This window comes from Streptomyces rubellomurinus (genome assembly GCF_000961885.1).
Classification (GTDB): domain Bacteria; phylum Actinomycetota; class Actinomycetes; order Streptomycetales; family Streptomycetaceae; genus Kitasatospora; species Kitasatospora rubellomurina.
This window is the reverse complement of record NZ_JZKH01000037.1, coordinates 1-57671: the sequence shown is the minus strand read 5'-3', so window position 1 is coordinate 57671 and position 57671 is coordinate 1. Positions and strand designations below refer to the sequence as shown.

The window sequence follows — 57671 nt, the reverse complement described above, 5'->3', positions numbered from 1 at the left end:
CTGGCCCTGACCGGCTGGCTGGCCACCGGGCGGGCCGTGCTGATGGCGCTGGCGGTGCTGCTCACCGTGGGCACCGCGCTGGACTACATCGGGCAGGCGCTGCGCCTGCGCCGCGAGGGCCTGGCCGCGGAGCGCGCGGGCCGGTGAACGGACGGGGGCACGGGTGAACGCGGCGCACGGGGTGGACTTCGAGCTGGCCGAGCGGGTGCACGCGGCGTTGCGCGCCGAGGGCGGCACGCTGGCCGTTGCCGAGTCGCTGACCGGCGGGCTGCTCGCCGCCGCCCTGGTCGACGTCCCCGGGGCGTCCGCGACCTTCCGCGGCTCGGTCACCGCCTACGCGACCGGGCTGAAGGCCTCGGTGCTCGGCGTGGACGAGGGCCTGCTGGACGTGTACGGGCCGGTGCACCCGCTGGTGGCCGGGCAGATGGCCGAGGGCGTGCGCAGACTGCTGGGCGCCGACTACGGGCTCGCGACGACCGGGGTCGCCGGTCCGGAGCCGCAGGACGGACAGCCGGTGGGCACCGTACACCTCGCGGTCGCCGGTCCGGGGGGAACTCTGGTCAGATCGCCCCGACTGTCCGGCGGGCGTGCCACAATCCGTCACGGAGCGGTGACCGCCGCACTGGAGCTGCTGGCCGGCCGGCTCGCACAGCGAGACGCCGGCTGAGAGGAATCTCCACCGAACCGAGATCCGCCGGACCGGTGCTCGGGGGACGGCCCGGCTGGAGGATCGTGTTACATCCGAAGGCCTGGTGGGGCAGAAACCAGGTGGCGAACGAGTTGCGTGATGGTGACCGGGTGGTCGGCGTCGGGTACCACGAGGGGCCCGCGAACCCGGGTAGGACACCGGAACGAAGAGGGGGGCAGCCTTGCAGCCCAGAGTGAACACGACCGGGGTCCCCGCACGCGAAGCGGCCAAGGCGGTACGGTGGGGGCGTGACATCTCGATCCGCAGTCCGAGGAGGGAGGCACCGATGATCCTGCTCCGTCGCCTACTGGGCGATGTACTGCGTCGGCAGCGCCAGCGCCAGGGCCGCACACTCCGCGAGGTGTCGGCGGCCGCCAGGGTTTCGCTCGGATACCTCTCCGAGGTCGAGCGGGGACAGAAGGAGGCCTCCTCGGAGCTGCTCTCCGCCATCTGCGACGCACTCGACGTCCGGATGTCCGAGGTCATGCGCGAGGTCAGCGACGAACTGTCGCTCGCCGAACTTGCGGCGATGGCCACCCTCTCGGAAGGTGATCTGCTGAGGCCGGTACTCGAACCGGTTCCGCTTCCCGCCCCCGGCACCGACCGGGCGACCATGTCGCCCAAGGCTGCCGCGATGGACGTGGTCGCCGCCTGATCCGGCCTCGCCAGTCCGGGCTCCCGATGCCCGGGGCGAGCGGAGGAGGCGGTCGTGCGGAGAACCGCGACGGTGCGCACGGTGGCCCGAATACGGTTGCGGGCGCGGCGATCGGTGCCGTGGACGGCCGGTCGGGTCCTGGTGGTCCTGGTGGTCCTGTCGGCCGGGCTCGGCTGGTGGCTGTCGGCCGTCCGGAGCGGACTGGTCGACGGCGCGGTGCTCGGACTGCTCGCGGCCGGCGGCTGGGGGCTCGGGCTGATCCCCGTCCACGCCGACCGGAACGCCACCGGGCCGGCCCGCCGCCCGCGCGCGGAGAGTGCGGCCCCGGTGGAGGCGCAGCCGTCACCGATCGAGTGAAACAGCCGAACGGACCTGGCCGGAGGCCGCGGGGTCGACGACCCCGCGGCCTCCGGCGTTTTCTCGGCCCGGTGGCCCGGTGGCCCTACGGCCGTAGCCGCAGGCCGCGCGGGGTGGGGTGGAAGCCGGCCTCCTCCAGGGCGGCGCCCAGGGCCGAGCCGAGGGCCGGCTCGCCGTTGGCCCGCTCGACGGTGACGGTGCCGAGCGCGCCCTCCCGGGCGGCGGCCGCGAGGGCGCCCGCCGCGAGGGCCAGCGTCGGCCCGTCCTCCGGCCAGGCCAGCAGGGACTTGCCGCCGCGCTCGACGTACAGCGCCAACTCGCCGTCCACCAGCACCACCAGGGCGCCGGCCTTGCGGCCCGGCCGGTGCGCCTTGGACTCCTTCGCCCCCGGGGCGGCCGGCGGCTCGGGCCAGGGCAGCGCGGCGCCGTAGGCGTTCGCCGGGTCGGCGGCGGCCAGCACCAGCGGCTGGGCCGGCTCGGCGGCCGGGGCGGTCGGCCACTCGACGGCCCGGGCCCGCTCCAGCCGGCCGTTGACCGAGCGCAGCCGGTCGGCCGCGCCCTCCATGGCGAACTGGGCGCCGCCCAGGCCCTCGACGAAGTAGCCCCGGCGGGCCCGGCCGCGCTCCTCCATCGCGGCGAGCACCCGGTAGACCCCGGCGAAGCCGCCGGGCACCCGCTCGGCCGCCACCGTGCCCCGGGTGAGCAGGCCGTGCCGGTCCAGCAGGCTCTGTGCCTGGGCGGTGGCCCGGACCGTCGGGTCGGCGGCGAGGGCGGGCAGCAGCGACCAGCGGCCGGCCGTCGTGGGCGGGCCGCCGCGCAGGGCGCCGGCCGCCCGGCCGAAGGGGCGGCCGGCGCCGCCGTAGCGGCCGCGCGGGGTGGCTCGGGGCGCCCGGTGGGCGGTGGCGCCCGCCGTCCGGCCGGAGCCGAGCAGGGCGCGCAGCGGGGCGAGGGTGTCGTTGGTGACGTAGCCGGCCCAGACCAGGTCCCACAGGGCCTCGACGGCCTCCGGCTCGGGGGTCTCCGGCGGCAGCTGCTGGACGAGTTGGCGGAAGAACAGGCCGTAGCCGCCGGCCAGTGCCTGCAGCAGGGCGCTGTGCACCGGGGTGAGCGCGGGCGGGACGGGCTCGGGGCGCAGCAGGTGGGCGTTCTCGGCCAGGTGCAGGCTCAGCCAGCCGTCCTTGCCGGGCAGTGCGCCGGCACCGGACCAGCCGATCTCGCCGGCCGCCGTCAGTTCGTCCAGCAGGGCGGGGGAGTAGTCGGCGACCCGGGCCGGGAGGATCAGCTTCTCCAGGGCGGAGGCGGGCAGCGCGGTGCCCTGGAGCTGTTCGACCGCGCGGAGCAGGCCGTCCGGGCCGCGCAGCCGGTGACCGGCCAGGTGCTGCCACTGCGGGAGGAAGGCGGCCAGGGCGCGTGGCGGGACGGGCTCGACCTCCTGACGCAGGGCGGCCAGCGAGCGGCGGCGCAGGCGGCGCAGCACCTCGGCGTCGCACCACTCGGGGGCGAGGTGGCTGTCGGCCGGTCGGAACTGGCCCTGGACCAGGCGGCCGGCGGCGGTCAGGCGGTGCAGGGTGCCGGTGACGACGGCGGTGCCCAGGCCGTAGCGGGCGCCGGCCTCGGCGGCGGTGAAGGGGCCGTGGGTGCGGGCGTGGCGGGCCAGCAGGTCGCCCAGCGGGTCCTTGACCGGCTCGGTGAAGGCTTCGGGGACGCCGACCGGCAGCGGGGTGCCGAGCGCGTCGCGCAGCCGTCCGGCGTCCTCGATCGCGGCCCAGCGCTGCTCGCCGGCGATCCGGACCTGGATCACCCGGCGGGCGGCCTCCAGCTCCAGCGCCCAGAGCGGTTCGGCACCGCGGGCGGTCAACTCGGCCTCGGTGAGCGGGCCGAGCAGGCGCAGCGCGTCGGCGACGCCCTCGGCGTCCTTGATCCGGCGCTCGGGGGTGCGGCGCTGGAGCTCGGCCTCCAGCTCGGCGAGCACCCCGGGGTCGAGCAGTTCGCTCAGTTCGGCCTGGCCGAGGAGTTCGGAGAGCAGCCGGGAGTCGAGCGAGAGGGCGGCGGCGCGGCGCTCGGCGAGCGGGGAGTCGCCCTCGTAGAGGAACTGGGCGACGTAGCCGAAGAGCAGCGAGCGGGCGAAGGGGGACGGCTCGGGGGTGGTGACCTCGACCAGGCGGACGGCGCGGGATTCGAGGTCCCCCATCAGCTCGACCAGGCCGGGGACGTCGAAGACGTCCTGCAGGCACTCGCGGACGGCTTCCAGGACGATCGGGAACGAGCCGTACTCGGAGGCGACTTCGAGGAGTTGGGCGGCGCGCTGGCGCTGCTGCCAGAGCGGGGTGCGGCGGCCGGGGCTGCGGCGGGGGAGCAGCAGGGCGCGGCCGGCGCACTCGCGGAAGCGGGAGGCGAACAGGGCGGAGCCGCCGACCTGGTCGGTGACCAGCTGCTCGATCTCGGTGGCGTCGAAGAGGGCGGCGTCGGCGCCGACCGGGGCTTCGTCGGTGGTCGTCGGCTCGGCAGGGAAGTCAAGGAGGTCCGCGTCGGGCAGGCGGAGCACGATGCCGTCGTCGGCGTGCATGACCTGCGGGTCCAGGCCGTGCTTCTCGCGCAGCCGGGCGCCGAGGGCGAGGGCCCACGGGGCGTGCACCTGGGCGCCGAAGGGGGAGTGGATGACGATCCGCCAGTCGCCGAGCTCGTCCCGGAAGCGCTCGACCACGATGGTGCGGTCGTCCGGGAGGTGGCCGCAGGCGGCGCGCTGCTCGGCCAGGTAGTCGAGCAGGTTGGCGGCGGCCCAGTCGTCCAGGCCGGCCTGCTTGAGGCGGTCGGTGGCCTCCTGGGGCTTCAGCGCGCCCAGTTCGCGGGTGAACGCGCCGAGGGCGCGGCCGAGTTCGAGCGGGCGGCCGAGGGCGTCGCCCTTCCAGAACGGGAGTCGGCCGGGGACGCCGGGGGCGGGGGTGACCAGCACCTTGTCGTGGGTGATCTCCTCGATCCGCCAGGAGGTGGTGCCGAGGGTGAAGACGTCGCCGACGCGGGACTCGTAGACCATCTCCTCGTCGAGTTCGCCGACCCGGCCGCCGCCCTTCTTCGGGTCGGCGCCGGCGATGAAGACGCCGAACAGGCCGCGGTCGGGGATGGTGCCGCCGGAGGTGACGGCGAGGCGCTGGGCGCCGGGGCGGCCGGTGACGGTGCCGGCCACCCGGTCCCAGACCAGGCGGGGGCGCAGCTCGGCGAAGGCGTCCGAGGGGTAGCGGCCGGCCAGCATGTCGAGCACGGCGTCGAAGGCGGACTGCGGGAGGGTGGCGAACGGCGCGGCGCGGCGGACCACGGCGAGCAGGTCGTCCACCGGCCAGGCGTCCAGGGCGGTCATCGCGACCAGTTGCTGGGCCAGCACGTCCAGCGGGTTGCGCGGGATGCGCAGCGCCTCGATCCGGCCGGCCCGCATCCGCTCGGTGACCACGGCGGACTGCACGAGGTCGCCGCGGTACTTGGGGAAGAACACGCCGGTGGAGACGGCGCCGACCTGGTGGCCGGCCCGGCCGACCCGCTGCAGGCCGGAGGCGACCGAGGGCGGGGACTCGACCTGGACGACGAGCTCGACGGCCCCCATGTCGATGCCCAGCTCCAGGCTGGAGGTGGCGACCACGGCGGGCAGCCGGCCGGCCTTCAACTCCTCTTCGACGAGCGAGCGTTGCTCCTTGGAGACGGAGCCGTGGTGGGCCCGGGCGATGACCGCCGGAGCGCCCTTGGCGGCGCCGGAGCCGCCCATCAGCTCGGCGGGGGCGTGCGCCTCGGGGACGGCGGTGCCGGTGGCGCGCTCGTACGCGATCTCGTTCAGCCGGTTGCACAGCCGCTCGGCGAGGCGGCGGGAGTTGGCGAAGACGATGGTCGAGCGGTGCGCCTCGACCAGGTCGACGATCCGCTCCTCGACGTGCGGCCAGATCGACGCTTGGCGCTGCGGGTCGGAGCCGGCGGCGCCGCCGGTGGCCGGGGCGGCGGGCAGGTCGTCCAGGTCGGGGACGGGGACGACCACCGAGAGGTCGAACTCCTTGGCGGCGGGCGGCTGGACGACGACGGCGCCGCGCCGGGGGCTCAAGAAGCGGGCCACCTCCTCGACGGGCCGTACGGTCGCGGACAGGCCGATCCGGCGGGCGGGGCGGTCCAGCAGTTCGTCCAGGCGCTCCAGGCTGAGGGCGAGGTGGGCGCCGCGCTTGGTGCCGGCGACGGCGTGCACCTCGTCCAGGATCACCGTGTCGATGCCGCGCAGCGCCTCCCGGGAGGCGGAGGTGAGCAGCAGGAAGAGCGACTCGGGGGTGGTGATCAGGATGTCCGGCGGGTGGGTGGCGAAGCGGCGGCGGTCGGCGGCCGGGGTGTCGCCGGAGCGGATCGCGACCTGGACCTCGGGCTCGGGCAGGCCGAGCCGGACGGCGGCCTGGCGCAGGCCGGTCAGCGGGGCGCGCAGGTTCCGTTCGACGTCCACCGCGAGGGCCTTCAGCGGGGAGACGTAGAGCACCCGGCAGCGGCGCTTGGGCTCGGCCGGGGGCGGGGTGCTGCTGAGCCGGTCGAGGGCGGAGAGGAAGGCGGCGAGGGTCTTGCCGGAGCCGGTGGGGGCGACGACCAGGACGTCGGTGTCCTGCCGGATGGCGCGCCAGGCCTCGGACTGGGCGGTGGTGGGGGCGGTGAAGGCACCCGTGAACCAGGCCCGGGTGGCCGGGGCGAAGCCGGTCAGCGGGTCGTCGGCGGGCGGGGTGGGGTGCTCGGGCGCCATGCCCCCATGGTGCCGGGTGGGACTGACAAGCGGGCGGGCGCCGGCCGGCGGGTGCGGGGCGGCGGGTGCGGGGCGGTGTAACCGGGGGAGCAAGAATGGCAATCCGCTCATATGGTGATGATTCGGACACGTGATCAATTCGTGGCCGCGACCCCACCGGACCGACGAGCGGAGACCGTGCGATGGCGCAGGCGCACCCGTCCGGCAGCCCCGCCCGGGCCGCCCGCCGCCGCGTCCGCGGGCCCGCCCGCGCCCTGCTCGCGATGCTGCTCACCGCCCTCGTGGCGGGCGGCGCCGTACCTTACGTCTCCGGGCCCGGACGGGCGTACCTCAGCTTCCTGGTGCTCGCCGAGCAGGTGGACGCGACCGGCGCCGCCCGGGCCGGGGCGGAGAGCCGCGCGGCGGGCGGGCAGGTCGTCCAGGAGTACCCGCAGATCGGGGCCGTCCTGGCGTACGCCACCGGCGACTTCGCCGACCGGATGCGGGCCCGCCCCGGCATCGCGGCGGTCGGCGCCACCCGGACGGCGCCCGTGGTCGGCCCGCCGCGCGGGGTCGCCGGCACCGGGGACTTCGCCGCCGGCACCACCCGGGCCGGCGGACCGGGCAGCGCCGACCGCAGGGACGACGGCGGGACGCCCACCGTGCCCGACCCCGCCGAGGGCGACGCCTGGAACCTCGCCATGCTCGGCGTCGCCACCGCCCGGACCGGCGACGCCTCCGCCCCGCCCGGCGTCGGCACCCCGCCGAACCCGGAGGCCCTGCGCAAGGTGCTCGTCGCGGTGCTCGACTCCGGCGTCGACGACACCCACCCGGACCTGCGCGCGGCCGTCGACCCCAAGGCCTCCGCCTCCTGCGCGGACGGCCGCCCCGACGCCCGGGTGGGCGCCTGGCGGCCCGACCCGGGCGTCGGCGAGAGCGGCCACGGCACCCACGTCGCCGGGATCGTCGGCGCCGCGCGGGACGGGCAGGGCGTCACCGGGGTCGCGCCCGGCGTGCGGATCGCCGCCGTCCGGCTGCTCGGACCGCTCGGCCAGTACTACGCCGAGAACATCGTCTGCGGCATGCTCTGGGCCGCCGACCACGGCGCCCGCGCGATCAACAACAGCTACTTCGCCGACCCGTGGAAGTACAACTGCCCCGAGGACCGCGACCAGGCCGCGCTGATCGCCGCGGTCGGCCGGGCCGCCGACTACGCCCGGCGCAAGGGCGCCGTGGTGGTCGCCTCCGCCGGGAACGACGGGCAGGACCTCGGCGCCGCCCGCACCGACGAACGCAGCCCCAACGACCGGGTCTCCGGCCCGCCCCGCACCCGCTACCTGGGCACCGAGTGCGTCCGGCTGCCCGGCGAACTGCCCGCGGTGCTCACCGTCACCGCCGTCAACCGGGACGGCCACCCGTCCTCCTACTCCAACTACGGTCGCGGCCACGTCTCGCTCGCCGCCCCCGGGGGCGACCCGGACGGCGGGCCCCGGGGGGCGATCGTCTCCGACTGGCCCGGCGGGCAGTACGCCGCGCTGGCCGGCACCTCGATGGCCGCGGCGCACGTCACCGGCGCGGTCGCGGTCGCCGCCGCGCTGCACCCCGACTACGACGCCGACCGGCTCGCCGCGCTGCTCGCCACCACCGCGGCGGCCGCCTGCCCGCCCGGGCCGTACGCGTGCGGGGACCGGCAGTACTTCGGCGCGGGGCTGCTCGCCCTGCCCCGGTGAGGCGCGGAGGACGGCGGGGCGCCTGAGGCGGTGGGGCGCGCGGGTGGTGCGTGTCCGGAAAAGCGGGTGACGGGGGTCGGCGGGGGCGCGAGGATCGGAGGATGACCGTCTTCCTGACGACCGAGCGGCTGGTGCTGCGCCGCTTCACCCCGGCCGACGTGGACCGCCTGGTCGAGCTGGACGGCGATCCGGAGGTGATGCGCCACCTCACCGGCGGGCTCCCGAGCACCCGGGACTGGGTCGAGCGGACCCTGCTGCCGCTCTACCTCGCGCACTACGAGCGCTACGGCGACCTCGGCTGGTGGGCCGCCGAGGAGCGGGCGGGCAGGGCGTTCCTCGGCTGGTTCGAGTTCCGGCCGACCGAGGAGGGCGAGCGCGCGGAGGTCGAGCTCGGCTACCGGCTGCGCCGGGCCGCCTGGGGGCGCGGGTACGCCACCGAGGGCGCGCGGGCGCTGCTGCGCCGCGGCTTCACCGAGCTGGGGGTGGAGCGGGTGGTGGCCTGGACCATGGCGGTGAACCGCGGCTCGCGGCGGGTGCTGGAGAAGAGCGGGCTCTCGTACGTCCGCACCTTCCACGAGGACCACCCGGAGGCGATCCCCGGCAGCGAGCACGGCGAGGTCGAGTACGCGCTGACCGCCGAGCGGTGGCGGGCGAGGGAGGCCCGGGAGGCCCGGGGCCGGTCCGGGATACTGGAGGCATGAGGCTGACCGAGTTCTGGCGACGGATGTACGCGCACTTCGGCGAGGCGTACGCGGAGTCCTTCGCGTCCGACCACGTGATGAGCGAGCTCGGCGGGCGGACGGTGCGTCAGGCGCTGGAGGCGGGCTGGGAGGCCAAGGACGTCTGGCGGGTGGTCTGCGACACCCAGGGGGTCTCCGGGCGGCTGCGCTGAACCGACCGCGGCCGGCCCGATGGGCCAGACTGTTCGGGTGACGAGCAGTGCGGAGCAGCAGGGTACGGACGCGCCGGTGCGGGCCGCCGACGAGCGCGGTGGGCGGCCGGCGGAGGCCGGCGGGTCGCGGGACGACGGGGCGCGGGACGACGGGTCGCGGGGAATCGGGGCGCGGGGAATCGGGGCGTGGACCGCGGGCGGGATGCCGCGCTGGCTGCCCCGGGCGATGCTGCTGGCCCTGCTGTTCGTCGGGCTCTTCCAGCTCGCCAGCTGGGCCTTCCTCCAGCTGACCGACCTGTTCGTGATGCTGCTGGTGGCCTTCTTCCTCTCGCTCGCGCTGGAGCCCGCCGTCGACCGGCTGGCCGCGCGGGGGGTGCGCCGCGGGGTCGGCACCTTCCTGGTGTTCCTCGCGGTCGGGATCGCGGTGGTGGGGTTCGTCGCCGCGCTCGGGACGCTGCTGGTCGACCAGGTGGCGAAGATCGCCAAGGACCTGCCGCACCTGGTCGACAACGTGATCCTCTGGGTCAACCGGACCTTCCACCAGGACCTCTCGCTGGGCCAGCTGCAGCAGAAGGTGCTCAAGGACTCCGGCGCGATCGAGGGCTACGCCCAGCAGGCCGCCGACAACGTGTGGGGCCTGTCCTCGACCGTGATCGGCGGGCTCTTCCAGACCTTCACGGTCGGGCTGTTCACCTTCTACTTCACCGCCGAGGGCCCGCGGGTGCGCCGGACGGTCTGCTCGCTGCTGCCGCCCGCCAAGCAGGGCGAGGTGCTGCGGGCCTGGGAGATCGCGCTGGCCAAGACCGGCGGCTACCTCTACTCGCGGGCGGTGCTGGCGCTGGTGTCGGCGGCCGGGCACTGGGTGATGTTCGCGCTGATCGACCTGCCGTACGCGGTGGCGCTGGCGGTCTGGGTCGGCGTCATGTCGCAGTTCGTGCCGACCATCGGGACGTATCTGGCCGGGGCGCTGCCCGTGCTGGTCGCGCTCACCGTGCAGCCGGTGGACGGGCTGTGGGTGCTGGCGTTCACGGTGGTCTACCAGCAGGTCGAGAACTACGTCCTGCACCCGAGGATCACCGCGCGGACGATGGACGTGCACGCCGCGGTCGCGTTCGGCGCGGTGATCGCGGGCGCGGCGCTGCTCGGCGCGGTGGGCGCGCTGATCGCCATCCCGGTGGCGGCCACCCTGCAGGGCTTCGTCGGGACGTACGTGCGGCGCTACGAGGTGGCCGTCGACCCGCGGATCGACCGGGGCGAGCAGCGGCGGGCCCGGCGGGTGCTGCGCCGGGAGGCGACCCGGCGGCTGCGGCGGATGGTCGGGGGCGACGGGGACTGAACCCGTTCGGACGCGGTGCACGCGTCCGAACGTGCGACGCTTGAATCGAACAGATGTTCTTTGTACTCTCCGGCGAGGAGTTTTCCACAGGACGAGCCCGGTCGGGCTCGTTTGTCAGTGGGACGCGCTAGCGTCGAGGACGATGAAGCGCACAGCACAGAACCCGAGGGAAAAAGCCATGGCAGGTACGGACCGCGAGAAGGCCCTGGAGACAGCTCTCGCCCAGATCGAGCGGCAGTTCGGCAAGGGCTCGGTGATGCGCCTCGGCGAGAAGGCCAACGAGCCGGTCGAGGTGATCTCCACCGGCTCCACCGCCCTGGACGTCGCCCTCGGGGTCGGCGGCATCCCGCGCGGCCGCGTGGTCGAGATCTACGGCCCCGAGTCCTCCGGTAAGACCACCCTGACCCTGCACCTGGCCGCCAACGCCCAGAAGGCCGGCGGCACGGTCGCTTTCGTCGACGCGGAGCACGCGCTCGACCCGGAGTACGCCAAGAAGCTCGGCGTGGACACCGACGCCCTGCTGGTCAGCCAGCCGGACACCGGTGAGCAGGCCCTGGAGATCACCGACATGCTGATCCGCTCCGGCGCGATCGACCTGGTGATCATCGACTCGGTCGCGGCGCTCGTCCCGCGCGCCGAGATCGAGGGCGAGATGGGCGACTCGCACGTCGGTCTGCAGGCCCGCCTGATGAGCCAGGCGCTGCGCAAGATCGCCGGTGCGCTGAACCAGTCGAACACCACCGCGATCTTCATCAACCAGCTGCGCGAGAAGATCGGCGTGATGTTCGGTTCGCCGGAGACCACGACCGGTGGCCGGGCGCTGAAGTTCTACGCCTCGGTCCGGCTCGACATCCGCCGCATCGAGACCCTGAAGGACGGCACCGAGGCGGTCGGCAACCGCACCCGCGTCAAGGTGGTCAAGAACAAGGTCGCCGCGCCGTTCAAGCAGGCCGAGTTCGACATCCTCTACGGCGTCGGCATCAGCCGCGAGGGCGGCCTGATCGACATGGGCGTCGAGCACGGCTTCATCCGCAAGTCGGGCGCCTGGTACACCTACGAGGGCGACCAGCTCGGCCAGGGTAAGGAGAACGCCCGCAACTTCCTGAAGGACAACCCGCAGCTCGCCGACGAGATCGAGCGGAAGATCAAGGGCAAGCTCGGCATCGGCCCGAAGGTGGAGGAGCCGGCCGAGGGTGCGGCCGACGCCGCCGCCGCGGACGGCGCCGCGAAGCCGATCACCGCGACCGCCGCCAAGACGGCCGCGGCGAAGAAGACGGCGGCTGCCAAGGCCTGAGCCGTTGACGCAGCACGACACGGTGGGCGGCGGCCCCGAGGACGACGACTACGGCCCGTCGGACTGGTTCGCCGCGGTGGCGGAGGAGCCTGCTCCGGAGCCGGAGCCCTCGTCGCCCCGCGCGGGGCGACGGCGCCGCCCGTCCACCGCAGCGAGGGCATCCGGCCCCGAGCCGGAGTTCGACCGGGCACCGGTCCGGGCGCGGCGCGGCGCGGCGCCCGGACCGGGCTCGGCGGAGGTCCGGGCCGACGCACTCGGCCTGGTCTCCGCCTCTGAGCTGCCCACCGGCCGACGCCGCCGCCGCTCGGCGGTGGCGGCCGAGGAGGACGACGCGCGGCCGCCGTCCGAGGACGGCGGGTGGCGCGAGGCCGAAGCGGCCGGTCACGGGGGTGTGGCCACCTCGGCCCCGCGCACGCGGTCGCGCGGGCGGGGCGCGAAGGAGAGCAACGAGAGCGGGGACGGGGGCTCCGGCGCGCGTCGGCGGGCGGAGGAGCCGGCCGATCCGGAGAGCCGCGCCCGGGACATCTGCCTGCGGCTGCTGACCGGCGCCGCCAAGACGCGCAAGCAGCTCGCCGACGCCCTGCGCAAGCGGGAGATCCCGGAGAACGTCGCGGACGGGGTGCTGACCAGGCTCGAAGAGGTCGGGCTGATCGACGACGCCGCCTTCGCCGAGGCCTGGGTGGAGTCCCGGCACGCCGTCCGGGGCCTGTCCCGGCGGGCGCTGGCGCAGGAGCTGCGCACCAAGGGCGTGGACGCCGAGCTGGTCGAGCGGGCCGTCGCCCACCTCGACTACGACGACGAGACGGAGGCCGCCCGGGCCCTGGTCGAGCGCAAGCTGCGAGCCACCCGCGGGCTGGACCAGCAGACCCGGATGCGGCGGCTGGTCGGGATGCTGGCCCGGCGCGGCTACTCGGAGGGCCTGGCCTTCCGGGTGGTGCGGGCCGCGCTGGAGGACGAGGCGGCGGACGGCTCCGCGTAGCGGCCGGGGCGTGCGGTGCGCCGGAGGGCCCGGGCGGACAGGACCTCGCCGGGACTCCACGGCCGATCGTGCGCGGCGTGCTGCCGGCGGGCGGCCGCCGGCGGTCCGGCGGCCGTGCGTCAGCCGGTGGGTTCGACCTGCTGGTGGGGGGCGGGCTCCGGTTCGGGGGCGCCGGCGAGGGGGACCGGGCCGCCGCGGGCACGGTCGGCGAGGGCCAGCAGGTCCTCGGCGGCGGCGCCCTGGGTGACGCCGACCAGGTGCCCGTCCGGCCGGATCAGCAGCACGGTGTGCGGCCCGGCCTCCGGGTACTCCTCGGTGACCAGCACCTCGGCCGGCACCGGCAGCGCGGCGGCGACCTCGGCGAGCCGGGGCATCAGCCCGGCGCCGAGCCAGTGTTCGGCGGACCAGACGGCCGTGCCGGGGGCGACCAGCAGCAGCAGGAAGGTGGCGCCGAGCCGGGCGTGCAGGTGGTCCGGGGTGCCGTCGGCGGCGAGCACCGGCAGGTCGGGGACGAGCACGCCGGGCGCGGTGGCGGGCAGCAGTTCGCTGAGCGAGGTGGTGCCGCGCGCGCCGCGCTGCACCGGGACGCGGGTGGGGACGCCGGAGGGGGCCGCCGGGTAGGCGGGCGCACCGCCGAAGCGGCCGGTGCCGAGCTGGCCGTCGGCGAGCAGCGGGGCGTGCTTGCGGAAGCCGCCGACGAGCAGCGAGCGCCGGGTCTGCTGCCAGCCGCGCAGCGGGCGCAGCAGCGGCATGGACTGGTCGACGGCGCGCAGCCGGGCGCCGACCGCGCCGCGCCGCTCGGCCTCGTAGCCGTCCAGCAGCGAGCCGCCGGGCTGGGGGCCGCCGCTGTGAAGGTGCCAGGCGAGGGAGAGCCGCCAGGCGAGGTTGTCGGCGTCGCGCAGCCCGTCCGTGAGGTTCTGCATGCCGAGCGCGCCGTGCAGGTGGGCGGCGTCGCCGGCGAGGAAGCAGCGGCCGACCCGGAAGCGGGCGGCGAGGCGCTGCTGGGCGGTGTGGTCGGCGGCGGCGAGCAGTTCGTAGCGGGGCAGTTCGCCGCACCAGCCGGTGAGGGTGGCGGTGACCCGGGTGAGCAGGGTGTCGCCGGTGACGATGCCGGGCCAGGTGGCGTGCGGGTCGACCGGTTCGGTGGGGGCGGGCCGGCCGGGGGGCAGCCGCCAGTCGAGCCGCCAGACGCCGTCCGGCAGCGGCCGGGCGGAGGCTTCGCGGTCGCCGCGCCACGGCGGTTCGCGGTGCAGCCGGGCGCCGTCGAAGGGCAGGTCGACGCGGACGGTGGCGATGGCGTTGCGGTCGACGGCCGGGCGGCCGGGGAAGCGGACCTTCAGCAGTTTGCGGACGGTGGATCTGGCGCCGTCGCAGCCGACCAGGTGGCTGCCGCGCCACCAGGTGGTCGAGCCGTCCTGGGTGCCGGTGGTGCGGACGCTGACGCCGTCGCGGTCCTGTTCGAGTTCGACGACCCGGTGGAGCGGGACGAGCTTGATCAGCGGGGTGCCGGTGAGCGCGTCGCGCAGGCCGCGCTGGAGGCGGTGCTGGGGCAGGTGGAAGGTGGGGGAGTCGGCGAGGTCGATCCGCAGCACTTCCTGGCGCCGCCGCCAGAGCGAGAAGGAGTCCCAGAGGGCGGAGTCGGAGACGGCCCGCGGGTAGCCGATCCGGGTCAGGAAGGCGGTGGTGTCGGCGCCGAGGACGACGCTGCGCGGGCCCTCGGGGCAGAGGCCGGAGCCCTCGTCCAGGATGACGGTCGGCACCTCGTGCCGGGCGAGTGCGAGGGCCAGGGCCAGACCGACCGGTCCGGCCCCGACCACGATCACCGGGTCCATGAGAGGACCTCCGGGCACGAACCGGCCGATCGGCCGGCGTCAGTTACCGCTGCCGCATATGCCGCGTGGATGCTCCCGGGAGGTGTCACGAACAGCAATGCAACAGTTCACCTGCGTGTCCGTCAAGCAGCAGTCGAAGTGCGCCGGTTCGCGCCGCGACGCCCGCGTGCCTCGATCCAGCGCGCGAGCGCGGTGAGCAACAGGCACAGCGCGATGTAGATCGGGCCGATCACCAGGACCACCGGGATGTAGGGGAAGCCGGCGGAGTTGGTGGGCTGGCTCGCGATGGCCTTTCCGACGAACAGCAGCTCGTGGTACGTGATGATGAAGCCGAGCGAGGTGTCCTTGAGGGTGACGACCAGCTGGCTGATCATCGAGGGCAGCATCGAGCGGACGGCCTGCGGCACCAGGATGGAGGCCATCACCTGGGTCTTGCGCATGCCGAGGGCGTATGCCGCCTCACCCTGGCCGCGCGGCACGGCGTTGACGCCGCTGCGGATGATCTCCGCCTGCACGGAGCCGTTGTAGAGGGTGAGGCCGAGCACCAGGGCCCACATCGGGTCGGTGGCGAAGAAGGCGTAGTAGAGCGCGACGATCAGGATCAGCAGCGGCATCGCCCGGAAGAACTGGACGACCGCGGTGCACGCCCAGCGGACCGGCTTGTGGTCGGAGAGCTGGCCGGCGGCCAGCAGCGCGCCGAGGGTGAGCGAGAAGGCCGCCGCCAGCCCGAAGGCCTCCAGCGTGGCGAGCAGGCCGTCCACGATCCGCTGCTGGACGGTGTTGTACTGGAACACGTCCCACAGGGCCGGGTTGAACTGGCCCTTGTCGTCCAGGGTGGCGTAGACGAACCAGAGCAGTCCGGCGACGCCGATCAGCGAGAGCACCCCGAAGACCCGGTACCGGGCGCGGGCCCGCGGGCCGGGGGCGTCGTAGAGGACGCTGGCCGTCGCGGTGCGGTTGAACGGACTCATCGGGCCACCGCCAGTCGGGACTCCAGGAAGCGGAACAGCGAGGCGACCGTCGCGCTGATCAGCAGGTAGGCGCAGGCCACCCAGAAGAAGATCGCGAAGATCGAGTAGCCCTTCTCGGAGAAGGCCTGCTGGGTGCTGAAGATCTCGCCCACGCTGAACGCGCCGGCGATCGCCGAGTTCCTCGGCAGGGCGATGAACACGCTGCTCAGCGGGGCCAGGACGGTCCGGGTGGCCTGCGGCAGCACGACCAGGGTGAGGGTCTGGCCGAAGCTCATGCCGAGACTGCGGGCCGCCTCCGCCTGGCCCAGCGGCACGGTGTTGATGCCCGAGCGGATCACCTCGCAGACGAACGAGGCGGTGTAGCCGCCGAGCGCCACGACCGCGAAGGTCAGGTGGCTGAGGTGCACGCCGAGCCGGGGCAGGCCGAAGGTGACGGCGAAGAACAGCAGGGTGAGCGGGGTGTTGCGGAAGAGCGTCACCCAGACGGTGCCGAAGGCGCGCAGGACCGGGACCGGGGAGACCCGGAAGGCCGCCAGCAGGGTGCCCAGCAGCAGGGCGAGCAGCGCGCTGAGCGCGCTCAGCTCGATCGTCTGCAGGAAGCCGTCGCGGAACAACGCGAAGTTGTCGTCCTCGAACAGGAAACCCATCCGGCGGCCCTCCTCTCAGGAGTGGTCAGGAACGTTGGTCGGTGCGGGGGATCAGTAGCGCTCGGGGGTCGGCAGGGTGGCCGGCGCCGGGGAGCCGGACAGGCCGAGCGTCGCGTCGTACGCCTTCTTCCAGTCGCCGTTGTCCTGGTGGGCCTTGATGGCGTCGTTGATCGCGTCGCGCAGGTTCTTGTCGTCCTTGTTCAGGCCGACGCCGTACTTCTCCTCGGTGAACGGCTTGCCGACGACCTTGAGCTGGCCGGCGAACTTGGAGGCGTAGCCCTTGAGGATGGCGTCGTCGGTGGTGACCGCGTCGACCTCGCCGGCCATCAGCTTGTCCACGCAGGCCGAGTAGGTGTCGAACTGGGTGACCTTGGCGTTGTACTTCTGGATGTTCTTGATCGAGGTCGAGCCGGTCGCGGTGCAGATGTTCTTGCCGGCGATGCTGTCCGGGCCGGTGATCGTGGTGTTGTCGTTCTTCACCAGCAGGTCCTGGCCGGCGATGTAGTACGGGCCGGCGAAGGAGACGGTCTTCTTGCGCTCGTCGTTGATGCTGTAGGTGCCGACGTAGAAGTCGATCTGGCCCTTGGCGATGGCCGGCTCGCGCTGCGAGGAGACCAGGGTCTGCCACTTGATCTGCTGCGGGGTGAAGCCGAGGTCGGCGGCGATCATCTTGGCGATCTCGATGTCGAAGCCGCTGCGGTCGCCGCTGGCGACGTCCTCGAAGCCGAGGCCCGGCTGGTCGGCCTTGGCGCCGATGGTCAGCTGGCCGCGCTTCTTGGCCTCGGCGAGGACCTGGGAGTCGATCTTGACGTCGCTCTTGACCACGTAGGTCGGCGCCTTCGGGGCGTTGCTCGCGCTCGCGTTGGCGGAGTCGCTGGGCGAGCCGTCCTTGCCGCAGGCGGCGGTGGCGGTGAGCGCGAGGGCACAGAGCGCGACGGCGAGGGTGCGGGAAGTCCTCATGAGGGTTGTTCTCCTGGGGGCTGGGAGACGGCGTCAAACGGGGCTCTGACGTCGGGGGAAGTCGTGCGCGGACAGGGCCGGTCGGCGCAGTCGCCGGGGCGGCCCCGCGGTGGTGCGGAGCGTCAGTGGTGCAGGATCTTCGAGAGGAAGTCCTTGGCACGGTCGGAGCGCGGTGCGGTGAAGAAGGCGTCGGGGGTGTTCTGCTCGACGATCCGGCCGTCCGCCATGAACAGCACGCGGTTGGCGGCGGAGCGGGCGAAGCCCATCTCGTGGGTGACGACGACCATCGTCATGCCGTCCGCGGCCAGCTGGCGCATGACCTCCAGCACCTCGTTGACCATCTCCGGGTCGAGGGCCGAGGTGGGCTCGTCGAAGAGCATCACCTTGGGCTTCATCGCCAGCGCGCGGGCGATCGCCACGCGCTGCTGCTGGCCGCCGGAGAGCTGCGCCGGGTACTTGTCCGCCTGCGCGCCGACGCCGACCCGGTCGAGCAGCTCGCGGGCGGTCTTCTCGGCGTGCGAGCGGATCACCTTGCGGACCTTGACCTGCCCCATGACCACGTTCTCGAGCACGGTCTTGTGGGCGAACAGGTTGAAGTTCTGGAACACCATGCCGACCTCGGTGCGCAGTCGCGCGAGCTCCCGGCCCTCGGCGGGCAGCGGGTGGCCGTCGATGGTGATCCGGCCGGAGTCGATGGTCTCCAGCCGGTTGATCGTCCGGCAGAGCGTCGACTTGCCCGAACCGGACGGGCCGATCAGCACCACGACCTCGCCCTGGCGGATCTCCAGGTCGATGTCCTGGAGCACGTGCAGTGCGCCGTAGTGCTTGTTGACCTTGCTCAGCACGACCAGCGGGGCGGCTGCGGAAATGGAGTCCTCGACCGGGCTCTCGGTCATCGCGCCTGCTCCCTACTTGTCGAATCACGCCTACCCCGGGAGCTCAACTCCCTTGGGTGGCAGTGGTGGTACGTAGACCGGGGGCCGCGGCCGGCGGAGCCGCAGCCCCCGGTGGGCCGACCTTAGGAGCGGTGACCGCGCCCCGTCAGCCGATCTGAGCGGAACTTGAGGATCACGAAACGGCCACACGTCGCGCGCGGACCGTTCGCAGGGTCGCCGATCGGGCATGTCACAGCGGGCGTTCGCGCCGGTGCGCCGCGTCCCCCGCGCGCCCGGTGCGCGGCCGTCCCTGGCGTCGGGCCGCCCACTGGCCCATACTGCGCAGGACCGGCACCGGACCGATCGGCCCGGTGACCCGCGGGGGAAGGAGGAGAACAGGATGCGACTACTGCTCGTCGAGGACGACGAACGCGTCGCCGCGGCGCTCGTCGCGGTGCTGGGCCGGCACGGCTTCCAGGTCCGGCACGCGCGCAGCGGCCACGAGGCGCTGGACGCCCTGGTGCCGGACGGCAACGAGCCGTTCCGGGTGGTGCTGCTCGACCTCGGGCTGCCCGACCGCGACGGCTTCGAGGTGTGCAGCCGGATCCGGGCCGGCAGCGGCGTGCCGGTGATCATGGTCACCGCCCGCGCCGACATCCGCTCCCGCATCCACGGGCTCAACCTGGGCGCCGACGACTACGTCACCAAGCCCTACGACATGGGCGAGCTCCTCGCCCGCATCCACGCCGTGGCCCGCCGCGGCGCCGGCCCCTCCGCGGCGGCCGTGCCCGCGCCCGACGCCGTCCCGCAGCAGCGCGGCCCGCTGGAGTCCCGCGGCATCCGGATCGACCGGGAGCGCCGCCGGGTCAGCGTGGACGGCCGGGACGTGCCGCTCACCCGCAAGGAGTTCGACCTGCTCGCCCTGCTCGCCCAGAGCCCGGGCGTGGTCTACCGGCGCGAGCAGATCTTCAGCGAGGTCTGGCGCAGCGGCTGGGAGGGCAACGGGCGCACCCTGGAGGTGCACATCGGCTCGCTGCGCAACAAGCTCGCGCTGCCGGGGCTGGTCGAGGCCGTTCGCGGCGTCGGCTACCGGCTGATCCCCGAGTGCCCGGCGCCGGCCGCCGACCGGACGCCGCCCGCGACCTCCGCGGAGCACTGACCGCACGTGCGCACCCGCCTGCTCGGCATCCTGATCGCCCTCATGCTCTGCGTCCTGGCCGCCCTCGGGCTGCCGCTCGCGGCGGCGGTGGCGGCGGGCGAGCAGACCGCCGTGGTCGTCGACCGGCTCGACGACGCCGCCCGCTTCGCCCAGGACCTGCCCACCTCCGGCGCCGGCACGGTGGACGCCGCCCGCAAGGGCGACCCGGAGCCGGCCCCCGGCGACGTCAGCCGCCGGCACGCGATCGACGCCGAGGTGCGGCGCTACCACGACCTGTACGGCGTGCGCCTGGGCATCTTCCAGCGCGACGGGTCGCCGATCTCGGTCGCCCCCGCGGACTGGCGGGTGCCCGCCGGCGGCTGGGGCGCGCAGGCCTTCCAGGAGGCACTGGACGGGCGGCGCAGCCACAATCCGCCGCAGGTCTGGCCCTGGACCGGGGACCGCACGCTCACCATCGCCACCCCGGTGGTGCGCGACGGCGACGTGGTCGCGGTGGTGCTCAGCGAATCGCCGACCGGGGCGCTGCGCACCCGGATCCTGCACAAGTGGCTGGTGATCGCCGGCGGCGAGACGGCCGCCATGATCGTCGCGGTCCTGCTGGCCGTCCGGCTCACCGAGTGGGTGCTGCGCCCGGTGCGCACCCTCGACCGGGCCACCCACGACATCGCCACCGGCCGGATGGCCGCCCGGGTCGCGCCCGGTGGCGGACCGCCCGAACTCCAGCGGCTGGCACGGTCGTTCAACGAGATGGCGGACCACGTGGTGCTCGCCCTGGACCAGCAGAAGGCCTTCGTCGCGGACGCCTCGCACCAGCTGCGCAACCCGCTCGCGGCCCTGCTGCTGCGGGTCGAGGTGCTCGGCCTGGAACTGCCCGAAGGGCACGAGGAGGAGCTCGGCGGCGTCCGCGAGGAGGGCGTCCGGCTGGCCCGGGTGCTCGACGACCTGCTCGGCCTGGCCACCGCCGAGCACTCCCGCCCCGAGCCCGAGCAGACCGACCTCGCCCGGCTCACCCTGGCCCGGGTGGACGCCTGGCGGCCGGTCGCCGAGCAGCGCGGCATCGAGCTGGGCTGGGACGGCCCGGCGCTGGCGGTCGGCATGGCCGACCCGATCGGCTTCGGCTCCGCACTGGACGCCGTGGTCGACAACGCGCTCAAGTTCAGCCCGCCCGGCAGCCGGGTGCGGCTGCGGGTGTCGGTGCGCCGGGACGAGGTCGCGGTCACCGTCACCGACGCCGGGCCCGGCCTCACCGAGGACGAGCTGACCCGCGCCGGGGACCGCTTCTGGCGCAGCCCGCGCCACCAGAACGTGGACGGCTCCGGGCTCGGCCTCTCGATCGCCCGGACCCTGCTGACGGCCGGCGGCGGCTCGCTCTCCTTCGCCCCGGTCGAGCCGACCGGGCTCGCGGTGACCCTGGCGGTACCGCGGGCCGTGAAGGACTAGGTCCTAGGGTTTCACCGAGCGGTAGTAGCGCGCCGCGCCCTCGTGCAGCGGGAGCGGGTCGGTGTACACGGCGGTGCGCAGGTCGACCAGCTGGGCGGCGTGCACCTGGGCGCCGATCTGGTCGCGGCTGTCGATCACGGCCCGGGTCATCCCCTCGACCAGCCCCGGGTCGACGTCGTCCCGGGTGATCAGCAGGTTGGGCACGGCCACGGTGGCGACCGCGTCCTTCGGCTCGGCGTTCGGGTAGGTGCCCTTGGGCATGGTCGCCGCCCGGTAGGCGTCCGAGCCGCTGCCCTCCGCCTTGTGCAGCGCCTCGGCGAGGTCGCCCAGCGGCACCACCCGGATCGGGACGTGGTCGGACAGGTCGGTGATCGCGCCGGTCGGCAGCCCGCCGGACCAGAAGAAGGCGTCCACCCTGCCCTCGCGCAGCTCGGCTATGGCCTCGCCGATGTTGACCGGCACCGGCTTGATGTCGCGGTCCGGGTCCAGCCCGGCGGCGGTCAGCAGCCGCCTCGTCACCGGGGCCACCCCGGACTGGGGCTCGCCCACGCCGACCCGCAGGCCCTTGAGGTCGGCCGTGCGCCGCACCGGGGAGTCGGCCGGGACGATCAGCTGCAGGTAGTCGTCGTACAGCCGGGCGATGGCGCGCAGCCGGTCCCGGCCCGGGCCGTGGTAGTCGGCGACGGCGTCGGCGGTGGCGATCGCGAAGGAGTCGCGGCCGGTGGCCACCCGGTCCAGGTTCTCCACCGAGCCGGCGGTGTTGTCCAGGGCCAGCCGCACCCCCGGCATCGCCCGCGCGACGTGGGTCTGCAGCAGCCGCCCGTACCGGTCGTAGACGCCGCTCGCCGAGCCCGTCGCGAACCGGGTCTCGCCGCGCGGGTAGTCGGGCGAGCGGCCCGCCGACAGCCACCAGCCGCCGAAGCCCGCGAGCAGCAGCGCCAGCACCAGCACCGTCCGCCACAGCGGGCTGCGGGCCGCGGCGCGGACTGCGGCGCCGAGACGGGGGGCGGTGATGGGGGCCATGCAGGGATAGTGCCAGGCGCCCCGGCCGAACGGGAGGGGAAGGAACGGGCGAAGGGCCGGGAAAAGCGCTTCCCGGGTGCCCGTACCCTGGTCTGGTGAGCGGTGAGAGCGGATTGAAGAGCTACAAGGTCGTCACGCACGGCTGTCAGATGAACGTCCACGACTCCGAGCGGCTGTCCGGGCTGCTGGAGGAGGCGGGCTACGTCAAGGCCGGGCCGGAGGGCGACCCGGACCTGGTGGTGTTCAACACCTGCGCGGTGCGCGAGAACGCCGACAACAAGCTGTACGGCAACCTCGGGCAGCTCGCGCCGGCCAAGGGCCGCAACCAGGGCATGCAGATCGCCGTCGGCGGCTGCCTGGCGCAGAAGGACCGCGACACCATCGTCAGCCGGGCCCCCTGGGTCGACGTGGTGTTCGGCACCCACAACATCGGCCACCTGCCGGCCCTGCTGGAGCGGGCCGCGGTCGAGAAGAAGGCCCAGGTCGAGATCCTGGAGTCGCTGGAGACCTTCCCCTCCACGCTGCCGACCCGCCGCGAATCCGCCTACGCCGCCTGGGTCGCCATCTCGGTCGGCTGCAACAACACCTGCACCTTCTGCATCGTCCCCGCGCTGCGCGGCAAGGAGGAGGACCGCCGCCCCGGTGACGTCCTCGCCGAGATCGAGGCGCTGGTCGACGAGGGCGTCATCGAGGTCACCCTGCTCGGCCAGAACGTCAACGCGTACGGCTCCGACCTGGGCGACCGCGAGGCGTTCTCCAAGCTGCTGCGCGCCGCCGGGAAGATCGAGGGCCTGGAGCGGATCCGCTTCACCTCCCCGCACCCGCGCGACTTCACCGACGACGTCATCGCCGCGATGGCCGAGACCCCGGCCGTGATGCACCAGCTGCACATGCCGCTGCAGTCCGGCTCGGACCGCGTGCTCAAGGCGATGCGCCGCTCGTACCGGCAGGAGCGTTTCCTCGGGATCATCCGCAAGGTGCGCGAGGCGATGCCGGACGCGGCCATCTCCACCGACATCATCGTGGGCTTCCCCGGCGAGACCGAGGAGGACTTCGAGGAGACGATGCACACCGTCCGCGAGGCCCGCTTCACCAACGCCTTCACCTTCCAGTACTCCAAGCGTCCCGGCACCCCGGCCGCGGAGATGGCGGACCAGGTGCCGAAGGAGGTCGTCCAGGCCCGCTACGACCGGCTGATCGCCCTCCAGGAGGAGATCTCCTGGGAGGAGAACAAGAAGCAGGTCGGCCGCACCCTGGAGATCCTGGTCGCCGAGGGCGAGGGCAAGAAGGACGACAAGACCCACCGGCTCTCCGGCCGCGCGCCCGACAACCGGCTGGTCCACTTCACGAAGCCGGAGGAGCCGGTGCGTCCCGGCGACATGGTGACCGTCGAGATCACCTACGCCGCCCCGCACCACCTGCTGGCCGAGGGCCCGTCGCTCGCGGTGCGCCGCACCCGGGCCGGCGACGCCTGGGAGAAGCGCCAGGCGAAGCCCGCCGCCAAGCCGGCCGGCGTCCTGCTGGGCCTGCCGAAGATCGGCGCCCCGGCCGAGCTGCCGCTGGCCGCCCCGGCGGGCGGGGCCTGCTGCGGGGACTGATCACGACCGGGCGGCGGCCCGGCGGGAGTTTCGACTCCCGCCGGGCCGCCGTCGCGTTTGGCTAGAGTGATCCGCATGCTGGTAGCCGCCGCCGTGTGCCCCTGTCCGCCGCTGCTCGTCCCCGAGGTCGCCGCCGGGGCCGCGCCCGAGCTGGACGGGCTGCGCGCCGCCTGCGCGGAGGCGCTGGCGGCGCTGGTCGCGGCCGAGCCGCAGCTGGTCGTGGTGGTCGGCACCGGGCCGGAGGCCGAGGTGTGGACCGAGGGCGGGGCCGGTTCCTTCCGGCGCTACGGGGTGCCGCTCGTCGTCAAGCTGCCCGGCGGCCGGGTCGAGGGGCCGGAGCTGGCGCCCTCGCTGACCGTCGGCGCCTGGCTGCTGGAGCACGCCGGCGTGAGCCTGCCGACGCACGCCTGCGCGGTGCCCGCGGACGCCCCCGCCGACCGGATGCTCGGGCTCGGCCAGGGCCTGGCCGGCCTCGCCGACCGGGTCGCCCTGCTGGTGCTGGGCGACGGCAGCGCCTGCCGTTCGCTGAAGGCACCCGGCTACCTGGACGAGCGGGCCGAGGGCTACGACGCCGCGCTGGCCGCCGCCCTGGGCTCCGCCGACCTGCCCGCCCTCGCCGCGCTGGACGCCGGGCTCGCCGCCGAGCTCAAGGCCGAGGGCCGGGCGCCGTGGCAGGTCCTGGCCGGCGCCGCGCAGGGCGCCGGCCTGACCGCGCGGCTCGGCTACCAGGACGCGCCGTACGGGGTCGGCTACTTCGTGGCGTCCTGGAGCTGAGCCTCAGGCCTGCGGGGCCCGGCCCCCGTTCCCACCGGGCTGCTCCGGCTTGTGGGCGAAGTCGTCCACCGCGCCCTTGGCCTTGCTGGCGCCGTGCTCGATCCTGTCGCTGTACTTGCCCTTGGTCGCCTTGTCGATCGCGCCGCCGGCCTTGTCGACCATGTTGTCGATCTGTTCGTGGTGCTTGCCCGCGAGTTCGCTGGCCTTCTCCTTGAGCTCCTCGGCCTTGCCCTTGAGGTTGTCCATCAGACCCATGGCGATCTCACCCTTCCTCGACTGTCTCCCTGCACAACGCCCGGGACGGGCAAAGCGTTCGCAAAGAACGTCGACGGCGGAAACGGAGGAAACAGTCATATCCTCGCGCAGCCGGGGGCGGGCGGCAGCCCGATCTCCGGTGCGGTTCCGGTTTTGGGAGACTGGAGCGGTGAGCAGCTCCCGTGTGATCAGCATCGTCGGCGCGACCGCCGCCGGAAAGTCCGACCTGGCCGTCGCCGTCGCCCGCAGCCTCGGCGGCGAGGTGATCAACACCGACTCGATGCAGCTGTACCGGGGCATGGACATCGGCACCGCCAAGCTCACCGAGGAGGAGCGCGGGGGAGTGCCGCACCACCTGCTGGACGTCTGGGACGTCACCGAGGCCGCCAGCGTCGCCGAGTACCAGCGGCTGGCCCGGGCCGAGATCGACCGGCTGCTCGCCGCCGGGCGCACGCCCGTCCTGGTCGGCGGCTCCGGGCTGTACGTCCGGGCGGCGATCGACGAGATGGAGTTCCCCGGCACCGACCCGGCCGTGCGCGCCCGACTGGAGGCCGAGCTGGACCAGGCCGGCCCGTACGCGCTGCACCGGCGACTGGCCGAGCTGGACCCGGCGGCCGCCGAGGCGATCCTGACCAGCAACGGGCGGCGGATCGTCCGCGCGCTGGAGGTCATCGAGATCACCGGGCAGCCGTTCACCGCCAACCTGCCGAGCAACACCGCCGTGTACGAGGCGGTGCAGATCGGCGTCGCCGTGCCGCGCCCCGAGCTGGACGAGCGGATCACGCTGCGGGTCGACCGGATGTGGGAGGCCGGGCTGCTGGACGAGGTGCGCGCGCTGGAGGCGGTCGGCCTGCGGGAGGGCAGGACGGCCTCCCGGGCGCTCGGCTACCAGCAGGTGCTCGACCACTTCGCCGGCGAGTGCACCGAGGACGAGGCGCGGGCCGAAACCGTGCGGGCGACCAAGCGCTTCGCGCGCCGCCAGGAGTCCTGGTTCCGCCGCGACGACCGCATCCACTGGCTCTCCCGCCCGGCCGGCACCGACCCGGTCGAGCTGCTGGAGCGGTCCCTCGAACTGATCGGACGTCAGGGAGTTCCGGCCGTGTAGGGCCTGTTTCGGCCAGTTCGGCGGTGCAGGTGCGCGCGCAGGTGGCCGTGCAGGACGAACCGGGGGTCACGGCCGGATCACGTGATGGCCACGGATCACCCGCCGACCCCGGTCCGGCCCGAACGGCCCCCCTGGACATGCCATCATCGATGGCGTAGGGGTCGGCCCGCGAGGGCCGACCGTGCCCGGCCGCGAGTCCGCTCGTGTCGAACAGTCAGGGGAGGCCGTGTGTCGACGGGTACCGGCCCCGAACCCGGCCAGCGCGGGAGCGTCACCGCACCGGCCGAGGAGTTCGACGAGTCCACGATGGGCGACCTCCCCGTGCTGACCGGCCTGGAGGCACCCACCTCGTACGCGCTCGCGGTGCCCGCCCTGGACACCCACCTCCCGCCGGACGCCGCCGTGCACGAGCGGGAGATCCGCCCGCTGCGCCGGCTGCGCTGGTGGCAGACGCTGCCGATCGCGCTGCTCGGCACCCTCGGCTCGCTGATGTTCGCCTTCCCGCTCGCCTTCGGCTCGGCCGGGGCGCGCGCCACCATGGTCGGGATGCTCGGGCTGCTGTTCACCGCCGCCTCGTTCGGCTGGGGCGCGATGGCCGCCCGGCACGCCGGCTACCGGTGGCCCGGCCTGCCGCGCCGCGGCTCCGGGCAGCGGGCGAGCTGGCGGGCGATCGCCGTCTACACCCTGATCGCGCTGGCCGCGTGCGTGCTCGCGGTCTGGCGGGTCGCGTACCTGCGGTAGGGCTCGGCACCCCTCCTCAGTACCCTGGGTGGCGTGAGCGCATCCTCCCTCCCGCAGGCCGGCCTCCCCTTCTTCAAGGGCCACGGCACCCAGAACGACTTCGTGATCGTCCCGGACCCGGACGGCGCGCTGGAGATCGGCCCCGCGGCCGTCGCCGCGCTGTGCGACCGCCGGGCCGGCATCGGCGGGGACGGGCTGCTGCGGGTGGTGCGCGCCGCCGCCGATCCGGCCGCCGCGCACCTGGCCGACCGGGCCGAGTGGTTCATGGACTACCGCAACTCGGACGGCAGCATCGCCGAGATGTGCGGGAATGGCCTGCGGGTGTTCGCCCGCTTCCTGGTCGAGGCCGGTCTGGCCAAGCCCGGCGAGCTGGCGATCGCCACCCGTTCCGGGGTGCTCACCGCGAAGGTCGCCGAGGACGCCACGGACGGCACGCCCGGCGAGGTCACCATCGACATGGGCAAGGCCCGGCTGCCCGGGCCGGACGGCATCGAGGTCGCGGTCGGCGAGCGCCGCTGGCCCGCCCTGAACGTCAACATGGGCAACCCGCACGCGGTCGCCTTCGTCGAGAGCCTGGATCACGCCGGCGACCTGTTCCGCGCGCCGCTCACCAGCCCCGAGGGCGCCTACCCGGAGGGCGTCAACGTCGAGTTCGTGGTCGACCGCGGCCCGCGGCACGTCGCGATGCGGGTGCACGAGCGCGGCTCCGGCGAGACCCGCTCCTGCGGCACCGGCGCGTGTGCCGTCGCCGTGGCGGCGATCCGCCGCGACGGCGCGGACCCGGCCGTCACCGGCGAGGCCGTCGCGTACACCGTGGACGTGCTGGGCGGGCGGCTGGTGATCACCGAGCACCCGGACGGCCGGGTGGAGATGACCGGGCCGGCCGTGATCGTCGCCGAGGGGCGCCTCGACGAGCGCTGGTGGGCGCTGCACCAGGGCTGAGGGCCCGGTTTGCCCAATTCGTACGGCGACGAATCCCCCCGATCGGGTGATACCGGTCGCGGACGGGAATCACGGCATCGCGGAACGTGCTCTGCTCGGTAGCATGGACCACCGGGTCGATCACCCCTGGGGAGGGGCAGCACCCGGCGACCGTTGCCGGAGGTGCGATGACCATCGAAGCCGGGCAGCCCCTCGCGGGGGGGCAGCCGACGACCGTACGGCAGGCCGGGGCCAGGCGGCCCCTCGGGGAGCTCGGCCTGGCAGCCCTCGGCCGGGCCGGGCGGGCGGCGTTACTGGCCACCGGCCGCCAGCCGGTCCCGGACGCGCTCGAACCGCTCGTCCGGGTCCACCGCGCCCACCATCCGCAGGCCGACCTCGGCCTGCTCGCCCGGGCGTACCGGCTCGCCGAGGCGAGCCACCGCGGCCAGAAGCGCAAGAGCGGCGAGCCGTACATCACCCACCCGCTGGCCGTCACCATGATCCTGGCCCAACTCGGCGCCGGGACGACCACCTTGGTCGCCTCGCTGCTCCACGACACCGTCGAGGACACCGAGTTGACGCTGGAGCAGGTGGGCGCCGGCTTCGGCCCCGAAGTCGCCTACCTGGTCGACGGGGTGACGAAGCTGGAGAAGGTCGACTTCGGCGCGGCCGCCGAGGCCGAGACCTTCCGCAAGATGCTGGTCGCCACCGGGGACGACGTCCGGGTGATGGTGATCAAGCTCGCCGACCGGCTGCACAACATGCGCACCATCCGGCACATGAAGCCGGCCAGCCAGGTGCGGATCGCCAAGGTCACCCGGGACGTGCTGATCCCGCTGGCCGAGCGGCTCGGCATCCAGGTGCTCAAGGCGGAGCTGGAGGACATCGTCTTCGCCACTCTGCACCCCGAGGAGCACGCCCGCACCCGCGCCCTGATCGCCGGTCACGAGGCCGAGCCGGACGCCCTGCTGGAGCCCTTCGCCCGGCGACTGGCCCGCCAGCTGGCCGAGGCCGGGGTGGCCGCCGAGGTCACCGTCCGGCCCCGGCACTGCGTCTCGCTGCACCGGGTGCTGCTGAAGCGGGCCGCCGCGCCCGGGCCGGACGGGCAGCCGCAGCGGCCGCAGCCGGCCGACTTCGGGCGGCTGCTGGTGGTGGTCGAGGAGAACGCCGACTGCTACGCCGTGCTGGGCGAGCTGCACACCTGCTGGACGCCGCTGCCCGGGGAGTTCAAGGACTTCGTGGCCGCCCCCAAGTTCAACCTCTACCAGTCGCTGCACACCGCCGTGGCGCTGGAGGGCGAGGTGGTCGAGGTGCTGGTCCGCACCCGGCGGATGCACGAGGTCGCCCAGACCGGGGTGGTCGCGCTCGGCGACCCGACCCCGGCCGGCGCCGCCCCGGACACCGACGAGCTGGACCGCACCGACCCGGCCCGGCCCGGCTGGCTCAGCCGGCTGCTGGAGTGGCAGCAGGAGACGCCCGACCCGGACGCCTTCTGGTCCGCGCTCACCGCCGACCTCGCCGGGGACCGCGAGATCACCGTCGTGACCGAGGCTGGCGAAACGCTTCAGCTGAGGGCCGGGGCCACTTGTGTGGATGCGGCCTATCTGCTCGGCGAGCAGACCGGGCACCGATGTATCGGCGCCCGGGTCAACGGCCGGCTCACCGCGCTGTCCACCGCGCTGCGCGACGGCGACGTGCTGGCCGTGCTCACCGAGGCCGCCACGGCCGGCGGGCAGCCCTCCGGGCCGTCCCCGCAGTGGCTGGAGTACGCCCGTACCCCCGCCGCCCGGCTGGCCATCGAACGCTGGCTGGCCGACCACCCGGCCCGGCTGCCGGTGGTGCGCACCGGCCCCTCGGCCGGGCAGCCCGGGCAGCCGGGACAGTCCGAGCTGCTCGCCCCGTCCGCGCACCGGGACGCCCGGCGCGGGGCCGGCGGGCGGCGGGCCGCGCCCGTCGCGGTGGCCGGGCGCCCCGGCGCGGCCGTCCGGCTGGCCCGCTGCTGCACGCCCGTCCCGCCGGACGAGGTGGCCGGCTACCCGATCCGCGGCGGAGCGGTGGCGGTGCACCGGGCCGGCTGCCCGGCCGGGGAACGGATGCGGGCGGACGGCCGGGCCGTGCTGGAGGTCCGCTGGCGGCCGCAGGACGCGCCGGCGGCCGGCCACCGGGTCACCCTGCGGGCCGAGGCGCTGAACCGGCCCCGGCTGCTCGCCGACCTCACCGCGGCGATCTCCGCCGTGGGCGTCGGCATCGTCTCGGCCGAGGTCGAGCCGCCGCAGGAGCTGCGGGTCCGGCACACCTACACCGTCGAGCTGCCCGAGCCGGCCGCGCTGCCCGGCCTGATGCGGGCGATGCTCAAGGTGTCGGGCGTGTACGACGTGAGCCGCCCGCACGCGCCCGAGGGCGGGGTCGGTCGGCCGGGGTGACGGGTGCGGGCGGCGGCGGACGTCCTGGGTGACCGCGGGATGACCCCGGGTGAAAAGGGGGTGACCGGCCCGCCCCGGGCGTGCGACCATCATGGGGAATTCACGGCCGGTCCGCGGCGTTCTCAGGGCACAGGAGCCCCGGTGACACCGCGGCCCCGAGGGGTAGCTCACCTCACCCGACGGTAGCCGGGGCGACAGCTGGGCAGACTCCTTACGGGCCCGTACCGACGGTCCCCGACAGGCCACCCGTACCAGCAGCCAAAGGACAGAATGACCTCCACGTTCGAAGCCCGCGACCACGCCGACGCCCCGCGCCGCATCGACGGTCGGCGGGCGGAAGCCCTCATGGACGAGGACCTCGCGGCCATCGACGAGGACCTCGGCCACCACTACGACGGCGACCAGTACGACCGCAGCGAGCGTGCCGCCCTGCGCCGGGTCGCCGGCCTCTCCACCGAACTCGAAGACGTCACCGAGGTCGAGTACCGCCAGCTCCGCCTGGAGCGCGTGGTGCTCGTCGGCGTCTGGACCGACGGCACCCTGGAGGAGGCGGAGAACTCGATGGCCGAGCTCGCCGCGCTCGCCGAGACCGCCGGCTCCGAGGTGCTGGACGGCGTCATCCAGCGCCGCGACAAGCCCGACGCCGCGACCTACATCGGCTCCGGCAAGGCGCAGGAGCTGCGCGACATCGTCGCCTCCAGCGGCGCCGACACCGTGGTCTGCGACGGTGAGCTCACCCCCGGCCAGCTGATCCACCTGGAAGACGTGGTCAAGGTCAAGGTCGTCGACCGGACGGCCCTGATCCTGGACATCTTCGCCCAGCACGCCAAGTCCCGGGAGGGCAAGGCGCAGGTCTCGCTGGCGCAGATGCAGTACATGCTGCCGCGTCTGCGCGGCTGGGGTCAGTCGCTGTCCCGGCAGATGGGTGGTGGCGGCTCCGGCTCGTCCGGCGGCGGCATGGCCACCCGTGGTCCCGGTGAGACCAAGATCGAGACCGACCGGCGCCGGATCCGCGAGAAGATGGCGAAGCTCCGCCGGGAGATCGCCGACATGAAGAAGGGCCGCGACACCAAGCGCCAGGAGCGCAAGCGCCACCAGGTGCCGTCCGTGGCCATCGCCGGCTACACCAACGCCGGCAAGTCCTCCCTGCTCAACCGGCTCACCGGCGCGGGCGTGCTGGTGGAGAACGCGCTGTTCGCCACCCTGGACCCGACCGTGCGCCGGGCCCAGACCCCGAGCGGGCGGGTCTACACCCTGGCCGACACGGTCGGGTTCGTCCGGCACCTGCCGCACCACCTGGTCGAGGCCTTCCGCTCGACCATGGAGGAGGTCGCCGACGCGGACCTCATCCTGCACGTCGTCGACGGCTCGCACCCCGAGCCGGAGACGCAGCTGGCCGCCGTCCGCGAGGTCATCGTCTCGGTCGACGCGCAGAACGTGCCGGAGATCGTGGTGATCAACAAGGCGGACGCCGCCGACCCGCACGTGCTGCAGCGGCTGCTGCGCCGCGAGCCGCACGCCATCGTGGTGTCGGCCCGCACCGGCGCGGGCATGGACGAGCTGCTGCAGCTCATCGACGACGAGCTGCCGCGCCCGGCGATCGAGGTGCGGGCCCTGGTGCCCTACACCCAGGGCGCGCTGGTCTCCCGGGTGCACGCGGAGGGCGAGCTGATCGCCACCGAGCACACCGGCGAGGGCACCCTGGTGCACGCCAAGGTGCCGGCCGAGCTGGCCGCCGAGCTGGAGCACTTCGCGGTCGCCCTGCAGGGCTGACGTGCCGACGAGGGGCCCCCGGACCGACCGGTCCGGGGCCCCTCGCGCGTCACTTCACGTTCTTGGCGAAGTAGTCGAAGGCCTGTTTGGCCTGGTCCTGCAGCGAGGGCCCGGCCAGGTACCCGGACGGGTTGCGGTCGCCGATCGAGTTGACGCTGATCAGGTTCGGCTTGCCGTCCCTGGTGATGAACCAGCCGCCGCCACCGGCCCCGCCGGTCATCGTGCAGCCGATCACGTACATCGGCGGGCGGGCCCGGTCGAAGGACAGCCGGGACGGCCGGACGGCCGAGTCGCAGTGGTCCAGCTCCATGCCGTCGAACGGCCGCTCGGCCGGGTAGCCGTACGAGACGGCCGAGGTGATCTGCTCGCGCGGGGCGTTGAACCAGATCGGCACCGAGCCGCCGACCGCCTCCTCCAGCGAGGTGCCGCCCTCGCCGCGCACCCGGACGATCCCGTAGTCGAACTGATCGCGGGCGCCGACGCCGCTCTCCTGCAGCCAGGTCGGCGAGACCATGGCCCGCACCGCCGTCCACCGGCCGTACGGAGCGGCCTGCTGCTCGGTGTACGGCTTGCCGCGGCCCGCCCGGCCGTCCCGGTTGAAGGCCGGCACGAACACGATGTTCTTCATCCAGCCGCCGCCCCTGCCCTCGTGCAGGCAGTGCGCGGCGGTGTAGACGAGGTTGCTCCGCCCCGGGTTGAGCGGGTCGGAGACCACCGTGCCGGAGCAGACCGCGTCGCCCTTGGGCGTGGTCACGAAGAGCTTGCCGGCCACCGCGGTGGCCGGGGTGTACGGGTGCGGCTGCGGCGTGGCCGGGACGGCGGCGGGCGGCGCGTCCCGCTGGACGTCGCCCTGGGCGGGGGAGGAGAGCGCGTACTCCTGCACCAGTCGGGGCTTGGCGCCCTCCGTCCGGCCGGTCGACCAGTAGCCCTGGGCCACCTCGTTGGCGAAGCCGCTGTCGGCGACGAACCGGGCCCAGTCCTCCAGCTTCCAGCCGCTCAGGTCGCCCACGCTGGTGGGCGCGGCCTTGGGCAGCGCGAGCGGCGGGGCGCTCGCGCCGGGGGCGGCGTCCGGCCCGCAGGCCGTCGCGGTGAGCGCGAGCGCGCCGAGCAGCGCGGCGGCGGCCGTCGCGGCCCGGCGGCGCCGGCCTTCGTTCCTGGGCATGCTGAGTCCTCCCCCGTGGTGCTTCGGTGCTCGGTGCGGCTGACGGACGGCTGCGGGGCGGCTGTCGACCGCCCGCGCGTCCTCACTGCCTGCGGGTCACTGTCTATGGGTCACTGCTTGTGGGTCACTGCTTGCGGGAGATCCAGTCCAGGGCGTTCCTGGCGACGGTCTCCAGGTACGGGCCGCTGAGCGAGGTGTGCCCCTGGGTGCCGATCGAGGTGTTGCTGACCAGGGCGGTCTTCCCGTCCGGCATGGTCGCGAACCAGCCGCCGCCGCTGGCGCCCTGGGTCATGTCGCAGCCGATGGTGAGCATCGTCGGGCGCTTGGCGTCGAAGGACAGCCGGGTGGGCCTGCCCCCGACGCACTTGTAGAGCTCCTGGCCGTCGAAGGGCTTGACCAGCGGGTAGCCGGCGGCCCAGACGTCGAGCTTGTCGCGCGGCGCGTCGAACCACACCGGGACGGCCGAACCGACCGTCTCCTCCAGGGACTTGCCGGTGTCGTTCTGGTTGTGCACGCGCATCACCGCGAAGTCGTACTGGTTGGCCGCGTCGCCGCTGCCACCGCCCTCGACCATCCACTGCGGCGAGGTGGTGACCTGGTCGGCCCACCAGGTGCCCAGCGGCGCCAGCTCGGACAGCGGGGCCCGCTTGCCGCCGCTGGAGGCACCCGAGTTGTTGTAGGCGGGCACGAAGACCAGGTCCTTGTAGAAGGTGCCGCCCTTGCCCTCGTGCACGCAGTGGCCGGCCGTCCAGACCAGGTTGCTCCTCCCCGGGTGCTGCGGGTCGGTGATCACCGTCGCCGAGCAGTTGCCGCGGCCGCCCTTGGCGCTGAAGAACACCTTGCCGGACGGCTGTTGGAGGTACGGCCGGGGCACCGGCACCGCCTTGACCACCGGCGGCTCCGGGTCGGTCGCGCCGTCGTCCGCGGCGGAGCCGGCGGCGGTGGGCGTGGGCGTGGCCGGGGCGGGCTTCGCGGACGGCGGGGCCGGGTCGGCGGGCTTGGAGTCACCCATCGTGTCCGGGTCCCAGAAGTCCTTCACCACCGGGTTGTTGAAGACGTGCTTGGAGGCCCAGGAGTCCCAGTCCTCGAACCTCCACTTCTTCAGGTCGTCCCAGGTCTTCGGCAGGCCCTCCAGCAGGCTGGTCGGCAGGCCGGAGGGCAGGGTGATCCGGCCACCGGAGGAGGGCGAGTCGCTCGCGGGCGGCGGGCCCGCCACGGTGGAGCCGCCGTCGCCGGCCGGGCCGTCCGGCCCGCAGGCGCTCACCGCGAGCAGGGCCCCCGCGACCGCGACGGCGGCCAGGGACCGGTGGATCGTAGGCATCTGTGCACTTCCCCCTGTGTGCTCGGTCGGTCGGTCGGTCGGTTCGGGCGGGCGGTTTCGGGCGGGCGGTTCGGGCGGGCGGGCGGCGGTCGGTCCGGCTCCGGTGCGGCGGCTCGCCGCCCTGGAGTCTTCCACCGCCGTACAGGACGGCGGCGGCCGCCCCCCGGGTTGCGCGGGCGGGCGCAGGTCACCGATCCGTGACGCGGACCGGGCGGGTCCGTTGACGCAGCAGGCTCCGCCGGGCCGGTGCGGGAGTATCACGGATCTTCACCAGGACGAGTGACCCGCCCTTGTGATCACCCGTCAGGGATAGGTAACCCTTACCTGACGCGAAGGCCGCGAGCACCCGCCGAACCGCTCCACGCCCCGCCGCCCGCGCGTCCGCACCCCCACGCGCACCAAGGAGCAGCCTTGAGCACCGCACTCACCGGAGCCCCGCCCGTCCCGCCGCCGGCCGCGGCCGGGCATCCCGGGCCCGACCCGCTGCTGCACCCGGACCCGGCCGTCGCCGCCGAACAGGCCGCCGTGGAAGCCCTGTTGCGGTGCTGGACCCGCGAGACCGGCGCCCGGCCCGGACCGGACGGCCGGCTGCGGATCGCCGTCCTCGGCGGCGCCGCCCGGCTCTCCGCCGCCGTCCGCTACTGGTCGCCCGGCGGCTGGCACCGCTTCGGCCCGGCCGTCCTCGCGGTCGGCGACGCCGCCTCGGGCGGGGCCGTCGACGGTTTCGGGGCCCCCGTCGACGCCGTCACCGCCGCCGCCCTGCTCGCCGCCGCGGCCGCCGAACGGCCCGACCCCGGCCAGGTCGCCGACCTCGCCGCCCGGGTCGCCGACTCGGTCGTGCGCACCGCCGAGATCCTCGCCCACCACCGCACCGCCACCCCGGCCGGCGGCCCCGAACGCTCGCACTTCCTCGCCGCCGAACAGGCCCTGCTGCTCGGCCACCCGCTGCACCCCACCCCGAAGAGCCGCGACGGCCTCGGCCCGGCCCAGAGCGCCGCCTACTCGCCCGAACTGCACGGCGCCTTCCAACTCCACTGGTACGCCGTCGACCGCGCCCTGCTCGCCGCCGGCTCCGCCCTCGCCGAGACCGCCGACCGGCTCACCGCCGACCTGCTCGACGGCGCCCTCACCCTGCCGCCCGGCACCGCCGCCCTGCCGCTGCACCCCTGGCAGGCCCGCGAACTCGCCCACCGTCCGGCCGTCGCCGCCCTGCTCGCGGACGGGCTGCTGCGCGACCTCGGGCCGGCCGGTGAACCCTGGCACCCCACCTCCTCGGTGCGCACCGTCTACCGGCCCGGCACCCCGTGGATGCTCAAGCTCTCGCTCGGCCTGCGGATCACCAACTCCCGCCGGGAGAACCTGCGCAAGGAACTGCACCGCGGCCTGGAGATGCACCGGCTGCTGGAGAGCGGGCTGGCCGCCGAGTGGCGGGCCGCCCACCCCGGCTTCGACATCGTCCGCGACCCGGCCTGGATCGGCGTCGACCACCCCGCCCTCGGCGACCCGGGCGGCCTCGACACCGTGCTGCGCGCCCAGCCCTTCGCCCCCGCCGACCGCGTGCTGTGCGTCGCCGGGCTGGTCGCCGAACAGCCGCGCGGAGCCGGCGACACCGTGCCCTCCCGGCTCGGCGACACCGTCCGGGCGCTCGCCGCCCGCACCGGCCGACCGCTGCGCACCGTCGCCGCCGAATGGTTCCTGCGCTATCTGGACGCCGTTGTGCTGCCCGTCCTCTGGCTGGACGGCCGGGGCGGCATCGCCCTGGAGGCCCACCAGCAGAACAGCCTCGTCCTGCTCGACCGGGACGGCTGGCCCAGTGGCGGCCGCTACCGCGACAACCAGGGCTACTACTACCGGCAGAGCGCCGCCGACCGGCTCACCGCCCGACTGCCCGGGCTCGGCGCCGACAGCGACACCTTCCTGCCCGACCAGGTGATCGACCACCACTTCGCCTACTACCTCGGCATCAACCACGTGCTCGGCCTGATCGGCGCCCTCGGCAGCCAGGGCCTCGCCGACGAGGACGTCCTGCTCGCCGGGCTGCGCCGCTTCCTGGCCGGCCCGCGCGCCGCCGCCACCGGCTCGGCGCTGCCCGCGCTGCTGCTGGACGCGCCCACCCTGCCCTGCAAGGCCAACCTGCTCACCCGGATCAACGGCCTGGACGAACTGGTCGGCCCGGTCGCCACCCAGTCCGTGTACGTGGACATCCCCAACCCGGTGGCGGGCGCCCGATGACGGACGACGTACCGGCGTGGGGCGCCGTCCCCACCCCGGCCGGCGAGTTCCGGCTCAGCCCCGTCCGGCTGCCGGCCGACCTCCCGCTGCTCGCCGGGTGGATGAACGACCCCGAGGTCGACGAGTTCTGGGCGCTCGCCGGGCCGCCCGCCGTCACCGAGCGGCACGTCCGGGCCCAACTCGACGGCGACGGCCGCAGCCTGCCCTGCCTCGGCCTGCTCGACGGCGAGCCGATGAGCTACTGGGAGGTCTACCGCGCCGACCTCGACCCGCTCGCCGCGCACTACCCCGCCCGGCCGCACGACACCGGCCTGCACCTGCTGCTCGGCCCCGCCGCCGCCCGCGGCCGGGGCCTCGGCGCCGTCCTGCTGACCGCCCTCGCCGACCTGGTCCTGCGCCGCCGCCCGGCCTGCGAACGGGTGGTGGCCGAACCGGACGTGCGCAACCGGCGCTCCGTCCGGGCCTTCGAACGGGCCGGATTCCACGTCGCCGCCGAACTCGACCTGCCCGAAAAGCGCGCGGCCCTGATGGTCCGCGCCCGAGCTCTGCCCTTCGCTGAGGACGACCTGTGAACACACCCCCCTACGACCTGCTCGGCGTCGGCATCGGCCCGTTCAACCTCTCGCTCGCCGCGCTCGCCGAGCCCGTACCCGGGCTGCGCACGCTCTTCTGCGAACAGCGCCCGGAGTTCCGCTGGCACCACGGCATGCTCGTCGACGGGGCCCGGATGCAGGTGCCCTTCCTCGCCGACCTGGTCTCCCTGGTCGACCCGACCAACCGGTGGTCCTTCCTCAACTACCTGCGCGAGCAGGACCGGCTGTTCCCGTTCTACTTCGCCGAGCGCTTCCAGCTGCCCCGCCGCGAGTACGACCACTACTGCCGCTGGGCCGCCGAACGGCTGGCCAACTGCCGGTTCGGCACCGAGGTCACCGCGCTGCGCCGGGACGGCGCCCTGTTCCTGGCCGAGCTGACCGACACCGCGACCGGCCGGCAGTCCACCGTCCGGGCCCGCAACCTCGCCCTCGGCGTCGGCACCCGGCCCGTGCTGCCCGAGGCCTTCGCCCGGCTCGACGGCCACCCGGGCGCCTTCCACTCCGCCGACTACCTGGACCGCCGGGCCGAGCTGGCCGGCGCCCGGGACATCACCGTGGTCGGCAGCGGGCAGTCCGGCGCCGAGGTCTTCCTCGACCTGCTCCGCCGCCACGACGGCGACGGCGTGCGCCTGCGCTGGCTCACCAGGACCAGGGCGCTCGCCCCCATGGAGTACTCCAAGCTCGGCCTCGAACACTTCACCCCCGACTACACCCGCTACTTCCACAGCCTGCCCGGGCCCGTCCGGGACACCCTGGTCGCCGCCCAGTGGCAACTGCACAAGGCCGCCAGCGCCGAGACCCTCGCCGACATCCACGACCACCTCTACGAGCGGACCATCGGCCGCCCGATCGACGCCGCCCCGGTCGAGATCACCCCCGGCACCGCCGTCACCGACGCCCGCCCCGGCCCCTGCGGCGGCCTCGAACTGCACTGCCGGCACACCGACTCCGGCGCCGCGCACGTGCTGCGCACCGACGCCGTGGTGCTCGCCACCGGCTACCGGGCCGCCCGCCCGGCCGCGCTCGAACCGCTCGCCGACCTGATCGACTGGGACGACGCCGGGCGCTACCGGGTCGACCTCGACCACCGGGTCGCCACCCGGCCCGAACTCACCGGCGGCCTGTACGTCCAGAACGCCGAACTGCACACCCACGGCGTCGGCACCCCAGACCTCGGGCTCGGCGCCCACCGGGCCGCCGTCATCCTCAACGCCGTCACCGGGCGCACCGTCCACCGGCTGCCCGACCGCACCGCCTGGACCGGCTTCGCACCGCCCCCCGCGGCCCGTCCGCACGCCTCCGTCCCACGACCCCAGGAGCTGACCCGTGCCGCAACAGCCGGCCGCTGAACCGCCGCTCTACCTGCCCCCGCACCTCACCGCCGGGCACTGGCAGCGGGCCGGCCGCGCCCTGCTGGCCAAGATGCTCGGCGAGTTCGCCTACGAGGAACTGCTCACCCCCGACCCCGGCCCGACCGAGGGCGAGTACCGGCTGAAGCTGCCCGGGGCCCGGTACGCGTTCACCGCCCGGCGCGGCGCCTACGGCGGCTGGCAGGTCGACCCGGAGTCCGTCCGCTGCGACCGCCCGGACGGCCTCGACCCGCTGCGCTTCCTCCCGTACGCCCGCACCACCCTCGGCATGGGCGGCGAGACCGCCGGCCACCTGGTCCGCGAACTCGCCGCCACCCTGACCGCCGACGCCCGCCAGCTCGCCACCGCCCTCACCGCCGCCGAACTCGCCGACCTCGACCACCCCGGCATCGAGGGCCGGCAGGACGGCCACCCCTGGATCGTCCCCAACAAGGGCCGGATCGGCTTCTCCGGCAGCGACGCCGCCCGCTGGGCCCCGGAGGCCCGCAGCCCGCGCCCCCTGCCCTGGCTCGCCGTGCACCGCCGGCTCGCCCGGTACCGCGGCGTGCCCGGCCTGGAGCGGCCCGAGCAGCTGTACGCCCGCGAGCTCGACGACGTCGACGCGCTGCGCGCCGCGCTCGGCCCGGACGCCGCCGACTACCTGCTGCTGCCCGTCCACCCCTGGCAGTGGGAACAGACGGTCCTGCCGCTGTTCGCGCCCTGGATCGCCTCCGGCGAGATCGTCCCGCTGCCCACCGACGGCGACCTGCGGCTACCGCAGCAGTCCATCCGCTCCTTCTTCAACACCGACCGCCCCGAGCGCTGCACCGTCAAGCTGCCGCTCTCGATCCTCAACACCCTGGTCTGGCGCGGCCTGCCCACCGAGCGCACGCTCGCCGCACCCGCCGTCACCGCCTGGCTGCACGGGCTGCGCGACGGCGACCCGTTCCTGCGCGACGAGTGCCGGGTGATCCTGCTCGGCGAGATCGCCTCCGTCACCGTCGACCACCCGGTCTACCGGGAGCTGCCCGAGGCGCCCTACCAGTACAAGGAGCTGCTCGGCGCGATCTGGCGCGAACCGCTCGGCCCCCGCCTGGACAGCGGTGAACGCGCCCGCACCCTGGCCGCCCTGCTGCAGACCGGCTCGGACGGGCGGGCGCTCACCGCCGAACTGATCGCCCGCTCCGGCCTCACCGCCGCCGAGTGGACCGGCCGGCTGTTCGCCGCCGTCCTCCCGCCGCTGCTGCACTTCCTCTACCGCTACGGCCTGGTCTTCTCCCCGCACGGCGAGAACGCCATCGTGGTCTTCGACCCGTCCGACGTGCCGGTGCGCCTCGCGGTCAAGGACTTCGTCGACGACGTCAACCTCAGCGACCAGGACCTGCCCGAGCTGCGCGCCCTGCCCGCCGAGGTCGCCGGGGTGCTGCTGCGCGACGACCCGCAGGGGCTCTGCCAGTTCATCCACTCCGGGCTGTTCATCGGCGTCCTCCGCTACCTCGCCCCGCTGCTGGAGGCGCACACCGGGCTGCCGGAGCCGGACTTCTGGGCGCTGCTGAGCGCCGAGATCCGCCGCTACCAGGCCCGCTTCCCCGAGCTGCGCGAGCGCTTCGAGCTGTTCGACCTGTTCCGGCCGCGGATCGACCGGCTCTGCCTCAACCGCAACCGGCTGCTGCTCGACGGCTACCAGGACCGGCCGCACCGCCCGCACGCCGCCCGGCACGGGACGGTGCCGAACGCGCTGGTGGGCGTGGACGTCCGCCGCCCCGCACTTCCGTCGCAACCGGACCGGATTGTCGCCCCCGCGCCGTAGGGTGGGAGAGTCATGACGAACGACTCCGAAACCCAGCTCCCGGCCGATGGCGACGCCACGGCCGAGGAGGCCGCGGCCGTCCCGCGCACGCGCATCCCCGAACTGCTGCACGCCGCGGTCGAGGCCGTCGGCGGGGTGGAGCGCCCCGGCCAGGTCAGGATGGCCGAGGCCGTCGCCGACGCCGTCGACCACGGCGAGCACCTGCTCGTCCAGGCCGGCACCGGCACCGGGAAGTCCCTCGCCTACCTGGTGCCGGCGCTCGCCCACGGAGACCGCGTGGTGGTCGCCACCGCCACCCTGGCGCTGCAACGCCAGCTGGTCGAACGGGACTTGCCGCGCACCGTGGACGCCCTGCACCCGGTGCTGCGCCGCCGCCCGCTGTTCGCGATGCTCAAGGGCCGCTCCAACTACCTGTGCCTGCACCGGGCCAACGAGGGCACCCCGAGCGACGAGGGCGAGGGCCTGTTCGACCCGGTGGACGCGCTCGGCGGGCCCACCGGCAAGCTCGGGCAGGAGGTGCTGCGGCTGCGCGACTGGGCCGACGAGACCGAGACCGGCGACCGGGACGACATGAGCCCCGGCGTCTCGGACAAGGCCTGGGCGCAGCTGTCGGTCAACTCCAAGGAGTGCCTGGGCGCCACCCGCTGCGCGTACGGGCAGGAGTGCTTCGCGGAGAAGGCCCGGGAGCGGGCCAAGCTGGCGGACGTCGTGGTCACCAACCACGCGATGCTGGCGATCGACGCGATCGAGGGCGCGCCGGTGCTCCCCGAGCACGGGCTGCTGATCGTCGACGAGGCGCACGAGCTGGTCAACCGGGTCACCGGCGCGGCCACCGCCGAGCTGACCGTGGGCGCCGTCAACCGGGCCGTGAAGCGGGCCGCGCGGCTGGCCAACGAGAAGGCCGTCGACGCGCTGCAGGCCGCCGCCGAGAACTACCACGGCCTGATGGAGACCGCCCAGCCCGGCCGGGTCGAGGAACTGCCCGAGTACCTGGCGTACGCCGTCACCGCGATCCGGGACGCCTCCCGGCAGGTGATCACCTCGCTCGGCGAGACCCGGGACAAGGGGCTCAGCGACGAGGACGCGGTGCGCAAGCAGGCGATGGCCTCCGCCGAGACGCTGCACGAGACCGCCGAGCGGCTGCTGGAGGACTCCGAGTACGACGTGGTCTGGATCGAGCGCAGCGACCGCTACGGGCTGGGCACCGCCTCGCTGCGGGTCGCCCCGCTGAGCGTGTCCGGGCTGCTGCGCGAGGGCCTGTACAAGGAGCGCTCGGTCGTCCTGACCTCGGCCACCCTCAAGCTCGGCGGGGACTTCAACGGCGTGGCCGGCTCGCTCGGCCTGCCGAAGGAGACCAGGCTGCCGGACGAGCGCACGCCGGGGGACAACCCCGAACCCGGCCTCTCGTCCGGCTCCGAGGAGGAGGCCGTCCCGTACTGGCGGGGGCTCGACGTCGGCTCGCCGTTCAAGTACCCCAAGCAGGGCATCCTGTACGTCGCCAAGCACCTCGCCGACCCCGGGCGCGATCCCGAACGGCCGGACATGCTCGACGAGTTGGCCGAGCTGATCGGCGCGGCCGGCGGGCGCACGCTGGGCCTGTTCTCCTCGATGCGCGGCGCCCAGGCGGCCGCCGAGGCGATGCGGGAGCGGCTGGACCACCGGATCCTGCTCCAGGGGGAGGACACCCTGGGCGAGCTGATCCGGGAGTTCGCCTCGGACGCGACCACCTGCCTGTTCGGCACGCTCTCGCTCTGGCAGGGCGTGGACGTGCCGGGTTCGGCCTGCCAGCTGGTCGTGATGGACCGCATCCCCTTCCCGCGGCCGGACGACCCGCTGATGAGCGCCCGGCAGAAGGACGTCGAACAGCACGGCGGGAACGGCTTCATGGCCGTCGCGGCGACGCACGCGGCGCTGCTGATGGCGCAGGGCGCGGGCCGGCTGGTGCGCGCGGCGGACGACCGGGGCGTGGTGGCGGTGCTGGATCCGCGGGTGGAGACCAAGCGGTACGGGAGCTTCTTCCGGTCCTCGATGCCGGAGTTCTGGTACACCACGGACCGCAACCAGGTGCGCCGCTCGCTGGCGGCGATCGACGCCTCGGCGGCGCCGGTGCGGCCGGTGGCGAAGCGGGGCTGACCGCCCGCCTTCCCGGGCCCGCCTTCCCGGACACGCCGGAGGGGCTCCCCGCTGACGCGGTGGAGCCCCTTCCCGGTTCCTCGGTGTCCGGGAGCGTGTCAGAGGCGGCGCAGGACGGCGACGACCTTGCCCAGGATGGTCGCGTTGTCGCCGTTGATCGGCTCGTACGCCGGGTTGTGCGGCATCAGCCAGATCCGGCCGTCCTCGCGCTTGAGGCGCTTCACGGTGGCCTCGCCGTCGATCATCGCGGCCACGATGTCGCCGTTCTCGGCGACCGGCTGGCGGCGCACGGTGACCCAGTCGCCGTCGCAGATGGCCGCCTCGATCATCGAGTCGCCGCGCACGGTGAGCGCGAACAGCTCGCCCTCGCCGACCAGTTGGCGCGGCAGCGGGAAGACGTCCTCGACCGTCTGCTCGGCGAGGATCGGCCCGCCGGCGGCGATCCGGCCGACCAGCGGCACGTAGGAGGTGGAGGGCCGGCCGGCCGTCTCGGCGGTGTTCGGGCGGGCCACCTCGACGCCGCGGACCTCGTAGGCGCGCGGGCGGTGCGGGTCCCGGCGCAGGAAGCCCTTGCGCTCCAGGGCCATCAGCTGGTGGGCGACCGAGGAGGTGCTGGACAGGCCCACGGCCTGGCCGATCTCGCGCATGGACGGCGGGTAGCCCCGGCGCTGGACGGAATCCCGGATGACCTCGATCACCCGGCGCTGGCGCTCGGTGAGGCCGGCCTCGTCGGTGCGGATCCCGGGGGGACGGCCGGGCAGCGCGCGGGCCGGGGAGGGATGGGTCTCGTCCATCGCGGCGGAGTGCTCGATCGGCTGGTCGGGGACGCGGCCGGCGCCGGAGAGGGCCGCGCCGGTCAGGCGGTGGTCTTCACTACGGTCCATGCTGATGTCGACACCCTGCTGATTCGTGGTGCGCTGCCCCACCTTGAACTGGGAGTGTTCCTGCACCGGGATGGTGTTGCTTTCGATCGTGTTCACGGCGGCCCCTCTCGACGGCTGTCCTCTCCTTTTTCCAGCCCAACGCACCTCCTATCGAAAGGTTGCGCCAAACACACGTTCGAGTGAATTATTCGGGAGTTGGCTGACTCGATCAAGGCTTTGTTGTACATCGATTAAATGTTCGACTCGAACGCGACTCCGGAAGTCTAATCGGCGCCGACACGCCAGGGGTGTCGCTTCCCCCGCAGACCTAGATGTAGTGGCTACTCTCCTCTCCGTGCCCAGTACTAGTGGTCACGGCGCATGATCAGCTTGCCGATGCCCCGGGCACATCGCATAGACTCGACCGGTCCGCACGTCCTGCCAGGGAGGGATCTCTCAGGTGCACTGCCCCTTCTGCCGGCACTCCGACAGCCGCGTTGTCGACAGCCGGACCACCGAGGACGGCAGCTCGATCCGACGCCGCCGGCAGTGCCCGGACTGCGGCCGACGCTTCACCACCGTGGAGACCGCCGCGCTGATGGTCATCAAGCGCAGCGGGGTCACCGAGCCGTTCTCCCGGCAGAAGGTCATCACCGGCGTCCGCAAGGCCTGCCAGGGCCGCCCGGTCACCGAGGACGCCCTCGCGCAGCTCGGCCAGCGGGTCGAGGAGTGCGTGCGCGCCAGCGGCAACGCCGAACTGACCACCCACGACGTCGGACTGGCCATACTCGGCCCGCTCAAGGACCTGGACGTGGTCGCCTACCTGCGCTTCGCCAGCGTCTACCAGGCGTACGACGGGCTGGAGGACTTCGAGGCCGCCATCGCGGAGCTCCGCGCCGAGCGGCCCCTCGTCGAGGCGGACGAGACCTGCGTGTCCGTTCCCGCCGCCGCGCCCTAGGAGGCGTGCACCGGGCCCCTCGCGGGCCCTTCCGCACCACCATCGGCCCCGCGGGGCCCCCGTGCGTCCGAAAACGGGGCGCGAAACACTACAAACCGTGCGTAGCGGGCGAGGTCTCCGCCTGCCCGCACACCGGAAGAACGAACCAGCGGTGCCCGGATTTTTCGGGGCACTTCGGGCGTTTGCCCAGGAGGAGGAGCGAGAAGTGACAGACACCACGAGCGGTTCCGCACGCGGGTCGAAGTCCGAGAAGGCCGCGGCGAAGGGCGCCAAGGCGGCCCCGAAGGGCGGTCTCCGGATGGAGCGCATCCACACCACTCCTGGCGTGCACCCGTACGACGCGGTCAGCTGGGAGCGGCGCGACGTCGTCATGACCAACTGGCGTGACGGGTCGATCAACTTCGAGCAGCGCGGCGTCGAGTTCCCCGACTTCTGGTCGGTCAACGCCGTCAACATCGTCACGTCCAAGTACTTCCGCGGCGCGGTCGGCACCCCGCAGCGCGAGTGGAGCCTCAAGCAGATCATCGACCGCGTGGTGCTCACCTACCGCGCCGCCGGCGAGAAGCACGGCTACTTCGCGTCCAAGGACGACGCCGAGATCTTCGAGCACGAGCTGACGCACGCCCTCCTCCACCAGGTGTTCAGCTTCAACTCGCCGGTCTGGTTCAACGTCGGCACCAAGCAGCCCCAGCAGGTCAGCGCCTGCTTCATCCTGTCCGTCGACGACTCCATGGAGTCGATCCTCGACTGGTACAAGGAAGAGGGCATGATCTTCAAGGGCGGCTCCGGCGCCGGCCTCAACCTCTCCCGCATCCGCTCCTCCAAGGAGCTGCTGTCCTCCGGCGGCAACGCCTCCGGCCCGGTCTCCTTCATGCGCGGCGCCGACGCCTCCGCCGGCACCATCAAGTCCGGCGGCGCCACCCGCCGGGCCGCCAAGATGGTCGTGCTCGACGTCGACCACCCGGACGTCGAGGCCTTCATCGAGACCAAGGTGAAGGAGGAGGAGAAGATCCGCGCCCTGCGCGACGCGGGCTTCGACATGGACCTCGGCGGCGACGACATCACGTCCGTCCAGTACCAGAACGCCAACAACTCCGTCCGCGTCAGCGACGAATTCATGACCGCCGTCGAGAACGGCACCGAATTCGGCCTGCGCGCCCGGATGACCGGCGAGGTCATCGAGACCGTCGACGCGAAGAAGCTCTTCCGCAAGATGGCCGAGGCCGCCTGGGCCTGCGCCGACCCCGGCATCCAGTACGACTCCACGATCAACCACTGGCACACCTGCCCGGAGTCGGGCCGGATCAACGCCTCCAACCCCTGCTCCGAGTACATGCACCTGGACAACTCCAGCTGCAACCTCGCCTCGCTCAACCTGATGAAGTTCCTGCGCGAGGACGACTCGTTCGACGCCGAGCGCTTCGCCAAGGTCGTCGAGCTGGTCATCACCGCGATGGACATCTCCATCTGCTTCGCCGACTTCCCGACCGAGAAGATCGGCGAGACCACCCGCGCCTTCCGCCAGCTCGGCATCGGCTACGCCAACCTCGGCGCCCTGCTGATGGCCACCGGCCACGCCTACGACAGCGAGGGCGGCCGCGCCCTGGCCGGCGCCATCACCTCGCTGATGACCGGCACCGCCTACCGCCGCGGCGCCGAGCTCGCCGGCGTCGTCGGCCCGTACGACGGCTACGCCCGCAACGCGGCCGCGCACCGGCAGGTCATGAAGCAGCACGCGGACGCCTCGCTGGACGCCGTCTCCTTCGACGACCTGGACGCCCCGGTCTGGCTCGCGGCCAACAAGACCTGGCAGGACGTCGTGCGCCTCGGCGCGGAGAACGGCTTCCGCAACGCCCAGGCCTCGGTCCTCGCCCCGACCGGCACCATCGGCCTGATGATGGACTGCGACACCACCGGCGTCGAGCCCGACCTCGCCCTGGTCAAGTTCAAGAAGCTCGTCGGCGGCGGCTCGATGCAGATCGTCAACGGCACCGTCCCGCGCGCCCTCAAGCGCCTCGGCTACCAGGACGAGCAGATCGAGGCGGTCGTCGCCCACATCGCCGAGCACGGCAACGTGGTGGACGCGCCCGGGCTCAAGGCCGAGCACTACGAGGTGTTCGACTGCGCGATGGGCGAGCGCTCCATCTCGCCGATGGGGCACGTGCGCATGATGTCCGCGATCCAGCCGTGGATCTCGGGCGCCATCTCCAAGACGGTCAACATGCCCTCCAGCGCGACGGTCGAGGACGTCGAGGAGATCTACTTCGAGGCCTGGAAGATGGGCGTCAAGGCGCTCGCCATCTACCGCGAAAACTCGAAGGTCGGCCAGCCGCTGTCGGCCAAGAAGAAGGACTCCGAGGCCAAGGCCGAGGAGACCGCGGCCGCCCCGGTGGCCACGGTCGAGAAGGTCGTCGAGTACCGCCCGGTCCGCAAGCGCCTGCCCAAGGGCCGTCCCGGCATCACCACGTCCTTCACGGTCGGCGGCGCCGAGGGCTACATGACGGCCAACTCCTACCCGGACGACGGCCTCGGCGAGGTCTTCCTGAAGATGTCCAAGCAGGGTTCGACCCTCGCGGGCATGATGGACGCCTTCTCCATCGCCGTCTCGGTCGGCCTGCAGTACGGCGTGCCGCTGGAGACCTACGTCTCGAAGTTCACCAACATGCGCTTCGAGCCGGCCGGTCTGACCGACGACCCGGACGTGCGGATGGCGCAGTCGATCGTCGACTACATCTTCCGCCGCCTGGCGCTGGACTTCCTGCCGTTCGAGACCCGCTCCGCGCTCGGCATCCACTCCGTCGAGGAGCGCACGCGCCACCTGGAGACCGGCTCGTACGAGCCGCTGGAGGCCGAGGAGCTGGACACCGAGTCGCTGGCCCAGTCCGCCCCGGTGGCGGCCAAGCCCGTCGCCCCGGCCGCCGTCGAGGCGCCCAAGGCGGCCCCGAAGCAGGCCCACAACTCCACGGAGCTGATGGAGATCCAGCTCGGCCTCAACGCCGACGCGCCGCTCTGCTTCTCCTGCGGCACCAAGATGCGCCGCGCCGGCTCCTGCTACCTCTGCGAGGGCTGCGGCTCCACCAGCGGCTGCAGCTGATCGCACGCCGACCCCGGGTGTTCACCTGCTGAGGTGAACCCCTGAAGCGGGGCGAGGACTTCACGGTCCTCGCCCCGCTTTTCCGCGTTCCCGGAGAGGCCGATGTCACGGTCGGGGCCGCTGGTCGGTCAGGACGGGTGAAGGCATTTCCCGAGAGGAGTGGTGCGGTGACGGGCACGGTGCTGGTGACCGGGGCGACGGGGACGCTGGGCCGGGAGGTGGTGCGGCTGCTGGTGGAGCGCGGGCTCGCGGTGCGGGGCCTGAGCCGGCGGGCGCGCGCCGGGGGCGACGGGGTCGAGTGGGCGGTCGGGGACCTGGTGACGGGGGCCGGGGTCGCCGAGGCGCTGGCCGGGGTGGAGACGGTGGTGGACTGCGCGACCACCCAGGGGACGAAGGACGTCGAGGGCGTCCGGCGCCTGGTGAGGGCGGCCCGGGAGGCCGGGGTGCGGCACCTGGTCTACGTGTCGATCGTCGGGATCGACCGGGTGCCGCTCGCGTACTACCGGACGAAGCTCGCCTGCGAGCGGGTGGTGCGGGAATCCGGGCTGGGGTGGACGGTGCTGCGGGCGACGCAGTTCCACGACCTGTTGCTGAAGGTGTTCGCGGTCAGCGCGAAGCTCCCGGTGTTCCCGGTGCTCAGCGGCGTGCGGATCCAGCCGGTGGACGTGCGGGAGGTGGCCGCGGCGGTCGCGGCGCTGGTGGGGGAGGAGCCGGCCGGGTTCGCGCCGGAGGTGGGCGGGCCGCGGGCGCGGCCGTACCGGGAGCTGGCCGAGGCGTACCTGCGGGCGGCGGGCCGGCGGCGGGTGCGGGTGCCGCTGCGGCTGCCGGGGGCGGTCGGGCGCGGGCTGCGGGCCGGCGGGCTGACGGCGCCGGAGCGTGCGGTGGGGGTGGGGAGCTTCGAGGAGGCGTTGGCGGAGCGGTTCGATCGCTGAGGGTCGTCGCAGGTGACGCCCCGTGTGCGGGGCCGGCCCTGGCCTGAACGCGGGAGCCCGGAAGGGGGGAGGAGGTCGCTGTGCGGTGGAGTCGGTGTGAATGAAGGAGATTGACCGTCAACTGGCGGCTTGAGGGCAATGTCTGAATCGATATGATCGGCCGAAAGCGTGAACCGATCAGCCGCCCGGAAACGTTTCGCGACGCCGCCGGGCGGTCTCGTATGCGCCCGCCCAGCTGTCGGCGGCGGCACGGTCGCCGCCCGCCGCCCGCGCCGCCGCCCGCCGACGTTGCCGAGGACCGCACCGATGAGAGAAGCCACCAGCCCAGACGGTCGGCCGCAGCGACGGCCCGCACCGCGCACCGCCGCCGTCACGGCGGCCGCCGTCCTGCTGGCGCTGGTCGCCGCGCCGGTCGGGATCGGCCGGGCCCTGAACGCGCACCAGCCGCTCACCGGCGTCGCGGTGGCCGCCGTCGCGGTGCTCTGGCTGATCGCGGTCGGCCTCGCGGCGACCGGCGCCGAGCGCTCCCGCCGACTGGCCGGGGAGCTCGCCGCCCAGCAGGAGGCGACCCGGGCCGCGCTGGCCGCGGCCGACGCCGCCCGGCAGGCCGAGCGGGCCGCCGCCGAGCGCACGGCCGCCGCGCTGACCGAACGGGACGCCGCGCGCGCCGAGCTGGACCGGGTACGGGCCGAGTCCGCGGCCGCGCGCGCCGGCTTCGACGCCGAGCGCGCCGGGTTCGAGGCCGAACGGGCGGCGGCCGAGGACTTCCGGGCGCGGGTCGAGGCCGAGCGCGCCGAGCTGGACCGGATCGCCGAGGGCGTGCTGCCCGAGGTGGTGAAGAAGCTCCGCGGGGGCGCGACCGTGGACAGCGCGCTGGCGTCCCAGCGCAAGCACCCCCAGTACGCGCTGCTGCGCGCGGTCGGCGAGGAGGTCGGCCGGGGCGAGCGCCTGCGGGCCGCCGCGCTCGCGGTGTGCGCGACCGCCGCCGGGCGGGTGCAGGCGCTGGCCACGAGCATGCACGCCGAGCTGCGCGAGATGCAGCACCGGCACGACGAGGAGGTCCTCGGCGACCTGCTGCGGCTGGACCACTCGACCGCCCAGGCGGGCCGGATGGCGGACAGCATCGCGGTGCTCACCGGCGCCCGCTCGGGCCGCCGCTGGGCCAAGCCGATCGCCGTCGAATCAGTGCTGCGCGGCGCGCTCGGCCGGATCGGCGCCTACCAGCGGGTGCGGCTGCACAACGCCAGCACCGCCGCGGTCGCCGGGTTCGCCGCCGAGGGCGTGATGCACGCGCTGGCCGAACTGCTGGACAACGCCACCAACTTCTCCGCCCCGCCGGCCGAGGTGCACGTCTACGTCGAGGAGGTGCCGGCCGGGCTGGCGGTCACCGTCGAGGACAGCGGGCTGGGCCTGAGCGAGAGTTGGCTGCGCCGGGCCGAACAGGCCGTCTCCGCCGAGCCGCTGGACCTCGCCACGCTCTCCGCCGGGACGCGGCTGGGCCTCGCGGTGGTCGGCGTGCTGGCGCGCAAGCACGGGCTGCAGGTCTCCTTCCGGCCGTCCGCGCGCGGCGGCACGGGGGTGGTGATGCTGATCCCGCAGCAGCTGATCACCCACCTGACCCAGGCGCCCGCCACGGCCCCCGCGCCGGTCGTCGAATCCGCGCGCCCCGCGCTCACCCCCGCCCGCCCGGCGCCCACCCCGCTGCCGGCCGCCCCCACCCCGCTGCCGGGCTTCCCCACGCCGGCCGCCACGCCCGCCACACCCGCCGCGGCCGTACCGGCGCCCGCCGTACCGGCACCCGCCGCGCCCGCGCCCGCGCCCGCCGTGCCCGCGCAGGGCGTGCCCACCCGGGTGACCGACAGCGGCCTGCCGCAGCGCCGTCGCGGCCAGACCCTGAGCGCCACCACCGCACGCGCGGCGACCCCGGCCGTCAAGCCCGTACGGACCGGCCCGGCGGGCGCCGCCGCCCGGTTCGGCGCGTTCCGCAAGGCGGCCCTGCCGGCCGCACCCGCCGTGGCCCCGACCGCGGACCCCGACACCACGCCCGACGCCTCCCCCGTCACCGAGAAGGATTCCGAATGAGCAGCGCCACCGACCGTGACCTCGACTGGCTGTTGGAGAACCTGCTGGCGGCGACGCCCGGTGCCCGGCACGCCCTGGTGCTCTCCGCGGACGGCCTCAAGCTGTGCCACACCGCCGGGCTGAGCGCCGACCAGGCCGACCAGCTGGCCGCGATCGCCTCCGGCCTGCAGAGCCTGGCGCACGGCGCCTCGATCGAGTTCGGCGACGGCAGCGGCGGCGTGCGGCAGTCGATGACCGAGTTCCACGGCGGCATCCTGTGCATCGTGGCGGCCGGCGAGGGGGCGCACCTGGCCGTGGTCACGGACGACGAGGCGGACGTGGGCGTGGTCGGCCACAACATGCACGGCCTGATCGAGCAGATCGGCGTCCACCTGAGCGCGCCCGCCCGAGCTGCGGAGGCGGCGGACGGCGCCGCGCGAGAGAGCGCCGGGATATGACGGCCGGGTCGGTGCTGCCGGGCCGTGACGACGACCCGGACCGTCTCTACACCATCACCGGCGGCCGCAGCCGCTCGCCGGAGAACGCCTTCGACCTGGTCACCCTGATCGTCGCGGAGCGGCGGCCGGCGGCCGGGATGCAGTCCGAGCACGTCCGGATCCTGCGGATGTGCGAGGCCCCGACCGCCGTCGTGGAGGTGGCGGCGGAGCTGTCGCTGCCCATCTCGGTGGTGAAGATCCTGCTCGGCGACCTGCTGGAGTCCGGGGCGGTCACCGCCCGGCACCCCAGGTTCGCGCCGAACAAGGCCCGGCTGCCCGACCTCGACACGCTGAAGCAGGTGCTGCATGGCCTCCAACGGCTCTGACCCCCGGCCCGCGGCGCGCACCCCGCTGCGGGCGACGGCCGACAACGCGCTGAAGATCGTCGTGGTCGGCGGTTTCGGCGTGGGCAAGACCACGCTGGTCGGTTCGGTCAGCGAGATCCGCCCGCTGAACACCGAGGAGGTGATGACCCGGGCGGGGGAGGGCATCGACCCGGCCGGCCTGCACGGCAAGCGCTCCACCACGGTCGCCTTCGACTTCGGCCGGATCACGCTCTCCGAGCGCCAGGTGCTGTACCTGTTCGGCGCGCCCGGGCAGGAACGCTTCTGGTTCCTCTGGGACCGCCTGTTCAGCGGCGCCCTCGGCGCCGTCGTCCTGGTGGACACCCGGCGGCTGGAGGACTCCTGGTACGCGATCGACCGGCTGGAGCACCACGGCACCCCGTTCATCGTGGCCCGCAACAACTTCGGCGAGCCGACCCACACGCTGGAGCAGGTCCGTGAGGCGCTGGATCTGTCGCCCGAGGTCCCGCTGGTGGACTGCGACGCCCGCGACCGCGACTCCGGCAAGCGGGTCCTGATCCACCTGGTCCACCACCTGGCCGCGCTCGCCGGGGCCGACGAGGCCGCCCTGGCCGCGCCGGAGCCGGTCGTCCCGGAGCCGGTCGTCCCGGAGCCGGTCGTCCCGGAATCGGCCGTCCTGACGCCGGCCGCCTCCGCCGGGGCACCCGACGCGATCTACGAGGAGAGCACCCCGTGACCGAGCCCGCCGCCACCCCGCCGCCGGGCTGCCCGGCGCACGCCGGCGCCACGCCGCTGTACGGGCCGCGCTTCCAGACCGACCCGGCCCAGCTCTACCGCGAGCTGCGCGCCGCGCACGGCCCGGTCGCCCCGATCGAGCTGGCCGGCGGCGTGCCCGCCTGGCTGGTGATCGGCTACCGCGAGCTGCAGCTGGTCACCGGCCAGCCGCAGCTGTTCGGCCGCGACTCCAGCCGCTGGCGCCTGTGGGAGTCGATCCCCGCCGACTGGCCGCTGAAGCCGATGATGGCCCCGGTGCCGTCGATGCTCTACACCGAGGGCGAGGAGCACGTCCGCCGCTCCCGGGCGGTCACCGACGCGCTGGCCGGCATCGACGCCTACGAGCTGCGCAAGCACGGCGAGGAGATCGCGGACCGGCTGATCGACGGCTTCGCCGGGCGCGGCGAGGCCGACCTGGTCGCCGAGTACGCCCACCTGATGCCGCTGCTGGTGCTGTGCCGGGTGTTCGGGCTGGACGAGGAGCGGGCGCCCGAGCTGGTCGACGCGGTGCTCACCATGCTGGACGGCGGAGCGGGCGCGCCGGCCGCCGCCCAGCGGCTGCTGGAGCTGATGCTCGAAGTGGTCCGGACGAAGGCCGAGTTCCCGGGGGAGGACGTGGCCTCGCGGATGCTGGCCCACCCGGCGGGCCTGGACCACGAGGAGGTCATGCGCGACCTGCGGGTGCTGCTGATCTCCGGCCACCAGCCGAGCTCGTACTGGATCTCCAACGCGCTGCGGCTGATGCTCACCGACGAGCGCTTCTCCGCCTCGCTGGCCGGCGGCCGGCGCAGCATCGGCCAGGCGCTCAACGAGGTGCTCTGGGAGGACACGCCGGTCCAGATCTTCGCCGGCCGCTGGGCCACCCAGGACACCCAGCTCGGCGGCCAGCGGATCGCCGCCGGGGACATGCTCCTGCTCGGCTACGCGGGGGCGAACGGGGACCCGCTGGTGCGGCAGGCCGACGGCCGCCCCGCCGAGGGCAACCGGGCGCACATGAGCTACTCGTACGGCGATCACGGTTGCCCGTACCCGGCGCAGGAGGCGGCCGAGGTGATCGCCACCACCGCGATCGAGGTGCTGCTGGACCGGCTTCCGGACCTGCGGCTGGCGGTGGCCGAGCACGCGCTCGTGTGGCGGCCGTCGGCCTGGGTGCGCGGGCTGGTCGCGCTGCCGGTCGCGTTCACCCCGGGCCAGTAGCTCCGCCGGGCCGGTACCGCCCGGCCGGTGGCGTCGGCCCCGCTCCGCCCGGCCGTGAGCGCCTGATCGTGAGCGCCTGATCGTCAACACTGTTCGAGTTCGCACGTTCGAAAGAGAGTCACCGATGACCGCCGCCCCGGCCCCGATCGCCCTGGATCCGCTGGCCCGCGACAACGCCGCCGAGGGCGCCCTGCTGCGGGCCGCCGGCCCGGCGGTGCCGGTGGTGCTGCCCGGTGGGGTGGCCGCCTGGGCGGTGACGCGGCACGCGGCCGCCCGCGACCTGCTCACCGACGCCCGGCTGGTGAAGGACGCCCGGCACTGGGCGGCCTACCAGCGCGGCGAGGTGTCGCGGACCTGGCCGCTGATCGGGCTCGCGGTGCCCGGCCCGAGCATGGTCACCACGGACGGCGCCGAGCACCGGCGGCTGCGGGCGCTGGTGGCCCAGGCGTTCACCCCGCGCCGGGTCGAGCTGATGCGCCCGCGCGTCGAGGAGGTCACCCGCGCGCTGCTGGACGGCCTGGCGGCCGGGGAGTCGGTGGTCGACCTCAAGAACGCCTTCGCCTTCCCGCTGCCGATGACGGTGATCTGCTCGCTGCTGGGCGTGCCGGAGTCGGACCACGGCACGCTGCGCGACCTGTACGAGCGGTTCTTCGGCATCAAGCCGAACCCGGAGGGCATCCAGGCGACCGTCGCCGGGCTGAACGCCTTCGTCAACAACCTGGTGGCGCAGCGCCGTTCGGCTCCCGGCGAGGACCTGGCGAGCGCGCTGCTGGCGGCCGACGCCGAGGGCGGGGCGCTGACCGACGCGGAGGCGGCGGCCACCCTGCGGGTGATCATCGCCGCCGGCCACGAGACCACGGTGAACCTGATCGGCAACGCCGTCCGGGCGCTGCTGGCGCACCCGGACCAGCTGGCGCTGGTGCGTTCGGGGCAGGTGTCCTGGGACGCGGTGGTGGAGGAGTCGCTCCGGTGGACGCCGCCGACCAGCAACTTCCTGTTCCGCTTCGCGGCCGAGGACATCCCGGTCGGCGAGGTGGTGATCCCGGCGGGCGAGCCGGTGCTGGTCTCGTACAACGCGATCGGCCGGGACCCGCTGCAGCACGGCGTGACCGCCGAGCTGTTCGACGTCACCCGGGATCCGATCCGCCACCTGTCCTTCGGCCACGGCCCGCACGTCTGCCCGGGCTCGCCGCTGGCCCGGCTGGAGGCGGGGGTGGCGCTGCCGGCGCTGTTCGAGCGCTTCCCCGAGCTGTCCCTGGCGGTGCCGGACGGCGAGCTGCGGCCGAGTCCGTCGATGGTGGTGAACAGCCTGCTGGAGCTGCCCGTCCGGCTGTACTGAGCCGTCCGTACCGAATCTTCCGAGCCGTCGCCGGCTCGGCGGCCCCGCCCGGTTCCGGGTGGGGCCGTTGGTGTGTTCGGGGGTTTCCGGCGGTCACGGTCCGGGCACCGGTGGATGAAGGTCGACCACGGACCTCGACGGCGGCCGAGGGCTGGGCTACCGTCGTCGAATCGGTTCGGCCGCCGCTCGCCCGCGATCCCCGTACGCCCATCTTCCGTACAGCGCAATGTCGTTCAGTCCACAGCCGGCAGCACGCCCTGGCGAGGAGGACCGCGTTGACCCTCAACCCGACCGCGCCGCACCCGAGTTCCCGCCGCCGCAGGGTCGCCGTGCCCGCCCTGCTGGCGGCACTGGCCCTGACCGCGGCCTGCTCCAACAGTTCCGACAGCTCCGGCGGCGGTGGCGGCGCCGCCGCGACGCTGACCGGCGACTGCGCCAAGTACCAGCCGTACGCCGGGCATTCGGGCACCACGGTGACGATGTTCGCCTCCATCCTCAGCCCGGAGTCGGACCACCTGGAGAAGTCCTGGGCCGAGTTCGCCAAGTGCACCGGGATCAGGATCAGCTACGAGGGGTCGAACGACTTCGAGTCCCAGCTGCCGGTCCGGGTGGCCGGCGGCAACACGCCGGACTTCGCGATCATCCCGCAGCCGGGCCTGCTGGCGCAGATGGTGAAGAGCGGCAAGGTGGTGAAGCCGCCGGACGGGACCGTCGCCAACCAGGACAAGTGGAGCCCGGTCTGGAAGACGTACGGCTCCGTCAACGGCACCTTCTACGCGGCGCCGATGAGCGCCAACATGAAGTCGCTGGTCTGGTACTCGCCGAGGGCGTTCAAGGCGGCCGGCTACGAGGTGCCGAAGACCTGGGCCGACCTGACGGCGCTCAGCGACCGGATCGCCAAGGCGGGCGGCGCCAAGCCGTGGTGCGGCGGCATCGCCTCCGGCACCGCCACCGGCTGGCCGGCCACCGACTGGCTGGAGGAGGTGGTGCTGGGCACGTACGGCGGTGAGGTGTACGACCAGTGGGTCGGCCACCAGGTGAAGTTCTCCGACCCGAAGATCACCACGGCGATGAAGACCGTCGCCGACTGGATGCAGAACCCGGCGTGGGTCAACGGCGGCTACGGCGACGTGAAGTCGATCGCCACCACCACCTTCCAGGACGCGGGCGCCCCGGTCCTCACCGGCAAGTGCGCGATGCTCCAGCAGGCGTCCTTCTACGAGGCGCAGTGGCCCAAGGGGACCAAGGTCGGCCCGGACGGCGACGTGTTCGCCTTCCACCTGCCCGCGGTGAACCCGTCGATCCCCAACCCGGTCGAGGGCGGCGGCGAGTTCCTGGCCGCCTTCTCCAGCCGGCCCGAGGTGCAGGCGGTGCAGAACTACCTGTCCAGCGCGGACTGGGCGAGCAGCCGGGTGAAGACCGCCACCGGCTGGGTCTCGGCCAACCAGGGCGTGGACAAGAGCCTGTACACCGACCCGATCGACCAGCTCTCGGCCGCGGCGCTCACCGACCCGGCCGCGACCTTCCGCTTCGACGGCTCCGACCTGATGCCGGCCGCGGTCGGCGCGGGGCAGGAGTGGAAGTCGCTGACCGCCTGGTTCGCCGAGGGGCAGTCGATCCAGAAGACCGCCGCCGACATCGACGCCGCCTGGCCGCAGTAGCCGGCCGGGCGGGATGCCGCCGGGCCCGCGGGTCCGGCGGCGCCACGACCACCTGCCGAGGGCGGTGCGGGGCCACCCACCCGCACCGCCCGCCCCTCCTCCCCCGACTCGAACGCGAAGGGGCGCACCGCCATGCCCGTACCCGGTTCACCGCCTCCCACCGCCGCGCTCGCCACCGGCGCCTGGGGTGACGCGGCGGTCAAGTTCGGCAACACCGTCGGCGCCGTCGCGGGTTTCCTCGGCATCCTGCTGGTGGTGTTCTTCGTCGCCGGCCGGGCCCGCGGCCGGCTGGCCCGTCCGCTCGCGGTGCTGGTGTTCCTCGGCCCGGCCGTGCTGCTCCTGCTGGTCGGCGTGGTGGTGCCGCTGATCCGGACGCTCTACCTCAGCCTGCACAACGACGACGGCTCCCGGTTCGTCGGCGGCGAGAACTTCGGCTGGGCCTTCACCACCGAGTCGGTGCGGAAGGTGCTGCTCACCACCCTGGAGTGGCTGGTGGTCGTGCCGCTGGTCGCCACCGGCCTGGGCCTGGCGCTGGCGCTGCTGATGGACCGGATGCGCGGCCAGGCGGTGTACAAGGCGCTGATCTTCATGCCGATGGCGATCTCGCTGGTCGGCGCCTCGATCATCTTCAAGTTCGTCTACGAGTGGCTCGGGCCGGGGCAGCGGCAGATCGGCCTGCTCAGCCAGCTCGCCGCGGCCGTGGGCTGGGACGACCCGCCGAACTGGATGCTGTCGCAGCCGCTGAACACCTTCCTGCTGATGGCGGTGATGGTCTGGGTGCAGACCGGCTTCGCCCTGGTGGTGCTGTCGGCGGCGGTCAAGGCGATCCCGTCCGAGGTGGTGGAGGCGGCGCGGCTGGACGGCGCGAGCGGGCTGCGGCTGTTCTGGTACGTCACCGTGCCGATGATCCGCACCACCGTGATCGTCGTGCTGACCACCGTCATGATCATCACCCTGAAGGCCTTCGACATCGTCCGGACCATGACCGGCGGCAACTTCGGCACCCAGGTCCTCGCCAACGAGATGTACTCGCAGTCCTTCGTGCAGTTCAACGACGGGCGGGGCAGCGCCCTCGCGGTGCTGCTCTTCCTCGCGGTGCTGCCGCTGGTGGCCTACAACATCGTCCAGCTGCGGAAGGAGCGTGAGGTGCGGTGAACACGCCTCAGGTGACCCGGGAAGACGCGCCCCGGGAGGCCGCGCCCCGGGTGCGCGCGCCCCGGGGGGCGAGCTCGGTGCGGAAGGCCTTCAGCAGTCCGCTGGCCTCGGCGTTCGTGATCGCGGTGACGGTGCTCTGGACGATCCCGACGGTCGGCCTGCTGGTGACCTCGCTGCGCCCCAAGCAGGACGTGACGGCGGACGGCTGGTGGAACGCCTTCCTGCACCCGGACTTCGGCCTCGGCAACTACCACACGGTGCTGTTCGAGGGCGGCTCCGGCGTCTCCACCGGGCTGATGCCCTACCTGGTGAACTCGCTGGCGATCGCCGTCCCCGCGACGGTGTTCCCGCTGGCGCTGGCGGCGATGGCCGCGTACGCGCTGGCCTGGGTGCGGTTCCGGGGCAGCGACGCGGTGTTCCTCACCGTGTTCGCGCTGCAGGTGGTGCCGCTGCAGATGGCGCTGATCCCGCTGCTGCGGCTGTTCTCCGGCGGGGCGCACCTGGGCTCGCTGACGCTGGTCCCGGCGGTGGACCTGAAGGGCAGCTACGCCCCGGTCTGGCTGGCGCACACCATGTTCGCGCTGCCGCTGGCGGTGTTCCTGCTGCACAACTTCATCGCCCAGCTGCCGCGCGACCTGATGGAGTCGGCGGTGGTGGACGGCGCCTCGCACTTCCGGATCTTCCGCTCGATCGTGCTGCCGCTGTGCACGCCGGCGCTGGCCTCGTTCGCGATCTTCCAGTTCCTGTGGGTCTGGAACGACCTGCTGATCGCGCTGACGTTCGCGGGCGGCACCCCGGAGGTGGCGCCGATGACGGTCCGGCTGGCCCAGCTGTCCGGGTCCTTCGGCGGGCGGTGGGAGCTGCTGACGGCCGGGGCGTTCCTGTCGATCGTGGTGCCGCTGGTCGTGTTCTTCAGCCTGCAGCGGTACTTCGTGCGCGGGCTGCTGGCCGGCTCGGTGAAGGGCTGACGGACGGCGGGGGTGGGGTGGGGAGCCGGGGTGGGGCGCGGCGTGGGGGCGTGCACGTCGTACGGCCGGCCGGGGAGGGCGCTGCTCCCCGCCCGGCCGTACGCGTG

47 protein-coding genes (1 of these 47 running past the window's edge) are annotated in these 57671 nt (G+C 74.0%); 36 read left to right on the top strand and 11 right to left on the bottom strand.

Annotated elements, in window-relative coordinates; translation table 11 throughout:
- From pgsA to VM95_RS19150, 4 genes are all read left to right on the top strand, one after another.
- Nucleotides 1-147: the end of a CDP-diacylglycerol--glycerol-3-phosphate 3-phosphatidyltransferase gene (pgsA, locus tag VM95_RS19165; RefSeq protein WP_045698410.1), read on the top strand. 492 nt of this gene lie to the left of the window's left edge; 147 of the gene's 639 nt are visible here — the last part of the coding sequence; its start codon lies off the left edge, out of view; its stop codon occupies nucleotides 145-147.
- Between the two features lie 16 nt (nucleotides 148-163).
- The gene (locus VM95_RS19160) at nucleotides 164-667 is read left to right on the top strand and encodes a CinA family protein (protein ID WP_425265327.1); all 504 of its coding nucleotides are present in this window, start codon (nucleotides 164-166) and stop codon (nucleotides 665-667) included.
- A gap of 307 nt (nucleotides 668-974) precedes the next feature.
- Nucleotides 975-1343, top strand: a complete 369-nt coding sequence (locus VM95_RS19155) for a helix-turn-helix domain-containing protein (protein WP_045698408.1) — start codon at nucleotides 975-977, stop codon at nucleotides 1341-1343.
- Nucleotides 1344-1397: 54 nt separating this feature from the next.
- Nucleotides 1398-1700 (top strand): hypothetical protein, encoded by a 303-nt coding sequence (locus VM95_RS19150; RefSeq protein WP_244178846.1) that lies wholly within the window; start codon nucleotides 1398-1400, stop codon nucleotides 1698-1700.
- An 85-nt stretch (nucleotides 1701-1785) separates the two neighbouring features.
- Here the strand turns inward: VM95_RS19150 and VM95_RS19145 are convergent, their stop codons facing one another.
- Nucleotides 1786-6453 (bottom strand): ATP-dependent helicase, encoded by a 4668-nt coding sequence (locus VM95_RS19145; RefSeq protein WP_045698404.1) that lies wholly within the window; start codon nucleotides 6451-6453, stop codon nucleotides 1786-1788.
- A 182-nt stretch (nucleotides 6454-6635) separates the two neighbouring features.
- On the opposite strand from VM95_RS19145, the gene VM95_RS19140 reads away from it, so the two are divergent.
- The 6 genes from VM95_RS19140 to recX all read left to right on the top strand — a co-directional run bounded on the left by VM95_RS19140 (nucleotide 6636) and on the right by recX (nucleotide 12663).
- Nucleotides 6636-8162 (top strand): S8 family serine peptidase, encoded by a 1527-nt coding sequence (locus VM95_RS19140; protein WP_045698401.1) that lies wholly within the window; start codon nucleotides 6636-6638, stop codon nucleotides 8160-8162.
- 101 nt (nucleotides 8163-8263) lie between these two features.
- Complete coding sequence (locus VM95_RS19135) at nucleotides 8264-8863, top strand: GNAT family N-acetyltransferase (RefSeq protein ID WP_045698399.1); 600 nt, start codon at nucleotides 8264-8266, stop codon at nucleotides 8861-8863.
- Nucleotides 8860-9054: a DUF3046 domain-containing protein gene (locus tag VM95_RS19130; RefSeq protein ID WP_045698398.1), complete on the top strand. Its 195-nt coding sequence runs from the start codon at nucleotides 8860-8862 to the stop codon at nucleotides 9052-9054. Before VM95_RS19135 ends, VM95_RS19130 begins: the two co-directional genes overlap by 4 nt.
- A gap of 37 nt (nucleotides 9055-9091) precedes the next feature.
- Nucleotides 9092-10390 (top strand): AI-2E family transporter, encoded by a 1299-nt coding sequence (locus VM95_RS19125; RefSeq protein WP_425265324.1) that lies wholly within the window; start codon nucleotides 9092-9094, stop codon nucleotides 10388-10390.
- 178 nt (nucleotides 10391-10568) lie between these two features.
- Nucleotides 10569-11684: a recombinase RecA gene (recA, locus tag VM95_RS19120; protein WP_045698397.1), complete on the top strand. Its 1116-nt coding sequence runs from the start codon at nucleotides 10569-10571 to the stop codon at nucleotides 11682-11684.
- A gap of 310 nt (nucleotides 11685-11994) precedes the next feature.
- The gene (recX, locus tag VM95_RS19115; protein ID WP_045698441.1) at nucleotides 11995-12663 is read left to right on the top strand and encodes a recombination regulator RecX; all 669 of its coding nucleotides are present in this window, start codon (nucleotides 11995-11997) and stop codon (nucleotides 12661-12663) included.
- A gap of 119 nt (nucleotides 12664-12782) precedes the next feature.
- Here the strand turns inward: recX and VM95_RS19110 are convergent, their stop codons facing one another.
- The 5 genes from VM95_RS19110 to VM95_RS19090 all read right to left on the bottom strand — a co-directional run bounded on the left by VM95_RS19110 (nucleotide 12783) and on the right by VM95_RS19090 (nucleotide 17969).
- Entirely contained in the window at nucleotides 12783-14495 is a 1713-nt protein-coding gene (locus tag VM95_RS19110; protein WP_045698396.1) for an FAD-dependent monooxygenase, read from the bottom strand.
- A gap of 122 nt (nucleotides 14496-14617) precedes the next feature.
- Nucleotides 14618-15466 (bottom strand): amino acid ABC transporter permease, encoded by an 849-nt coding sequence (locus tag VM95_RS19105; RefSeq protein WP_045698394.1) that lies wholly within the window; start codon nucleotides 15464-15466, stop codon nucleotides 14618-14620.
- Entirely contained in the window at nucleotides 15463-16113 is a 651-nt protein-coding gene (locus VM95_RS19100; protein ID WP_045698393.1) for an amino acid ABC transporter permease, read from the bottom strand. Before VM95_RS19100 ends, VM95_RS19105 begins: the two co-directional genes overlap by 4 nt.
- A 51-nt stretch (nucleotides 16114-16164) precedes the next feature.
- Entirely contained in the window at nucleotides 16165-17073 is a 909-nt protein-coding gene (locus VM95_RS19095; protein ID WP_045698391.1) for a glutamate ABC transporter substrate-binding protein, read from the bottom strand.
- 122 nt (nucleotides 17074-17195) lie between these two features.
- Entirely contained in the window at nucleotides 17196-17969 is a 774-nt protein-coding gene (locus VM95_RS19090; RefSeq protein WP_045698389.1) for an amino acid ABC transporter ATP-binding protein, read from the bottom strand.
- A gap of 379 nt (nucleotides 17970-18348) precedes the next feature.
- Between VM95_RS19090 and VM95_RS19085 the strand changes: the two genes are divergently transcribed.
- Nucleotides 18349-19107, top strand: a complete 759-nt coding sequence (locus tag VM95_RS19085; RefSeq protein ID WP_045698387.1) for a response regulator transcription factor — start codon at nucleotides 18349-18351, stop codon at nucleotides 19105-19107.
- A 6-nt stretch (nucleotides 19108-19113) separates the two neighbouring features.
- Entirely contained in the window at nucleotides 19114-20547 is a 1434-nt protein-coding gene (locus VM95_RS19080) for a sensor histidine kinase (RefSeq protein ID WP_045698385.1), read from the top strand.
- Nucleotides 20548-20550: 3 nt separating this feature from the next.
- Here the strand turns inward: VM95_RS19080 and VM95_RS19075 are convergent, their stop codons facing one another.
- Complete coding sequence (locus VM95_RS19075; RefSeq protein WP_045698383.1) at nucleotides 20551-21570, bottom strand: TAXI family TRAP transporter solute-binding subunit; 1020 nt, start codon at nucleotides 21568-21570, stop codon at nucleotides 20551-20553.
- A 95-nt stretch (nucleotides 21571-21665) separates the two neighbouring features.
- On the opposite strand from VM95_RS19075, the gene miaB reads away from it, so the two are divergent.
- On the top strand, nucleotides 21666-23168 hold the full coding sequence (gene miaB / locus VM95_RS19070; protein ID WP_279616834.1) for a tRNA (N6-isopentenyl adenosine(37)-C2)-methylthiotransferase MiaB: 1503 nt from the start codon (nucleotides 21666-21668) through the stop codon (nucleotides 23166-23168).
- A gap of 75 nt (nucleotides 23169-23243) precedes the next feature.
- Entirely contained in the window at nucleotides 23244-23942 is a 699-nt protein-coding gene (locus tag VM95_RS19065) for a class III extradiol ring-cleavage dioxygenase family protein (RefSeq protein ID WP_045698437.1), read from the top strand.
- A gap of 3 nt (nucleotides 23943-23945) precedes the next feature.
- Here the strand turns inward: VM95_RS19065 and VM95_RS19060 are convergent, their stop codons facing one another.
- Nucleotides 23946-24197 carry an antitoxin gene (locus VM95_RS19060; RefSeq protein WP_045698381.1) on the bottom strand — a complete coding sequence of 84 codons (252 nt, stop codon included), beginning with the start codon at nucleotides 24195-24197 and terminating at the stop codon, nucleotides 23946-23948.
- 169 nt (nucleotides 24198-24366) lie between these two features.
- Here VM95_RS19060 and miaA point away from each other — a divergent pair, with 169 nt between their 5' ends.
- From miaA to hflX, 5 genes are all read left to right on the top strand, one after another.
- Complete coding sequence (gene miaA, locus VM95_RS19055) at nucleotides 24367-25302, top strand: tRNA (adenosine(37)-N6)-dimethylallyltransferase MiaA (RefSeq protein WP_045698379.1); 936 nt, start codon at nucleotides 24367-24369, stop codon at nucleotides 25300-25302.
- Between the two features lie 228 nt (nucleotides 25303-25530).
- A complete protein-coding gene (locus VM95_RS19050) occupies nucleotides 25531-26043 on the top strand; it encodes a hypothetical protein (RefSeq protein ID WP_045698373.1) in 513 nt (170 codons plus the stop codon).
- Between the two features lie 33 nt (nucleotides 26044-26076).
- Entirely contained in the window at nucleotides 26077-26985 is a 909-nt protein-coding gene (gene dapF / locus VM95_RS19045) for a diaminopimelate epimerase (RefSeq protein ID WP_045698371.1), read from the top strand.
- 167 nt (nucleotides 26986-27152) lie between these two features.
- Nucleotides 27153-29387, top strand: a complete 2235-nt coding sequence (locus tag VM95_RS19040; protein ID WP_045698369.1) for a RelA/SpoT family protein — start codon at nucleotides 27153-27155, stop codon at nucleotides 29385-29387.
- 270 nt (nucleotides 29388-29657) lie between these two features.
- Entirely contained in the window at nucleotides 29658-31160 is a 1503-nt protein-coding gene (gene hflX / locus VM95_RS19035) for a GTPase HflX (protein ID WP_045698367.1), read from the top strand.
- A 49-nt stretch (nucleotides 31161-31209) separates the two neighbouring features.
- Here the strand turns inward: hflX and VM95_RS19030 are convergent, their stop codons facing one another.
- Both VM95_RS19030 and VM95_RS19025 read right to left on the bottom strand, forming a co-directional pair.
- Entirely contained in the window at nucleotides 31210-32322 is a 1113-nt protein-coding gene (locus VM95_RS19030) for a trypsin-like serine peptidase (protein WP_045698365.1), read from the bottom strand.
- A 124-nt stretch (nucleotides 32323-32446) separates the two neighbouring features.
- Nucleotides 32447-33643 carry a trypsin-like serine peptidase gene (locus VM95_RS19025; RefSeq protein WP_045698363.1) on the bottom strand — a complete coding sequence of 399 codons (1197 nt, stop codon included), beginning with the start codon at nucleotides 33641-33643 and terminating at the stop codon, nucleotides 32447-32449.
- 324 nt (nucleotides 33644-33967) lie between these two features.
- Here VM95_RS19025 and VM95_RS44485 point away from each other — a divergent pair, with 324 nt between their 5' ends.
- From VM95_RS44485 to VM95_RS19000, 5 genes are read left to right on the top strand one after another with little or no spacing between them, the layout of a single operon-like run.
- A complete protein-coding gene (locus tag VM95_RS44485) occupies nucleotides 33968-35875 on the top strand; it encodes an IucA/IucC family protein (RefSeq protein WP_425265328.1) in 1908 nt (635 codons plus the stop codon).
- Nucleotides 35764-36447, top strand: a complete 684-nt coding sequence (locus VM95_RS44480; RefSeq protein WP_045698434.1) for a GNAT family N-acetyltransferase — start codon at nucleotides 35764-35766, stop codon at nucleotides 36445-36447. The genes VM95_RS44485 and VM95_RS44480 overlap by 112 nt, the downstream gene beginning before the upstream one ends.
- Nucleotides 36444-37817, top strand: a complete 1374-nt coding sequence (locus VM95_RS19010; RefSeq protein WP_045698359.1) for a lysine N(6)-hydroxylase/L-ornithine N(5)-oxygenase family protein — start codon at nucleotides 36444-36446, stop codon at nucleotides 37815-37817. The genes VM95_RS44480 and VM95_RS19010 overlap by 4 nt, the downstream gene beginning before the upstream one ends.
- Nucleotides 37795-39627, top strand: coding sequence for an IucA/IucC family protein (locus VM95_RS19005; RefSeq protein WP_045698356.1), 1833 nt, complete (start codon nucleotides 37795-37797; stop codon nucleotides 39625-39627). The genes VM95_RS19010 and VM95_RS19005 overlap by 23 nt, the downstream gene beginning before the upstream one ends.
- A gap of 12 nt (nucleotides 39628-39639) precedes the next feature.
- Nucleotides 39640-41760 carry an ATP-dependent DNA helicase gene (locus tag VM95_RS19000; protein WP_078860148.1) on the top strand — a complete coding sequence of 707 codons (2121 nt, stop codon included), beginning with the start codon at nucleotides 39640-39642 and terminating at the stop codon, nucleotides 41758-41760.
- Between the two features lie 98 nt (nucleotides 41761-41858).
- Here the strand turns inward: VM95_RS19000 and lexA are convergent, their stop codons facing one another.
- Nucleotides 41859-42554, bottom strand: a complete 696-nt coding sequence (lexA, locus tag VM95_RS18995) for a transcriptional repressor LexA (RefSeq protein WP_208615482.1) — start codon at nucleotides 42552-42554, stop codon at nucleotides 41859-41861.
- Nucleotides 42555-43083: 529 nt separating this feature from the next.
- Between lexA and nrdR the strand changes: the two genes are divergently transcribed.
- The 12 genes from nrdR to VM95_RS18935 all read left to right on the top strand — a co-directional run bounded on the left by nrdR (nucleotide 43084) and on the right by VM95_RS18935 (nucleotide 57564).
- Complete coding sequence (gene nrdR / locus VM95_RS18990; protein WP_045698354.1) at nucleotides 43084-43581, top strand: transcriptional regulator NrdR; 498 nt, start codon at nucleotides 43084-43086, stop codon at nucleotides 43579-43581.
- Nucleotides 43582-43786: 205 nt separating this feature from the next.
- Nucleotides 43787-46675 (top strand): vitamin B12-dependent ribonucleotide reductase, encoded by a 2889-nt coding sequence (locus VM95_RS18985; RefSeq protein ID WP_045698352.1) that lies wholly within the window; start codon nucleotides 43787-43789, stop codon nucleotides 46673-46675.
- Between the two features lie 167 nt (nucleotides 46676-46842).
- Entirely contained in the window at nucleotides 46843-47607 is a 765-nt protein-coding gene (locus VM95_RS18980; RefSeq protein WP_045698351.1) for an SDR family oxidoreductase, read from the top strand.
- A gap of 306 nt (nucleotides 47608-47913) precedes the next feature.
- The gene (locus VM95_RS18975) at nucleotides 47914-49689 is read left to right on the top strand and encodes a sensor histidine kinase (RefSeq protein WP_052707444.1); all 1776 of its coding nucleotides are present in this window, start codon (nucleotides 47914-47916) and stop codon (nucleotides 49687-49689) included.
- Nucleotides 49686-50126: a roadblock/LC7 domain-containing protein gene (locus tag VM95_RS18970; RefSeq protein WP_045698350.1), complete on the top strand. Its 441-nt coding sequence runs from the start codon at nucleotides 49686-49688 to the stop codon at nucleotides 50124-50126. The genes VM95_RS18975 and VM95_RS18970 overlap by 4 nt, the downstream gene beginning before the upstream one ends.
- On the top strand, nucleotides 50123-50491 hold the full coding sequence (locus VM95_RS18965) for a DUF742 domain-containing protein (protein ID WP_045698347.1): 369 nt from the start codon (nucleotides 50123-50125) through the stop codon (nucleotides 50489-50491). The genes VM95_RS18970 and VM95_RS18965 overlap by 4 nt, the downstream gene beginning before the upstream one ends.
- Entirely contained in the window at nucleotides 50472-51206 is a 735-nt protein-coding gene (locus VM95_RS18960) for a GTP-binding protein (protein WP_045698345.1), read from the top strand. The genes VM95_RS18965 and VM95_RS18960 overlap by 20 nt, the downstream gene beginning before the upstream one ends.
- Nucleotides 51203-52441 carry a cytochrome P450 gene (locus tag VM95_RS18955; protein WP_045698343.1) on the top strand — a complete coding sequence of 413 codons (1239 nt, stop codon included), beginning with the start codon at nucleotides 51203-51205 and terminating at the stop codon, nucleotides 52439-52441. Before VM95_RS18960 ends, VM95_RS18955 begins: the two co-directional genes overlap by 4 nt.
- A gap of 124 nt (nucleotides 52442-52565) precedes the next feature.
- Complete coding sequence (locus VM95_RS18950) at nucleotides 52566-53780, top strand: cytochrome P450 family protein (protein ID WP_045698341.1); 1215 nt, start codon at nucleotides 52566-52568, stop codon at nucleotides 53778-53780.
- A gap of 275 nt (nucleotides 53781-54055) precedes the next feature.
- Complete coding sequence (locus VM95_RS18945) at nucleotides 54056-55441, top strand: ABC transporter substrate-binding protein (RefSeq protein WP_045698339.1); 1386 nt, start codon at nucleotides 54056-54058, stop codon at nucleotides 55439-55441.
- Between the two features lie 132 nt (nucleotides 55442-55573).
- Entirely contained in the window at nucleotides 55574-56596 is a 1023-nt protein-coding gene (locus tag VM95_RS18940; protein ID WP_045698338.1) for a carbohydrate ABC transporter permease, read from the top strand.
- Nucleotides 56593-57564 (top strand): carbohydrate ABC transporter permease, encoded by a 972-nt coding sequence (locus VM95_RS18935; RefSeq protein WP_244178844.1) that lies wholly within the window; start codon nucleotides 56593-56595, stop codon nucleotides 57562-57564. Before VM95_RS18940 ends, VM95_RS18935 begins: the two co-directional genes overlap by 4 nt.
- Nucleotides 57565-57671: the final 107 nt, after the last annotated feature.

Excerpts from the sequence above, each read along its gene's own strand:
- VM95_RS19155 (WP_045698408.1), top strand. The coding sequence starts at position 975 with ATGATCCTGCTCCGTCGCCTACTGGGCGATGTACTGCGTCGGCAGCGC.
- VM95_RS19145 (WP_045698404.1), bottom strand. The coding sequence starts at position 6,453 with ATGGCGCCCGAGCACCCCACCCCGCCCGCCGACGACCCGCTGACCGGC.
- VM95_RS19140 (WP_045698401.1), top strand. The coding sequence starts at position 6,636 with ATGGCGCAGGCGCACCCGTCCGGCAGCCCCGCCCGGGCCGCCCGCCGC.
- VM95_RS19135 (WP_045698399.1), top strand. The coding sequence starts at position 8,264 with ATGACCGTCTTCCTGACGACCGAGCGGCTGGTGCTGCGCCGCTTCACC.
- VM95_RS19130 (WP_045698398.1), top strand. The coding sequence starts at position 8,860 with ATGAGGCTGACCGAGTTCTGGCGACGGATGTACGCGCACTTCGGCGAG.
- recA (WP_045698397.1), top strand. The coding sequence starts at position 10,569 with ATGGCAGGTACGGACCGCGAGAAGGCCCTGGAGACAGCTCTCGCCCAG.
- VM95_RS19110 (WP_045698396.1), bottom strand. The coding sequence starts at position 14,495 with ATGGACCCGGTGATCGTGGTCGGGGCCGGACCGGTCGGTCTGGCCCTG.
- VM95_RS19105 (WP_045698394.1), bottom strand. The coding sequence starts at position 15,466 with ATGAGTCCGTTCAACCGCACCGCGACGGCCAGCGTCCTCTACGACGCC.
- VM95_RS19100 (WP_045698393.1), bottom strand. The coding sequence starts at position 16,113 with ATGGGTTTCCTGTTCGAGGACGACAACTTCGCGTTGTTCCGCGACGGC.
- VM95_RS19095 (WP_045698391.1), bottom strand. The coding sequence starts at position 17,073 with ATGAGGACTTCCCGCACCCTCGCCGTCGCGCTCTGTGCCCTCGCGCTC.
- VM95_RS19090 (WP_045698389.1), bottom strand. The coding sequence starts at position 17,969 with ATGACCGAGAGCCCGGTCGAGGACTCCATTTCCGCAGCCGCCCCGCTG.
- VM95_RS19085 (WP_045698387.1), top strand. The coding sequence starts at position 18,349 with ATGCGACTACTGCTCGTCGAGGACGACGAACGCGTCGCCGCGGCGCTC.
- VM95_RS19075 (WP_045698383.1), bottom strand. The coding sequence starts at position 21,570 with ATGGCCCCCATCACCGCCCCCCGTCTCGGCGCCGCAGTCCGCGCCGCG.
- VM95_RS19065 (WP_045698437.1), top strand. The coding sequence starts at position 23,244 with ATGCTGGTAGCCGCCGCCGTGTGCCCCTGTCCGCCGCTGCTCGTCCCC.
- VM95_RS19060 (WP_045698381.1), bottom strand. The coding sequence starts at position 24,197 with ATGGGTCTGATGGACAACCTCAAGGGCAAGGCCGAGGAGCTCAAGGAG.
- VM95_RS19040 (WP_045698369.1), top strand. The coding sequence starts at position 27,153 with ATGACCATCGAAGCCGGGCAGCCCCTCGCGGGGGGGCAGCCGACGACC.
- hflX (WP_045698367.1), top strand. The coding sequence starts at position 29,658 with ATGACCTCCACGTTCGAAGCCCGCGACCACGCCGACGCCCCGCGCCGC.
- VM95_RS19030 (WP_045698365.1), bottom strand. The coding sequence starts at position 32,322 with ATGCCCAGGAACGAAGGCCGGCGCCGCCGGGCCGCGACGGCCGCCGCC.
- VM95_RS19025 (WP_045698363.1), bottom strand. The coding sequence starts at position 33,643 with ATGCCTACGATCCACCGGTCCCTGGCCGCCGTCGCGGTCGCGGGGGCC.
- VM95_RS19000 (WP_078860148.1), top strand. The coding sequence starts at position 39,640 with ATGACGAACGACTCCGAAACCCAGCTCCCGGCCGATGGCGACGCCACG.
- lexA (WP_208615482.1), bottom strand. The coding sequence starts at position 42,554 with ATGGACGAGACCCATCCCTCCCCGGCCCGCGCGCTGCCCGGCCGTCCC.
- VM95_RS18975 (WP_052707444.1), top strand. The coding sequence starts at position 47,914 with ATGAGAGAAGCCACCAGCCCAGACGGTCGGCCGCAGCGACGGCCCGCA.
- VM95_RS18970 (WP_045698350.1), top strand. The coding sequence starts at position 49,686 with ATGAGCAGCGCCACCGACCGTGACCTCGACTGGCTGTTGGAGAACCTG.
- VM95_RS18965 (WP_045698347.1), top strand. The coding sequence starts at position 50,123 with ATGACGGCCGGGTCGGTGCTGCCGGGCCGTGACGACGACCCGGACCGT.
- VM95_RS18960 (WP_045698345.1), top strand. The coding sequence starts at position 50,472 with ATGGCCTCCAACGGCTCTGACCCCCGGCCCGCGGCGCGCACCCCGCTG.
- VM95_RS18950 (WP_045698341.1), top strand. The coding sequence starts at position 52,566 with ATGACCGCCGCCCCGGCCCCGATCGCCCTGGATCCGCTGGCCCGCGAC.
- VM95_RS18940 (WP_045698338.1), top strand. The coding sequence starts at position 55,574 with ATGCCCGTACCCGGTTCACCGCCTCCCACCGCCGCGCTCGCCACCGGC.